The 57671-nt window shown below is 71.2% G+C and carries 49 protein-coding genes (2 of these 49 only partly in view); 19 read left to right on the top strand and 30 right to left on the bottom strand.

All coding sequences use genetic code 11. The annotated features are described in order from the left end of the window. Together BM287_RS04590 and BM287_RS04585 are read right to left on the bottom strand one after the other, a co-directional pair. On the bottom strand, positions 1-2457 hold the 5' portion of the coding sequence (locus BM287_RS04590; protein WP_244527879.1) for a UPF0182 family membrane protein. It extends 459 nt beyond the left edge of the window; 2457 of the gene's 2916 nt are visible here — the first part of the coding sequence; it begins with the start codon at positions 2455-2457; its stop codon lies off the left edge, out of view. 83 nt (positions 2458-2540) lie between these two features. Next, positions 2541-3680, bottom strand: coding sequence for a YlbL family protein (locus BM287_RS04585; protein WP_090036413.1), 1140 nt, complete (start codon positions 3678-3680; stop codon positions 2541-2543). A gap of 216 nt (positions 3681-3896) precedes the next feature. Between BM287_RS04585 and BM287_RS04580 the strand changes: the two genes are divergently transcribed. Together BM287_RS04580 and BM287_RS04575 are read left to right on the top strand one after the other, a co-directional pair. Beyond that, on the top strand, positions 3897-5246 hold the full coding sequence (locus BM287_RS04580; RefSeq protein WP_090036412.1) for a zinc-dependent metalloprotease: 1350 nt from the start codon (positions 3897-3899) through the stop codon (positions 5244-5246). A gap of 99 nt (positions 5247-5345) precedes the next feature. Then, positions 5346-6245 carry a hypothetical protein gene (locus tag BM287_RS04575; RefSeq protein WP_090036410.1) on the top strand — a complete coding sequence of 300 codons (900 nt, stop codon included), beginning with the start codon at positions 5346-5348 and terminating at the stop codon, positions 6243-6245. Here BM287_RS04575 and BM287_RS04570 read toward each other — a convergent pair. Continuing rightward, complete coding sequence (locus BM287_RS04570; protein WP_090036409.1) at positions 6190-7953, bottom strand: ATP-dependent helicase; 1764 nt, start codon at positions 7951-7953, stop codon at positions 6190-6192. The two genes, BM287_RS04575 and BM287_RS04570, sit on opposite strands and share 56 nt — an antisense overlap. Continuing rightward, positions 7950-8969, bottom strand: coding sequence for an NAD(+) diphosphatase (gene nudC, locus BM287_RS04565; protein WP_090036407.1), 1020 nt, complete (start codon positions 8967-8969; stop codon positions 7950-7952). Before nudC ends, BM287_RS04570 begins: the two co-directional genes overlap by 4 nt. A 60-nt stretch (positions 8970-9029) precedes the next feature. Here nudC and BM287_RS04560 point away from each other — a divergent pair, with 60 nt between their 5' ends. Next, entirely contained in the window at positions 9030-10118 is a 1089-nt protein-coding gene (locus BM287_RS04560; RefSeq protein WP_090036404.1) for a phosphotransferase, read from the top strand. On the opposite strand, the gene BM287_RS04555 is transcribed toward BM287_RS04560, so the two are convergent. Then, a complete protein-coding gene (locus BM287_RS04555) occupies positions 10049-13420 on the bottom strand; it encodes an ATP-dependent helicase (RefSeq protein WP_090036402.1) in 3372 nt (1123 codons plus the stop codon). The two genes, BM287_RS04560 and BM287_RS04555, sit on opposite strands and share 70 nt — an antisense overlap. Further along, a complete protein-coding gene (locus tag BM287_RS04550; RefSeq protein WP_244527877.1) occupies positions 13417-16650 on the bottom strand; it encodes an ATP-dependent helicase in 3234 nt (1077 codons plus the stop codon). Before BM287_RS04550 ends, BM287_RS04555 begins: the two co-directional genes overlap by 4 nt. A gap of 107 nt (positions 16651-16757) precedes the next feature. On the opposite strand from BM287_RS04550, the gene BM287_RS04545 reads away from it, so the two are divergent. Beyond that, positions 16758-16982 (top strand): DUF3107 domain-containing protein, encoded by a 225-nt coding sequence (locus tag BM287_RS04545; protein WP_090036401.1) that lies wholly within the window; start codon positions 16758-16760, stop codon positions 16980-16982. A gap of 10 nt (positions 16983-16992) precedes the next feature. Further along, positions 16993-17295: a hypothetical protein gene (locus BM287_RS04540; RefSeq protein WP_090036399.1), complete on the top strand. Its 303-nt coding sequence runs from the start codon at positions 16993-16995 to the stop codon at positions 17293-17295. Positions 17296-17367: 72 nt separating this feature from the next. Here the strand turns inward: BM287_RS04540 and BM287_RS04535 are convergent, their stop codons facing one another. Next, positions 17368-18084, bottom strand: a complete 717-nt coding sequence (locus BM287_RS04535) for a ferritin-like fold-containing protein (RefSeq protein ID WP_090036397.1) — start codon at positions 18082-18084, stop codon at positions 17368-17370. Positions 18085-18209: 125 nt separating this feature from the next. Between BM287_RS04535 and BM287_RS04530 the strand changes: the two genes are divergently transcribed. Next, the gene (locus BM287_RS04530; protein ID WP_090036521.1) at positions 18210-19775 is read left to right on the top strand and encodes a DEAD/DEAH box helicase; all 1566 of its coding nucleotides are present in this window, start codon (positions 18210-18212) and stop codon (positions 19773-19775) included. Positions 19776-20111: 336 nt separating this feature from the next. Here BM287_RS04530 and BM287_RS04525 read toward each other — a convergent pair whose 3' ends face one another. Together BM287_RS04525 and BM287_RS04520 are read right to left on the bottom strand one after the other, a co-directional pair. Next, complete coding sequence (locus BM287_RS04525) at positions 20112-21239, bottom strand: aggregation-promoting factor C-terminal-like domain-containing protein (RefSeq protein WP_090036396.1); 1128 nt, start codon at positions 21237-21239, stop codon at positions 20112-20114. 70 nt (positions 21240-21309) lie between these two features. Then, positions 21310-22182 carry a PHP domain-containing protein gene (locus BM287_RS04520; RefSeq protein ID WP_090036394.1) on the bottom strand — a complete coding sequence of 291 codons (873 nt, stop codon included), beginning with the start codon at positions 22180-22182 and terminating at the stop codon, positions 21310-21312. A gap of 113 nt (positions 22183-22295) precedes the next feature. Here BM287_RS04520 and BM287_RS04515 point away from each other — a divergent pair, with 113 nt between their 5' ends. Further along, a complete protein-coding gene (locus tag BM287_RS04515) occupies positions 22296-23909 on the top strand; it encodes an aminopeptidase P family protein (RefSeq protein WP_090036392.1) in 1614 nt (537 codons plus the stop codon). Positions 23910-23946: 37 nt separating this feature from the next. Here BM287_RS04515 and BM287_RS04510 read toward each other — a convergent pair whose 3' ends face one another. After that, positions 23947-24552 (bottom strand): YflT domain-containing protein, encoded by a 606-nt coding sequence (locus tag BM287_RS04510; RefSeq protein ID WP_090036391.1) that lies wholly within the window; start codon positions 24550-24552, stop codon positions 23947-23949. Positions 24553-24630: 78 nt separating this feature from the next. Here BM287_RS04510 and BM287_RS04505 point away from each other — a divergent pair, with 78 nt between their 5' ends. From BM287_RS04505 to BM287_RS04495, 3 genes are read left to right on the top strand one after another with little or no spacing between them, the layout of a single operon-like run. Further along, positions 24631-25953 (top strand): magnesium transporter MgtE N-terminal domain-containing protein, encoded by a 1323-nt coding sequence (locus tag BM287_RS04505; RefSeq protein ID WP_090036389.1) that lies wholly within the window; start codon positions 24631-24633, stop codon positions 25951-25953. Further along, complete coding sequence (locus tag BM287_RS04500) at positions 25940-26461, top strand: DUF1003 domain-containing protein (RefSeq protein ID WP_090036388.1); 522 nt, start codon at positions 25940-25942, stop codon at positions 26459-26461. Before BM287_RS04505 ends, BM287_RS04500 begins: the two co-directional genes overlap by 14 nt. Further along, entirely contained in the window at positions 26454-27602 is a 1149-nt protein-coding gene (locus BM287_RS04495; RefSeq protein WP_090036386.1) for an Mrp/NBP35 family ATP-binding protein, read from the top strand. Before BM287_RS04500 ends, BM287_RS04495 begins: the two co-directional genes overlap by 8 nt. Positions 27603-27718: 116 nt before the next feature. On the opposite strand, the gene BM287_RS04490 is transcribed toward BM287_RS04495, so the two are convergent. The 3 genes from BM287_RS04490 to BM287_RS04480 form a co-directional block, all read right to left on the bottom strand. Next, the gene (locus BM287_RS04490; RefSeq protein ID WP_090036385.1) at positions 27719-29248 is read right to left on the bottom strand and encodes a pyridoxal phosphate-dependent decarboxylase family protein; all 1530 of its coding nucleotides are present in this window, start codon (positions 29246-29248) and stop codon (positions 27719-27721) included. Next, positions 29235-30623 (bottom strand): MFS transporter, encoded by a 1389-nt coding sequence (locus BM287_RS04485; RefSeq protein WP_090036383.1) that lies wholly within the window; start codon positions 30621-30623, stop codon positions 29235-29237. The genes BM287_RS04490 and BM287_RS04485 overlap by 14 nt, the downstream gene beginning before the upstream one ends. Before the next feature lie 85 nt (positions 30624-30708). Further along, on the bottom strand, positions 30709-31077 hold the full coding sequence (locus BM287_RS04480) for a twin-arginine translocase TatA/TatE family subunit (RefSeq protein WP_170857427.1): 369 nt from the start codon (positions 31075-31077) through the stop codon (positions 30709-30711). Between the two features lie 77 nt (positions 31078-31154). On the opposite strand from BM287_RS04480, the gene BM287_RS04475 reads away from it, so the two are divergent. After that, a complete protein-coding gene (locus BM287_RS04475) occupies positions 31155-31787 on the top strand; it encodes an O-methyltransferase (protein WP_090036518.1) in 633 nt (210 codons plus the stop codon). Between the two features lie 83 nt (positions 31788-31870). Here the strand turns inward: BM287_RS04475 and BM287_RS04470 are convergent, their stop codons facing one another. From BM287_RS04470 to dapE, 3 genes are all read right to left on the bottom strand, one after another. Beyond that, positions 31871-32044 (bottom strand): DUF3117 domain-containing protein, encoded by a 174-nt coding sequence (locus BM287_RS04470; protein ID WP_018190460.1) that lies wholly within the window; start codon positions 32042-32044, stop codon positions 31871-31873. 68 nt (positions 32045-32112) lie between these two features. Further along, positions 32113-33387, bottom strand: coding sequence for a hypothetical protein (locus BM287_RS04465; protein WP_090036381.1), 1275 nt, complete (start codon positions 33385-33387; stop codon positions 32113-32115). Then, positions 33356-34453, bottom strand: coding sequence for a succinyl-diaminopimelate desuccinylase (dapE, locus tag BM287_RS04460; protein WP_090036379.1), 1098 nt, complete (start codon positions 34451-34453; stop codon positions 33356-33358). The genes BM287_RS04465 and dapE overlap by 32 nt, the downstream gene beginning before the upstream one ends. A 17-nt stretch (positions 34454-34470) precedes the next feature. Here dapE and dapD point away from each other — a divergent pair, with 17 nt between their 5' ends. Next, positions 34471-35475, top strand: a complete 1005-nt coding sequence (dapD, locus tag BM287_RS04455) for a 2,3,4,5-tetrahydropyridine-2,6-dicarboxylate N-succinyltransferase (protein ID WP_090036377.1) — start codon at positions 34471-34473, stop codon at positions 35473-35475. 121 nt (positions 35476-35596) lie between these two features. Here dapD and BM287_RS04450 read toward each other — a convergent pair whose 3' ends face one another. The 3 genes from BM287_RS04450 to pdhA are packed head-to-tail and all read right to left on the bottom strand — an operon-like array spanning position 35597 to position 39338. Further along, entirely contained in the window at positions 35597-37156 is a 1560-nt protein-coding gene (locus BM287_RS04450) for a dihydrolipoamide acetyltransferase family protein (protein ID WP_090036376.1), read from the bottom strand. Further along, on the bottom strand, positions 37156-38166 hold the full coding sequence (locus BM287_RS04445; protein WP_090036374.1) for an alpha-ketoacid dehydrogenase subunit beta: 1011 nt from the start codon (positions 38164-38166) through the stop codon (positions 37156-37158). Before BM287_RS04445 ends, BM287_RS04450 begins: the two co-directional genes overlap by 1 nt. After that, positions 38163-39338, bottom strand: a complete 1176-nt coding sequence (pdhA, locus tag BM287_RS04440; protein WP_090036372.1) for a pyruvate dehydrogenase (acetyl-transferring) E1 component subunit alpha — start codon at positions 39336-39338, stop codon at positions 38163-38165. The genes BM287_RS04445 and pdhA overlap by 4 nt, the downstream gene beginning before the upstream one ends. Before the next feature lie 182 nt (positions 39339-39520). Here pdhA and BM287_RS04435 point away from each other — a divergent pair, with 182 nt between their 5' ends. Further along, positions 39521-39985 (top strand): Lrp/AsnC family transcriptional regulator, encoded by a 465-nt coding sequence (locus BM287_RS04435; RefSeq protein ID WP_090036371.1) that lies wholly within the window; start codon positions 39521-39523, stop codon positions 39983-39985. A gap of 187 nt (positions 39986-40172) precedes the next feature. Here BM287_RS04435 and BM287_RS04430 read toward each other — a convergent pair whose 3' ends face one another. Next, positions 40173-42467, bottom strand: a complete 2295-nt coding sequence (locus BM287_RS04430; protein WP_090036369.1) for a polyribonucleotide nucleotidyltransferase — start codon at positions 42465-42467, stop codon at positions 40173-40175. A 341-nt stretch (positions 42468-42808) separates the two neighbouring features. Then, the gene (locus tag BM287_RS04425; protein ID WP_090036368.1) at positions 42809-43219 is read right to left on the bottom strand and encodes a VanZ family protein; all 411 of its coding nucleotides are present in this window, start codon (positions 43217-43219) and stop codon (positions 42809-42811) included. 18 nt (positions 43220-43237) lie between these two features. Between BM287_RS04425 and BM287_RS04420 the strand changes: the two genes are divergently transcribed. Next, positions 43238-44491 (top strand): low temperature requirement protein A, encoded by a 1254-nt coding sequence (locus tag BM287_RS04420; protein WP_244527875.1) that lies wholly within the window; start codon positions 43238-43240, stop codon positions 44489-44491. A 24-nt stretch (positions 44492-44515) separates the two neighbouring features. Here BM287_RS04420 and rpsO read toward each other — a convergent pair whose 3' ends face one another. The 5 genes from rpsO to BM287_RS04395 form a co-directional block, all read right to left on the bottom strand. Further along, a complete protein-coding gene (gene rpsO / locus BM287_RS04415) occupies positions 44516-44785 on the bottom strand; it encodes a 30S ribosomal protein S15 (protein WP_090036365.1) in 270 nt (89 codons plus the stop codon). A 134-nt stretch (positions 44786-44919) separates the two neighbouring features. Then, positions 44920-45681 carry a VOC family protein gene (locus BM287_RS04410; protein WP_090036363.1) on the bottom strand — a complete coding sequence of 254 codons (762 nt, stop codon included), beginning with the start codon at positions 45679-45681 and terminating at the stop codon, positions 44920-44922. An 81-nt stretch (positions 45682-45762) separates the two neighbouring features. Continuing rightward, positions 45763-46407, bottom strand: a complete 645-nt coding sequence (locus BM287_RS04405; protein ID WP_090036362.1) for an acyl-CoA-like ligand-binding transcription factor — start codon at positions 46405-46407, stop codon at positions 45763-45765. Positions 46408-46555: 148 nt separating this feature from the next. Continuing rightward, positions 46556-46930 (bottom strand): FKBP-type peptidyl-prolyl cis-trans isomerase, encoded by a 375-nt coding sequence (locus tag BM287_RS04400; RefSeq protein ID WP_090036360.1) that lies wholly within the window; start codon positions 46928-46930, stop codon positions 46556-46558. Positions 46931-47094: 164 nt separating this feature from the next. Further along, a complete protein-coding gene (locus tag BM287_RS04395; protein WP_090036358.1) occupies positions 47095-48492 on the bottom strand; it encodes an FAD-binding oxidoreductase in 1398 nt (465 codons plus the stop codon). Positions 48493-48645: 153 nt separating this feature from the next. Here BM287_RS04395 and BM287_RS04390 point away from each other — a divergent pair, with 153 nt between their 5' ends. The 5 genes from BM287_RS04390 to BM287_RS04370 all read left to right on the top strand — a co-directional run bounded on the left by BM287_RS04390 (position 48646) and on the right by BM287_RS04370 (position 53400). Beyond that, a complete protein-coding gene (locus BM287_RS04390) occupies positions 48646-50310 on the top strand; it encodes a DNA-3-methyladenine glycosylase 2 family protein (RefSeq protein ID WP_244527890.1) in 1665 nt (554 codons plus the stop codon). Positions 50311-50465: 155 nt separating this feature from the next. Beyond that, positions 50466-51227, top strand: a complete 762-nt coding sequence (locus BM287_RS04385) for a glycosyltransferase family 2 protein (RefSeq protein ID WP_090036355.1) — start codon at positions 50466-50468, stop codon at positions 51225-51227. 35 nt (positions 51228-51262) lie between these two features. Further along, positions 51263-52138: a fumarylacetoacetate hydrolase family protein gene (locus BM287_RS04380; protein WP_090036353.1), complete on the top strand. Its 876-nt coding sequence runs from the start codon at positions 51263-51265 to the stop codon at positions 52136-52138. 37 nt (positions 52139-52175) lie between these two features. Next, positions 52176-53108, top strand: coding sequence for an alpha/beta fold hydrolase (locus BM287_RS04375; RefSeq protein ID WP_090036351.1), 933 nt, complete (start codon positions 52176-52178; stop codon positions 53106-53108). A 79-nt stretch (positions 53109-53187) separates the two neighbouring features. Then, a complete protein-coding gene (locus tag BM287_RS04370) occupies positions 53188-53400 on the top strand; it encodes a hypothetical protein (RefSeq protein WP_090036347.1) in 213 nt (70 codons plus the stop codon). A gap of 298 nt (positions 53401-53698) precedes the next feature. Here BM287_RS04370 and BM287_RS04365 read toward each other — a convergent pair whose 3' ends face one another. The 4 genes from BM287_RS04365 to BM287_RS04350 all read right to left on the bottom strand — a co-directional run. Further along, a complete protein-coding gene (locus BM287_RS04365; RefSeq protein WP_170857433.1) occupies positions 53699-55189 on the bottom strand; it encodes an aspartate ammonia-lyase in 1491 nt (496 codons plus the stop codon). Between the two features lie 218 nt (positions 55190-55407). Beyond that, positions 55408-56790 (bottom strand): aldehyde dehydrogenase family protein, encoded by a 1383-nt coding sequence (locus tag BM287_RS04360; protein WP_090036343.1) that lies wholly within the window; start codon positions 56788-56790, stop codon positions 55408-55410. 96 nt (positions 56791-56886) lie between these two features. Continuing rightward, on the bottom strand, positions 56887-57570 hold the full coding sequence (trmB, locus tag BM287_RS04355) for a tRNA (guanosine(46)-N7)-methyltransferase TrmB (protein ID WP_090036341.1): 684 nt from the start codon (positions 57568-57570) through the stop codon (positions 56887-56889). A 34-nt stretch (positions 57571-57604) separates the two neighbouring features. Further along, positions 57605-57671, bottom strand: partial view of an NCS2 family permease gene (locus BM287_RS04350; protein ID WP_244527874.1) — the 3' portion only. 1496 nt of this gene lie beyond the right edge of the window; 67 of the gene's 1563 nt are visible here — the last part of the coding sequence; its start codon lies off the right edge, out of view — the gene reads right to left on this strand; it ends in the stop codon at positions 57605-57607.

The following is a 57671-nucleotide window of genomic DNA, read 5'->3' as shown; positions in this document are numbered from 1 at the left end:
CTTGCCCTGCCGCAGCAGGTTCAGGTCTTGCGACACGGTCGGATCGGAGTCGAAGGCGTTCTGCATCTGCCCGGGACCGGGGATGGTGTCGCTCGACGGCAGTTGCAGGAGCCTGAGCTTGCCGTAGCCGGACGAGATCTTGCCCTTCGTCGAGCCGGCGTCGGCATCCACCGCCAGGTAGCCCTTGAGCACCGAACGACTGGATTCGCTGGTCCCCTGCGGGATGAACGTCGAATACAGCGAGAACGCCGGGGCGTCCTGCCCGGGCATCTTCATCGTCAGGTAGTACGGGGGCTGCAGCGCCGGGTTGCCCGAGGACGACGTCGGGTCGTTGGGCGTCGTCCAGGCGTCCTCGCGCGAGTAGAACGAGCCGGCGTCGCTGACGTGGTACTGGCCGAGCACCGCGCGCTGCACCTTGAACAGGTCGGAGGGGTAACGCACGTGACTCATCAGCTGCGCGCTCATGTCGCTCACCGGCTTGACGGTCGCGGGGAACACCTTCTCCCAGGTCTTGAGCACCGGATCGTTGGCATCCCAGGCATAGAGCGTGACCGAGCCGTCGTAGGCGTCGACCGTGGCCTTGACCGAGTTGCGGATGTAGTTGATGTCGTCGAAAGCGTAGGCCGGCTTCGGAGTGTCCTTGTCCGCGGTCGCGTCGCTCAGGCTGCCGACGTGCGAGTACGGGAACTGGTCGCTCGTGGTGTAGCCGTCGACGATCCACTTGACCCGTCCATCCACCACGGCGGGATACGCCTGCGAGTCGAGGGTGAGGTAGGGAGCGACCTTCTGCACGCGCTTGATCGGGTCGCGGTCGTAGAGGATCTGCGAGTCGTTGTTGACGGCGTCGGAGAGCACGATCTGCTCGTCCTGGAACTTCAGCGCGTAGACCAGCCGCTTGAAGACGTTGTCCAGCTTGGGACCGCCGTTGCCGCTGAAGGTCGTGTACGTCTGCTGCGCGCCGTTCGCTCCGCCCGGGTAGTCGAGCTCGACCGGCTTGGTGCCCTTCGGTGCTCCGACGATCGAATAGGTGGGCGACTGCTCGCCGAAGTAGATGCGCGGCTGATAGGCGCCGAGCGTCCCGCTGGTCGGGATGCCGGACTCCATGAAGACCGGCTGGCCGTCGGGCGAGCGCTGGTTGCCGTAGGCGGCGACCAGTCCGTAGCCGTGCGTGTACACCACGGTGTCGTTGAACCAGTTGCGCGCGGTGCCGAGGCCGGACTGCTGCAGCTCGCGGACGGCGACCACGGCATCCTGCTGCGTACCGTTCTTCTCGTAGCGGTCGACGTTGAGCTTGTCCGGGAACGCGTAGTACTGCCGGAACTGCTGCAGCTGACGGAACGACGGACTGATCACCGCCGGGTCGATGATGCGGATCTGCGCGGTCGTCTGCGCATCCTGTCGCAAGGCGCCCTGCTCCGCCGTGGTCTTCGCGTTGTACGGGATGGTGTCGATGTCGCTCAGCCCATAGGCCTCGCGCGTGAAGTCGATGCCCTTCTGCACATAGGGCGTCTCGAGCGTCTTCTGGCTGGGGTCGACCTGGAAGCGCTGCACCACCCACGGGAGGATGGCGCCGACGACGAGCGCGGCGACGATGAGCATCGCCGTTCCGACGATCGGGAAGCGCCAGCGGCCGGCGAACGCGGTCACGACGAACAGCAGCGCGACGATCACGGCCGCGCCGGCGAGCACCGCCCGCCCCGGAATGGTCGCGTTGACGTCGGTGTATGCGGCGCCATTTATCATGTCGTTGACGTTGGAGTCCGTGACTGTCGCATAGCGGTCGAGCCAGATGCTCACGCCCTGCAGCAGCAGGTAGAGAGCCGCGACGATCGAGACCTGGACGCGCGCGGAACGCGAGATACGCACCTCGCGCCCGGTCACGCGGATCGAGCCGTAGAGATAGCAGGTGGCGAGGGTCGCGAGGAGCGCGATGAGGACCACGGCCGATGCGAAGCCCACTGCGCTGCGATAGAAGGGCAGCGCGAACAGGTAGAAGCCGATGTCGAGGTGGAACAGCGGGTCGGTCTTGCCGTAGGAGGTGCCGTTCAGCCACAGCGCCGCCGTCTGCCACCGGCTGGCGGTCGAGACGCCGGCGAAGATCCCGAACACGATCGGGATGCCGTACATCGACAGGCGGCGCAGCGGTTCGATGACCTGCTGATAGCGGTCGAGCTGAGCGTTGAGCTTGGCGTACACCGGCCGCAGGCGGTACGCGAGCAGGATGGCCAGCCATACCGGGAGGGCCATCCCGAAGAACCCGATGAAGAACATCGCGATCCCGGCGAACCACTGCGTGGTGAGCACGTTGAGGAAGCCGATCTGGTCGTACCAGAGGACGTCGGCGTAGAGCCCGGCGAACACGAAGAACAGGATGACCACCGCGACGATCACCCCGAGAGTGATCCAGATGGCCGCGCGACGGCGGCCTGCGGGTCGGACTGCAGCTGGTGAACTCACGTATGGCCCTCTTGGTCTCGCCTGGCGGGAATGGGTCCATCCTAGGCAGCAGACCCTTGGAGTGCGCTGCGGCCCGGCGGAAGTCAGCCCGCGTGGCAGGTGGGCAGGCCGGACGTGCTCGACCCGTCGCGCACCGCCTGGAGGACCTTCAGCGAGTCGGCCAGCGTCTTCACCGCGAACACCTGCAATCCGGACGGAATGTGGCCGACGACCTCGTCGCAGTTGGAGGCCGGCGCGAGGAAGTAGCTCGCCTTCCCGGTGTCGCGCGCCGCGTACATCTTCTGCCGGATGCCGCCGATGGGCCCGATCGCGCCGGTGTTGTCGATCGTCCCCGTGCCGGCGATGCGCTTGCCGCCCGTGAGCGAGCCGGGCGTCAGCTTGTCCATGATGCCGAGGGCGAACATCTGGCCGGCGCTGGGGCCGCCGACGTCGTTCAGCTGGATCTTCACGTCGAACGGGAAGGTGTAGTCCATCCCTGCTCCGATGCCGATGACCACCTGTCCCTGCGACTGGGTCGGGGTGACGGCGACCACGGATGCCGCGCCGTCGCGGACGATGCCGAGTTCGGCGGGCTTTCCCGTGCCGTTCTTCTTCACGGCATCCCGCAGCGCTTGGATGCTGCGGACCTTCACGCCGTTCACGGACGTGATCTCATCGCCCACTTTCAGCATCTGCGACGCGGGGCTGCCGGTCAGCAGCTGCTTCACGGCGACGTTCTGGGGGAAGTCGTAGCCCAGCCGGCTGAGAGCCGCAGCGATCGCATCCTGTTGCGAATCCACCATGGCCGCGGCGTTCTGGGCGTTCGACTGCTCCGTGGTCGTGCCCGGGGGGAAGACGTCGTCGAGCGGCAGAACGGCCTTGCTCGGCTGGAACCAGGCGTCGGCGATCTCGAGCCACGACGGGCTCTGGTCCGGGTTCCCGACCACGGAGACGGTGAGGAGATCGAGCGACCCGGACGTGGGGTACGTCTTGTGGCCCGGGATGCTGATCAGGTCCTTCGCGTCTCCGCCCGACGGCGATCCGACCTGCTGGTCCGTGCCGAGCGTGTTGAACACCGGCCCCGGCTGCTCGATGACGAAGGGAGCGGGGACGAGCGCGAGCACCAGGGCGAGCACCACCGCGACCCCGATCGCGACCCAGCCGATGATGACCCGGCGCGGCGGAGCGATCCGCTCCGCCGCGTGCGCCTGCAGGGCACGATCTTCCTCGCCGAACAGGGTCACAGGGCCGTCCTCTCGCTGGGGTGCTGGTGCGCCGGGGTGCTGGTGGCTCTCCGCCATGAGCGGGTGTTCGCCACAGGCGCACGGCCCGGATGCGAGCATAGGCCAATTCTCACCCGCCGCCCCGGCACCACCGGCTAGCGTAGATGGCAAGCCTGAAGCCGAGCCCGGCGGCTGTTCGATCCGTGGCCGGCTCAGTTCGAGAAGAGGACGCTCACGATGGCCGACGACCAGAACGAGGAGCGGGACGACGACGAGTTCCGCGAACTGCTGAACCAGTTCCTGTCGGGAAACGGCGCGTCGATCGACCCGAGCCGTCTCGCCGGCGCCGCAGGCCTGCCCAACGATCCGGCCAGCATCCAGGCCCTTCTCGGGCAGCTGCAGAACGCCCTGATGAACCCGGGCGGCGGCATCAATTGGGACATCGCGCAGCAGCAGGCGCGCCAGCTCGCCGCCGATGGTGCGCATCCGGTCACTCCGGCGGAGCGTGCCGCGCTCGACCAGGCCTTCCACGTCGCCTCGCTCTGGCTCGACCAGGCGACCGGTGTCGCAGGCCTCAGCAGCACGCCCGAGCTCATCGGCCGGGCGGAGTGGGCGCGACAGACCATGCCGCTGTGGACGCAGCTCGCCGAGCCGGTCGCCCTCAGCATCTCCGACGCTCTGACCCGGGTCCTGTCCGAGCAGGCGCCGGAGGAGATGCAGGCGATGCTGCAGAACGCCGGGCAGGTGATGCGCTCGATCGGCGGCGCGCTGTTCGCCATGCAGCTGGGCCAGGTCGTCGGCCAGCTCTCGAAGGAGGTCGTGTCCGGAGGCGACATCGGCATCCCGCTGCTTCCCGACGGCACAGCGGCACTGCTGCCGCAGAACGTGGCCGAGTTCGGCGACGGGCTCGACATCCCCGCCGACCAGATCCAGCTCTACCTCGCGGTGCGCGAGCTCGCGCACGCCCGGCTGTTCCGGCACGCGAAGTGGCTGCGGCTGCAGCTCATCACCCAGATCACGGCCTTCGCCAAGGGCATCAGCATCGACACGGATGCGCTCGAGTCGCTCGCCGAGAACTTCGACCCCTCGAACCCCGAGGAGCTGCGCGAGGCGATGGTCAGCGGCCGGCTCATCCCGCCGCGGACCGAGGACCAGCAGGAGGCGCTCGCCCGGCTCGAGACTGTGCTCGCGCTCGTCGAGGGCTGGGTCGATGTGGTGACGGCGAACGCCACGCACCTGCTCCCCCGCGCCGCCGCGATCGCCGAGACGGTGCGCCGCCGCCGGGCGTCCGGCGGACCCGCCGAGTCGGCGTTCTCGACCCTCGTGGGCCTGGAGCTGCGGCCGCGGCGGCTGCGGGACGCCGCCGCCATGTGGCAGGCGGTCACGGATGCCGTCGGCATGGATGCGCGGGACACCCTGTGGTCGCACCCCGACCTGCTCCCCCAGTCGTCCGACCTCGACGACCCGTCCGTCCTGGTGGCTCGCCTGACGGCGGCGGCCAGCGGCCAGGAGCCGGAGCAGGACGCGCTCGACCAGGCGATCGAAGACCTCCTGCGCGACGACAGGGATCGCCCGACCGAGGGATGAGGCCGGAGTCCGTGAGGGGCTACTGGGGATAGAGCGTCCTCGGAAAGTCGGTCTGTGGACAACCGCTGAGCGGGCACCTGCGTCCGAGAGGATGCAGGAATGGTCCTCGCACTCGACTCCCGCATCCAGCACGTGTGGCGCACGCCCGACAGCCTCCAGTTCGGCATCGAACGGCCCCTGCTCGTTCTCGAACGGGTGAGCGGCGCGGACGAGCGGATGCTGGCCGCGCTCGGCGGGGGCGTGTCCGCAGAGGGGCTCCGCGTGGTGGCCAAGCGCGCGGGCGCACCGCCGTCGGCCGTGAGGGAGCTGCTGGAGCAGCTGACACCGGTGCTGGCACCCGCGAGCGCCGAGAGGACGGAACCGCCTCTGGTCGTGCTCGACGGCGCGGGGCCGACGGCAGCGACCCTCGAACGGATGCTGTCCGAAGCGGGAGTCGACATCCGCAGCGGACTGTCGTGGTCGGACCCGGTGGTCGCGCAAGCGGAAGCGGCAGTCATCGTCGCCGCCTATGCGGTCGAGCCCCAGCGCCACGCGCGGTGGCTGCGCCGCGACGTGCCGCACCTCCCCGTCGTGTTCGGCGACGCCGGTGTCTGCGTCGGGCCCTTCGTGCGGCCGGGCGACGGTGCCTGCCTGCGGTGTGTCGACCTGCATCGGACGGATGCGGACCCGGCCTGGCCGGCCATGGCCACGCAGCTGCACACCCGGCCGGCCCCGGGCGAGACGGCGATCAGCTCGGCTGCGGCCGCCGCTCGAGGGGCCGCGATCGTGCTGGCGGGCATCGCCGGCTCGGGCGCGACGGAGGGTTCGGGGGTGAATGCCGGGGTGCCGGCGGTGCGTCCGGGGGTGCCGGCGGTGCGTCCGGGGGTGCCGGCGGTGCGTCCGGTTGCGCCGGAGGTGCCTTCCGGGGTGGCCTGGCGCCTGGAGGCCGGAGCCGTCGAGTGGGTCAGCCGCGCGTGGGAGCCGCACCCGGAGTGCGGCTGCCTGGGTCTCCCGGCGTGACCGTGGGCCGGAGCTCGGAGAGGAACCGCGATGGCTGACGCGAGGAGGGTCGACCGGGCTGGTTGCCGCGCGCCGCCCAGCTGAGGCGCAGGCGTTCCCGGGCGCGCGTGATGCCGACGTACAGGAGGCGACGCTCCTCATCCACCTGCTCGAACGTGGTGGCATAACTGATCGGGACGAGTCCTTCGCTCAATCCCACCAGGTAGACGGAGGGCCACTCGAGGCCCTTCGCGGCGTGCAGCGTAGCGAGGGTCACGGCGGACATCGTCGGCTCGTGCTGCCCGGCCTGACGGGCGAGCAGCTCGTCGGTGAAGGCGCGCAGCGTGCGGCCGGGCGGCTGTTCGTCGGCGAGACCCATGATGGCGTTCAGCGACTCCCAGCGCTCGCGGACGGCTCCGCGTGCCTCCGGTGGCTGGACGGACCAGCCGAGGGACCGGAGCACGTCGCTGACCGACTTGAACAGCGGGTCGTCCGTCGCCGCCAGGCTGGCCGCGCGCAACGACATGACGGCCTGTCGCACCTCCGGGAGGTCGAAGAACCGCTTCGAGCCACGGATCTGGTAGCTGATGCCGAGATCGCCGAGCGCCTGCTCGAGCGCGGCCGACTGCACGTTGACGCGGTACAGCACCGCGATGTGCTCGGGTCGCGAACCGGCGGCGAGCTCGGCGGCGATCCGCTGGGCGACAGCGCGCGCCTCCGCGCGGTCATCCTCGTACGCGGTCGGCTCGGGCACCGGATCCACGTCGCGCGCTCCCCCGGGGAGTTCGGCCGGCCTCAGGGTCAGTGCGCCGGAACGGCCGCGCATGAGCCGGTTCGCGACGTCGATCACCGAGGGTGTGGAGCGGTAGTTCTGCTCGAGGCGCACGACCGTCGCTCCGGGATGCTCCCGCTCGAACCCGAGCAAATAGTCGCTGCGGGCACCGGCGAAGGAGTAGATGGTCTGGCTGGCGTCCCCGACGACGCACAGATCGGTCCGTGTGCCGAGCCACAGGGACAGGAGCTGATGCTGCAGCGGCGACACGTCCTGGTACTCGTCGACGACGAAGAACCGGTACTGCTCCCGCACCTGCAGTGCGACGGCGGGCTCCGACTCGATCATGCCGGCGCAGGCGAGCAGCACATCCTCGAAGTCGATCTGCTTGCGCTGGTCCTTGAGCTCCTCGTACTTCTGCAGAAGGCCCGCCACCTGATCCGCGGTCAGCGAGCCCGGCGTCGGGCGGCCCGCCGCCGAGTACTGCTCGATCCCGAGACCGGAGACCTTCCGCCACTCCACCTCGGCGGCCACATCCCGCAGCGTCGCCGTGTCCACGCGCAGCTTGAGGGCTTCCGCGGCCTGCCCGAGCACCCGTCCCTTCCCATCGAGCACGGACGGCAGCTGGCCGCCGACCACCTGCGGCCAGAAGTAGTTCAGCTGCGACAGCGCCGCCGAGTGGAAGGTGCGGGCGGAGACGCCGCCGGCACCGAGCTGGCGCAGGCGTCCCCGCAACTCGGCCGCAGCGCGGCTGGTGAAGGTCAGGGCCATCACGCGATTCGGCGCATACGCGCCGGACGCGACGCCGTAGGCGATCCGGTGCGTGATCGCGCGCGTCTTGCCGGTTCCGGCACCGGCCAGGATGCACACCGGACCGAACAGCGCTTCGGCCGCGACCCGCTGCTGCGCATCCAGGCCGGCGAGCAGCGTGTCCGGCCCGGAGAGCGCGGTGCTCACGGCGCGGGCGGCTCGTCCAGCGGGCCGCCGTACCAGTCCTCGATGAGGGCGCGCGCGATCGACGACCGCCCGGGCAGGATGATCTGCTCCCGCGCCTCCCACAGCTCCTCACGGCTGAACCAGCGGAGGTCCAGGATCTCCTCGCCGTCCGGGTCGAGCGCGGACGGCTCCTGATCGTCGGCGAGCCGGGCGGTCATCCCGATCATCACGGACGCGGGGAACGGCCACGGCTGTGAGCCCTTGTAGCGCGCATCCACGACGCGGATCCCCGCCTCCTCGAAAATCTCGCGCTCCACCGCCGACTCGAACGACTCCCCCGGCTCCACGAACCCGGCGAGCAGCGAGTACCGGGAATGCTCCCACAGGGCATTGGACCCCAGCAGCAGCCGGTCGTCGGCATCCAGAATGGTGACGATCACGGCGGGGTCGGTGCGCGGGAAGACCTCGGAGCCGTCCTCGAAGCAGCGGCGGACCCAGCCCGCCTGCTCCACGACGGTCGGCATCCCGCAACGCGGGCAGTGCGTGTTCGCAGCATGCCAGTTGGCCATGGCCAGCGCTTCGGTGAAGAGTCCGGCATCCCGGTCGCTCAGCGCGGTGGCCACCGTGCGGAGGTTGCCCCAGCGCGCCTCGTCGGGCTCGAGCTCCTGAGCAGCGGCGTCCGTCAGCACCTCGAGGACCACGGCGCTGCCGGGAGGCTCCGCGGCGGTGGCGACCGTGGTGCGGCCGAGGTACACGCGCAGGAGGGCCGAGGTCACCCGGTCGACGGGCAGCAGCTCGAGTTCGGCGGGTCCCGCGCCGGGAGCCGACCATCCATCGGCCGTGGGGGTCGCAGCCTCGACGCTCTCGGCGGTGAGGAGGGCACGGCCCTTCCACAGGGCGAGCACCCGCGTGCCCGGCTCCTCCCACAGCTCGTCGAACAGGGCCGGACGCGATCGCGCCGCATGGTCGCGGTCGGTCGCGTGACGTGAGAGCGCCAGAGCCGCGAGCGGCGGAGCGGGAGTCGGGGCGGACGACATCGAGGTCCTTTCGGGGCGTGGCGGACGGCTGTCGCAGGCAGGTCCACTTAGCCTAGGTGCATGGCCAGATCCCATCTCACTCTAGCCGCGCTGGCCACCTCGGCCGTTCCCGGCCTCGACGTCACGGGCGCCCGCAGTTACAGCCTCGGCGGCGCAGGCGACTTCGACTCTGCGCTGCTGACGACGACGGATGGGGGCGCCGTCATCGTCCGCGTTCCGACCTCGCAGGCGGCCGAGACCGAGCAGAGCGCCGACCTCGTCGCGCTGCGCGCGCTCACCACCGGCATCCGCAGCCGACTGCCGTTCGATGTCCCGCAGTTCCTCGGCCAGGCGCCGGTGGCCGGGACGCGCGCCCTCGTCTACGACTACCTCCCCGGCCGTCACATCGCCGTCGAGGAGGTCCCCCCGGGCGACGGGCTCGCCGGCTCGATCGGGCACGCCATCGCCGCGATCCACGCTCTCCCGACCGCGTTCGTCGGCGAGGCGGGCCTTCCGGTGATGTCCGCGACGGAGTGCCTCGCTGCTGCGAACTCGGTGATCGAGTCGGCTGCATCCACCGGACTCCTGCCGACAGCGCTGCGGGACCGCTGGCGCGACGCGGCCGCCGACCACTCCATCTGGCAGTTCCAGCCGACGGTCATCAACGGCGCGCTGACCGCCGACTCCTTCCTGGTGGAGGACGACGGGGTCACCGCGGTGCTCGGCTGGTCGGCCCTTCGCGTGGGCGACCCGGCCCGCGATCTGCACTGGCTGCTCGCCATGAACCCGGACGCGACCGACGGCGCGCTCGGCGCCTACGCCTCCACCCGTCAGGTCGCCGCCGACCGCCAGTTCACCCAGCGCGCGATGCTCTACGCCGAGCTCGAGGTGGCTCGCTGGCTGCTGCACGGCCGCGAGGTGCGGGACCAGTCGATCATGGACGACGCGGTCGCGATGCTCGACGGGCTCGTGGATCGGGTGCACAGCAACGCGATGAACCCGCTGTCGACCGCCACCGGACCGATTCTCGCGGTCGGCGACGTCGAAGCCATGCTCGACCGGACCCCGGGCGACCATCCAGCCGCCGACGGAAGCGGCGGCTACCGCCGCTCGGGCGGGATGAAGCCGGTGGCCGACGACCAGAGCGACATCAGCTCCTCCTCCGCGTAGAGCCGCTCGGGCCGGATGACGCGGTCGTCGGCGACGAAGTAGAAGACCGCGTCGATGCGCTCCGGGTCGACCCCGGCGTAGCGCGCGAACGCGAGTCGGTAGAGGGCCAGCTGCAGCTGCTTGCGCTCCAGGTCGTCGGCGTCGCGCGGCGCCTTCCCGGTCTTCCAGTCGACGATCTGGTAGTCGTGCCGGCCGTCCTCCGCACGGTAGACGGCATCCAGCTTGCACACGATGACCTGGCCGGCGAGCGTGATGTGGAGCTCCAGCTCCACCTCCTCGGGGCTGCGGCCCGACCACGGGCTGCGCTCGAAGGTCGCCTTCAGCTCCTCGAAACGCTCCGCCTCGAGCAGGTCGCTCGCCGGGTCGTCCAGCTCGGCCGCGTTCGCGTCGAGGACATCGGCGGCGCCCGCGACGGTGCCGAACCGGTCCTCCACCCACTGATGGAAGAGGGTGCCGAGCCTCGTCTGCCGGTAGGGGCGTTCGGGCATCGGGCGGCGCAGTGACGCGGCGACGCCGGCCGGGTCCGTGACGTAGTCCTTGAACCGGGACGCCGGGATGCGCGCGGGCAGCTCGACGAGGCCCGCCTCCTGTTCCCGCCGGGCCCGTTCGGCCAGCAGCAGGTCGAGGTCCCGCGCGTAGACGCCTCCGTCGCCCGCCCCGCTCTCGCGCGCTCGCCGCACCGCTTCTGCTGCGGCTTCCACCCGCTCCCGGCGCGCGCCGAGGGGCTCCAGCGGCCAGCTGACGGTCGCCGCGCTCAGGGTGAGCGGATTCTCGTCGGGCTCGTCGCAGTCCGGGAACGCGTCCTCGGGCAGGAGACCCGCCTCCTGAAGCTCCAGCAGGTACGAGCCGGGACCGCGCGGCCGGGTCTGCGTCGACCAATACGACCCGCTGAGCAGCAGCCGCTCCTTCGCGCGGGTGACGGCGACGTAGATCAGGCGGCGCTGCTCCTCCAGGTGGCGGGCCACGTTCTCCTCCTCGAACGCGGCGATGGACTCGTGGACGTCCTTCTGTGTCTCTGCGGTGCGCCAGGCGATGACCGGCAGTTCGGCGGAGTCGCCACGGAACTCGTTCGGGAGCTGTCCGAACGAGAGCCAGCCCTTGCGGCTCTGCGGCGGACCGGGGAGCTCGCCATCGACCAGCCGGGGGACGGCCACCACATCCCACTCCAGCCCCTTGGCGCCGTGGATGGTGAGGATCTGGACGGTGCCCGGCTCCGGGTCCTCGCTCCGCGGCGCCAGGTTGTCGCGCTGCTCCGCCTCCGCGAGCCAGGACAGGAACGAGCCGAGGGTCGCCTGATCGTCGACCGCGAGGTACGAGGCGACCTGCTCGGCGAACGCGTCGAGGCTCGCGTGGCCGAGTTGCGCGGTCTCGTTCGCGGCCACCTCGATGTCCAGTAGCAGCTCCTGCTGCACGAGCGTGACGAGATCGAGCAGGTCGAGGCCCGCACGCGAACGCAGGTGGTCGAGCCGGCGGCCGGCGTCGCGCATCCGCTCGAGCCCCGGCGGGCTGAAGCCGTCCAGACGGCTGTGGCCCGCGGGCGCCTCGACGACGAAGTCGAGCGCATCCACCAGGGACGCGGACTCCTCGCCCGCGACCGAGCGCCGCAGCCGCTCGCGGAGCTCCGGGTCGAGCTTCTGGTGCCGGTGGTCGCGTTCGGCCAGCCAGGAGGCGACATCGCGGAGCGCCGCGATGTCCTTCGGTCCGACGCGCCACTTGGCCCCGGTCAGCAGGCGGATCAGCTCGGAGCCGGCCGTCGGGTCGTGCATGACCCGCAGTGCGCTGAGCAGGTCGGCGATCACCGGCTGCTCGAGAAGTCCTCCGAGACCGAGGACGTGATACGGGATGCCGTGGCGGTCGAGCGCGCCGGTGAACACGTCGATCTTCTTCAGGGACCGGCAGAGCATGGCGGCGCTGGGGGGCGAACCGTCGGGTCCGAGCCGGCGCACCCGGTCCCCCAGCCAGCGGGCGACGAGGTCGGCCTCGTCCGCGACCGTCTGCTCGAAGACCGCGGTCAGCTCCCCGGCGACGGCCCCGGGCCGCGGCTGCAGCTGCTCGACGTGCACCGGGGAGGCGGCCGTGAGCGGGCCCACCAGGACGTTGGCCGCATCGAGCACGCGCGTCGGGTTGCGCCAGCTGGTGCTCAGCGCGTACTCGTCCGCGGCGCCGTGGTCGCCTCGGCGCTCCCCCGTGAAGTCGCTGGAGAACCGGCCCAGGTTCGCGGCGCTCGCACCACGCCAGCCGTAGATCGACTGGTGCGGGTCCCCCACGGCCATCACCGGGCGGCCGGCGAAGAGGGTGGAGAGCAGCCGCGTCTGGACCACCGAGGTGTCCTGGTACTCATCGAGCAGCACCACGCGGAAACGGCGCCGGTAGTCGGCGACGACTTCGGGCATCCGCTCGCAGACCGCCAGCGCGAACGCCACCTGGTCGGAGTACTCCACGAACCCGCGGCGGCGCTTCTCGTCGGCGAACGCGCGTGCGAGGTCGAGGAGCGGTGGCAGCGAGCCCACGGCCTCGACGGCCGAGCGGACCGAGGCGTACAGCTCCTTGACGCGGCCGTTGCCCGTCGGCAGCTCGGCGATTCGCGCGAAACCCTCCACCATCCGCTCGACCTCGGTGGGGTCGGCGACGTTCTCGCTGAGCGCGCGGCTCACGGCGACGACGGCCGAGGTCACCGCATCCACGCCCTTGTCCAGTTCGACCAGGCGCTCGTCGGTGCTGGTGACGACGAGCCGGCGGGCGAGCTGCCAGGCGGACGCCTCGCTCAGCACGGCCGACTCCGGCTCCCGCCCGATCAGCAGCGCGTTCTCGCGGAAGATCGCGTTGGCGAACGCGTTGTAGGTCGCGACCTCCGGCGCCTCGAACGGATCGAACACGACCTCCGTCACGCGTGAGGCGACCAGCTGCTCGATGCGCGTGCGGATGCGGCCGGCCAACTCGCCCGCGGCCTTGCGCGTGAAGGTCAGGCCGAGGATCTCGGGGACGCGGACGTGCCCGTTCGCGAGCAGCCACACCACCCGGTTGGCCATGGTCTCGGTCTTGCCGCTGCCCGCGCCGGCGACGACGATCGCCGGACGGAGCGGTGCCTCGATGACCGCCTGCTGCTGCGCCGTCGGCATCGGGAGGCCGAGCGCCTCCGCGATCTCGGCAGCACTCAGGGTGCGCGCCGGCCGCTGGCGGATCTCGTCGCCGTGCTCATCCGCGGCGAGCGAGAACGCCTGCTCGACCAGGTCGAGTGCTGCCTCGTCGTTCGCCCACTCCAGAAGGCCCTCGTCGTCGACGTGCGTCGCTTCGTCCGTCATGAGCCTCCTCCGGCACTGACTGCGGGGACCAGGTGGATGCGGTACTCGTACTTCCCGTGCGGGTCGCGTTCCCCGAGGTCCACCACACCGGCGAAGCTCGCCGCGGCCATGCCGTCGGCGGCCCGGGCGACCCGCTCGCGGAGCCGGTCGAGGCCCTCCTCGTCCACGCGGTCCTGCCCGAACTCGCGGTAGCCCTTGCCGCGAACCCCTTTCGCCACGAAGAGCAGCTTGGCGCCGCCGGACGGCAGGCTCTCCGCCTCCTCGATGACGCCGTGCTCCAGCGCGAGCTGGTAGGCGCCGAGCTGCGCGTGCTCGGCGGCCTCCGCCGCGCTCGGCGTCCGATTGCCCGTCTTCAGGTCCACGATCACGACCGTCCCGTCCGGCGTGCGCTCGACCCGGTCGATCGTGCCGCGCACGAGCGCCCGGCCGATCCGGAGCTCGAACGCGCCCTCGGACCCGAGCAGGGTGCCGCCGGCGCGCTCGAAGTCGCGGAGGTACTCCGACACGCCGGCCGTGAGCGTCCGGGTCCGACGGCGCTCCTTCTCCTCCAGCCACGGGGACTCGAACGCCAGCTCGCCCCAGCGGCGCTCGACGCCCTCCCAGAGGCGGTCCACGCTGAGGTCGCGGTCCTCACGGGTGCTGGCCTCCTCCATGACCGCGTGCACGACCGTGCCGATGCCCGCGGCGAGACCACTGGGCGAGGCGGCCATCGTGTCCACGAACCAGGCGAGCGGCGACTTCTCGAAGGTCTCCAGCCGCGACGGCGACACCCGGACGACCGCCTCCGGATCCTCCAGATCCACCAGCGGCTCGGTCGTCGACGGCTCGAGCAGGCCGTACCAGGAGGACGGATCGGCACCCTCCACCTCCGCATCGGCCAGCCGGGCGAGCGCCGCGGCCGCGTCGGGCGAGCCGTTGGTGACCAGACGGCGACGCAGCCGGCCGACCATGCCGCGGAGGGAGAGGGGATGGGCGCCGTCGTCGACATCGTCCATGCCGAGGTCGCCGGCGAGACGCAGGAAGGGCGAGGGCTGCTCGTCGTCGTTGGCCGTCGCCGTGAGGATCACCTGGCCGCGCGCACGGGAGACGGCCAGCGCGAACATCCTCAGCTCGTCGCCGAGCACCTCCGCGCGTTCGTCCTCCGTGCCCGTGGAGCGACCTTCGACGGCGTCCGCGAGCTCCTGGGGATGCAGCAGCGAGCCCCGCAGCCGCAGGTTGGGCCAGACGCTCTCCTGCAGTCCGGCGACCGCGACGACCTCGAACTCGCGGCCGATGGCGGCGCTCGGCGTGCACACGAGAACGGCGTCGCCGGCGGTGCGCGCGGCGAGAGTGTCCTCCGGCACTTCGGCGCCGAGCAGTTCGACGACGAAGTCGGAGGCAGGACGCTCGGGGTAGCGCTCCACGAACCGGCGTGCCGCGGTGAAGAGCGCGACGACGCCGTCGAGGTGCCGGTTGGCCTCGTCGGCGACGATCCCCGTGCGCTCCGAGTGCTCGAGCCAGCGCGCGGCCAGCCCGCTGCGCTCCCAGATGTGCCACAGCAGCTCTTCGATGGAGCCTCCGCCTGCGGCCTTCTCGCGGCCGGACCGGAGGGTCTCGGCCAGCCGTCCCGCGCGCCGGGCGGGCGCCGCGTCGATCGTGGCGAGGTGCGCGGGATGCTGGAGCGCCTCAACGAGCAGCTCGTCGCCGGGCCGGTTGCCGTCGCCGGAGAGCTCCTCCTGCCGGAGAGCCAGCCGGAGCCGGCGCAGGCTCACGCTGTCGAGGCCTCCGAACGGGCCCAGCAGCACCTCGGTCGCGACGGCGGGCGTGAGCTCGATGGCGCCCAGTTGCACCCCGGCGATCGTGACGAGCTGTCGCGCGGCGAAATCGTCGCGCAGCGGCCGTCCGGCGATGCTCGTCGTCGTCGGGACCTCGGCCACCGCGAGCGCGCGCGCCAGCGCAGGCACGTGGGCTCCCGAGCGCACGATGACCGCCATTTCCCTCCAGGGGACGCCGTCGAGCAGGTGCCGTTCGCGCAGCTTCCGGGCGAGGCGCGACGCCTCGGAGGGGGCGGAGACGGCCACCAGGCGGACGACCTCCGGACGCGGCGCGGCGTCGCCGCCGTGCGCCTCCCCGTCGTGCGGGTTCTCGGGAGACGGGCGCCCGGCCGCGGCGATCCGCTGCACACCGGCCGCCGCCGTCCCGATCCGCTCGGTCACGCGCGCCGTCAGTTCGCGCAGGACGGGGGTCTGGCGATGCGCCGTCGTCAGGACGAACCGTGTCACCGGCACTCCGAGCCGGCCCTCGAGCTGACCGAGAGCGGAGGCCTCCGCACCGCGGAACGTCGTGGAGGCGACGTCCGGGTCGCCGAAGGCGATCACCGCGATCCCGCGCTGGGCGAGCGCGCGCAGAAGCGCCAGGGCCGCAACCGTCGCCTCCTGGAGATCGTCCACGAACACCGCGCGCAGGCGGTCGAGCGAACTCCCCTCGCGCACCACCATGACGGCGGAGGCGATCAGCTCGGCCGCATCCACGAAGCCGCCACGGTAGCTGTCGACCACCAGCTGGTACTCCGCCATGAACCGGGCGGCGGCGCGCCACTCGTCGTGGCCGGTCATCGCGCCCAGCTCCGACAGCCGGGAGGGCGTCACGCCGCGTTCGGCGCACCGTGCCATCAGCTCGCGCAGCTCGGTGCGGAAGCCGCGCAGCATCCGCACCTCCGCGACCAGCGGCTCGGGCCAGACGGGACCGGTTCCGTCCTCCATGTGGCCGCTGAGCAGTTCGGCGATGATCTGGTCCTGCTCGCCGCCGGTCAGGAGGCGCGGCGGCTCGAGCCCGTCGCGTCGCGCACGCTCCCCCACCAGCTGGAAGGCGAGGGAGGTGGCCGTGCGAGCCAGCGGACCCTGCGTCGGCACGCCCAGACGGAGCGCGAGGCGGTCGCGGAGAGCGGTCGCCGCGGTGCGGGAGGCGCTGAGAGCCAGCACCTCACCGGGAGCATGACCGCGGACCAGGACACGCTCGGCGAGGGCCTCGACCAGCGTGGTGGTCTTGCCGGTCCCCGGGGCTCCGAGCACAGCGGCGGAGGCGGAGTCCGGCAGCGCGAGGACCTCCGCCTGGGCACCGTCGAGCACGAGGCGGCCGGATATGGCCGCTCTGTCGGCGGCGGCGGCTGCGTTGGCGGCGGTGGCGGCGGGCCTGTCGGCAGCGGTGTCCGGGCGCGCCGGAGGCCGCATCAGGAAGCCGCGAGCGATCATGCCATTCACGGTATCGGCGTCCGCCGACAGAGAACGCGACCGGGCGCCGCGAGCCGTGTGCCGTAGTCTGAACTCACACCCGCCGGTCAGATTCGAAAGGCACCCACGTGGAGATCCGCATCGGAATCGTCAACGCCCCCCGCGAGCTCAGCTTCGAGTCCTCGCAGTCGGCCGAAGAACTGGCGGGGCAGGTGCAGACGGCGCTCAGCAGCGGCTCCGGGGTCCTGAAGCTGGCCGACGACAAGGGTCGCCTCTACCTGGTCCCGACCGCCGGCATCGGCTACGTCGAGATCGGCACAGAGGAATCGCGCCGCATCGGCTTCGTCGGCTAACCTCCAACTCGTGGAACTGCTCTTCGTCGTCCTCGGCGGCGCCATCATCGGCCTCGCCGGACGCTACTTCCTGCCGAACCGTCACACGCACGGCTCCGTCCTCGTCCCGGCGATCGGCGTGGTCGCCGCGTCCATCCTCTGGGTCGTGCTCACCTGGGCTGGCCTGAAGTGGAACGGCGGGTGGATCTGGTGGATCACCCTCGTCGGCACGGCGCTCGTCGTCGCGGTCTCGGATCTGGTGGTGGGTCGCGTACGCGCCGCACACGACGACCGGATGCTGCACTCGCTCGCCAAGGGCGCCGTCGCGCGCTGACGCCTGCCGTTTTCAGGCGGACGGCGCGGGTGCAGCCCTGTCGTCAGAACAGGAACCGCGCGAACGAGCCGCTCAGGCGGTCAGCCCGAGGGCGTCCATCCGTCGGGTGTGCGCCGCGATGAGCTCCGTGAAGATGGGCTCGATGCGTTCCTCGTCGGTGGCACGGTTCCCCGACAGGTGCAGGGCCGACCGCGCGACGAGCAGCGTGTCGCCGACGAGCCGCCGGCCCCACATCGCGAGCCGTGATGCCAGCCGCGGATCCGCAGCGATCTGCTCGCGCAGGACCTCCAGCACACCCTCCTGACCGGAGTCGGAGCCGAGCAGGTGGGCGAGCCGCGGACCGACATCGCCGGGCAGCCCGGCGGCCAGGCGGATGAAGAAGTCGTCGAGCAGCCCGCCGGTCACCAGCGCCGACAGCAGCGTCTCGCGCCAGTCCGCGCCGACGATCAGCGCGCCGAAACCCTCGATCGCGTCGGCGAACGGTTTCATCGCCTCGGCGGGGTCGTCGCCCCTGCGGCGGATCTCCGCCACGATCCCCTGATGCTTCGAGAGTGCGTCACCGGCTGCGGCGGAGATCCGTCCCTTCGCACGCAGGTCGTCCGTCTCGGCGGCCACCAGGGACAGCGTCTCGAACTGTTCCAGCTGCAGGTAGGCCGCCTGGCCGAGATACGGCAGGAGGTCGGGCATCACCTCGTGCAGATCGACCCGCACCGTGGCCACCGGGCGCGCCCGTTGCGTCAAGCGCGGGAGCTCGACGGAAGGCCGTCGCCGGGTGAACCATGTTGACACGCACAGCAGTGTATCGGGCCGGTCCAGTAGGCTGTTGACCGCCGTCGGCGCAGGATCGACGGCCCTGCGCCTGCGACAGAGAACATGGCGTGGACCCTCCCATCGAATCGACAGGCATTTCGCACGTGACTTTCTCAGAACTCAACATCGACCAGGACATGGTGGATCAGCTCGCCGCCAAGGGCATCATCGAGCCGTTCCCCATCCAGACCCAGACGATCCCGCTCGCACTCACCGGGCAGGACATCATCGGCCAGGCCAAGACGGGAACGGGCAAGACGCTCGGCTTCGGCCTCCCGCTCATCCAGCGCCTCGGCCTCAATCCCGAGCCGGGCGTGAAGGCACTCGTCGTCGTCCCGACGCGCGAGCTGGCCATCCAGGTCTACGAAGACCTCGAGACCGCCGCAGCCGGCCGTCCGACCTCGATCGCCAGCATCTACGGCGGCAAGGCCTACGAGGGCCAGATCGCGCAGCTCAAGGGCGGCGCTCAGATCGTCGTCGGCACGCCCGGCCGTCTGCTCGACCTCGCCGGGCAGCGCCTCCTGAACCTCGGCAACGTGCAGGAGATGGTGCTGGACGAGGCCGACAAGATGCTCGACCTCGGCTTCCTCGCCGACATCGAGAAGCTGTTCGCGCAGACGCCGGCCACCCGCCACACCATGCTCTTCTCGGCCACCATGCCCGGCCCGATCGTCGCGCTCGCGCGCCGCTTCATGACCCGCCCGGTGCACATCCGGGCAAGCGATCCGGACGAGGGCCAGATCCAGGCGAACATCAAGCACCTGATCTACCGCGCCCACTCGCTGGACAAGGACGAGGTCATCGCGCGCATCCTGCAGGCGGAGGGCCGCGGCAAGACCGTGATCTTCACCCGCACCAAGCGCGCCGCCGCGAAGCTGGTCGAGGAGCTCAACGACCGCGGCTTCAACGCCGCCGCCGTCCACGGCGACCTCAACCAGGAGCAGCGCGAGCGGGCCATGGCCGCGTTCAAGGCCGGCAAGAAGGACATCCTGATCGCCACGGACGTCGCCGCCCGCGGTATCGACGTGGACGATGTGACGCACGTCATCAACCACACCATCCCGGACGACGAGAAGACCTACCTGCACCGCGCCGGCCGCACCGGCCGCGCCGGCAAGACCGGGATCGCGGTCACGTTCGTCGACTGGGAGGACCTCCACAAGTGGGCCCTCATCAACAAGGCGCTCGAGTTCGGTCAGCCTGATCCGACCGAGACGTACTCGTCGTCGCCGCACCTGTTCAGCGACCTCGACATCCCGCAGGGCGTCAAGGGCCGGTTGAAGCCGACGCCGGCCGTCAAGGTCGCCGAGACGCCGCGAGGCGGCCGCACGGACTCCACCCGGCCCGAGGGCGGTGACCGCTCCGGCGGCCGCGACCGTCGTCGAACCCGCGGATCCGGTCAGGGCGGTGCAGGCGAGCACGCCGGCGGCCAGCGCGGCGCCGGCCAGCACGCCGGCGGCCAGAGCGGCGCCGGCCAGCACGCCGGCGGCCAGAGCGGCGCCGGCCAGCACGCCGGCGGCCAGGACGCGGCGTCGGCCGAGGCCGGCGAGCCGAAGGCCGCCGCCGGGACGCACGACGGAGGCGGCGCACAGCACCGCGACGGCAACAGCGCCCCGCGTCGCCGCCGTCGCCACTCGCGCGGGGGCGCCCCCGCGGCCCCCGCCAGCTGACCCACCCGCCCGACATTCGTCACGAATGTCGCGTTTCGCTCGGCCGAAGCGCACATTCGTGACGAATCTCGCGCCAGGTCAGAGCGCGCACTCGCCACGAGTCTCGCACGCGGGGTCAGAGCGCACATTCGTCACGAATGTCACGATTTCGGCGGTCTAAGTGCACATTCGTGACGAATGTCGCGCCCGCGCGGGAGATGAGGCCGGCGCTGCCAGACCGGCGGACTCTCACATTCGTCACGAATGTCGCGATTTCGGCGGTCTAAGTGCACATTCGTGACGAATGTGCACGGCACGGCGCGGCGCGCGGCGGCGCGGCGCGCGGCGCGGCGCAGGTCAGTACCAGTTGGGGTCGTGGCTCATCTCGAAGTTCCAGGCTCGGCACGGAGAGCCGTAGGAACGGTTGATGTAGTCGAGACCCCAGTTCACCTGCGTGTTCTGGTTCGTCATCCAGTCGGGGCCGGCGGACGACATCTTGCTCGCCGGCCAGGCCTGCGGGATGCCGTAGGCGCCGCTCGAGGTGTTGTAGGCGTCCGCGCGCCAGCCCGACTCGTGGTTCCAGAGCTTGATCAGGCAGTCCATCTGGTCGCCGCCCCAGCCGTATGCCCCGAGCCGGCTGGAGGCGTAGGCCTGCGCAGCCGCCGGGTCCACGTTCATGCCGGGTGGCGGCGCGAAGCCGTCGGCGCTTCCACCCGGGTTCGCCGCCGCGGCCGCCGCAGCGGCCGCCGCCTGGCCCTCCGCGAACTTCTCCTCGACAGCCGCCACCGTGTTCTTCAGCGTGGCGAGCTGCGCATAGAGGGTGTTCGCGTGCTGCTTCTGGTCGGCCAGCTGGGCGTCGGCCGCCTGCTTCGCGGCGGTGGCCACCTCGAGCGCCTTCTTGGCGGCCGTCGCAAGCTGATCGCGCACCTTCTCCGCATCGGTCGCCTGCGCGCTCAGCGACGTTGCGACGTTGCGCTGGGCCGTGGCCTGCGCGAACAGGGAGCTGGACTGGTCGGCCAGCTTGGACACGGCCCCCAGCTGGTAGAGCAGCGAGTCCGAGCCGGACGCATCCGGGCTCAGGAACAATCGCAGGGACACGCCGGAGCTGCCCGCCCGGGTGAGTTGCTCGGCGAGCCTCCCGCTCTGCGCCTTCAGCTGATCCGCTTTCGCGGCCGCATCCTGGGCCTTCTGCGCCAGGTCCTGCGCCTTGTCCGTCGCCGCCTTCAGGGCCGCCTCGGCGGCTCCGTACTCACCGAGGCGCTTGACCGCGAGGTCGCCCGCCGCGTTCGCCGCAGTCTGGAGGCTCGCCAGCAGCCCGTTGATCCGGTCCACCTCGGCCTGGGCGGCGGCCGCGTTGTTCTTCGCGGCCTGCACGTCATCCCACGAGGGGTAGGAGTCGGCGAGCGCGGGCGTCGCGCCCGTCGCCACCACGAGCGCCGCCGTCAGGGCGATCGCGACCGCCGATCCTCGCCAGAACCGTCTCACCCGCGCACCTCGCCTTCTCGCCCCGACTGCGTGTTTCTCGAATCCCCTCCCCCAGGCTACGGGCACAGGGTCAGGGAGCGTAGAAAGGCGACGCGCCTGTCGCTTCTTCGATCATCGCGTCCACGACCGACGGATCGGTCGTCCTCTCGCCCAGCCGGTTCGGCTTTCCTGCCCCGTGGTAGTCGCTGGAGCCGGTGATCCGGAGGCCGTAACGCCCCGCCAGCTCGCGCAGCCGCTCGACGCCGTCGGCCTTGTTCTCGCGGTGATCGAGCTCCAGCCCGAAGAGTCCGGCGTCGACGAGCCGGCGCAGCCGGTCCTCCGGGATGACCCGGCCCCGTCCTCCCGTCGCCGGATGCGCGAGCACCGGGAGCCCGCCGGCGCCGCGGATGAGCCGCACGCCGGTCAGCGGGTCCGGTGCGTAGTGCGGCTGGAAGTAGCCGCTGCGCCAGTGCAGGATGCCCGCGAACGCAGCGCTCCGATCGGAGGCGAGGCCCCGTGCGACGAGCGCGTCCGCGATGTGCGGACGGCCGACGGTAGCGCCCTCCGTCGCCTGGGCGAGCACGTCGTCCCAGGTGATGTCGTAGTCCTCCGAGATGCGGCGGACCATGTCTTCGGCCCGGCGCATCCGGCCATCCCGGATGCGGACCGTCTCGGCCGTGAGCGCCTCGTCCGTCGGGTCGAAGAGGTACCCGAGCATGTGGACGCTGGCGAACTCGATCCGGGTGGACAACTCCATGCCGGGGACGACGGTGACGCCGACCCGCTGACCTTCCGCCGCCGCGTCCATCCATCCCGCGGTCGAATCGTGATCCGTCAGGGCGACGGTGCCGAGGCCGGCCGCTGCCGCCGCGCGGACGAGTTCGGCCGGGGTCTCCGTGCCGTCGGAGACGCTGGAGTGGGTGTGCAGGTCGACGGGGCCACGGAACCGTCGCGCATCAACCATGGTGACCATCCTAGGAGGCGGCGCCACGGCCGCGGGTGGCCGCAATGCATGCATGGGACCGAGGCCGAAGCGGTCATCGGCGCGCCGTCGGCGGCGGGTGGAAGAATGAGACCATGTCCTCCCAGCCGACCAGCCCCGCGACCGCAGAGACCCCGGAGACCGCAGCGACCCCCGCGACCGCAGGGACCCCGGAGACCGCAGCGACCCCCGAGACCGCAGCGACCCCCGCGGCCGCAGAGACGGAGCAGGCGCCGCGCGCGACACAGAACCGCTCGACCACGCCCGGCTCCGACACCTTCCGCCGCTACATCGCGAGCGGCTGGGCGTCGAGGCCGGAGGTCCTCCCCGAGCCCCGCAGGCAGGCGCAGTACGCCGCCGCTCGCCGGGCGCGGGTGTCCGAGCTCTTCCCGGGCAAGCGGCTCATCGTCCCCGCAGGGAGGCTGAAGCAGCGTTCGAACGACACCGACTTCCCCTTCCGGGCGCACTCGGCCTTCGCCCACCTGACCGGGTGGGGCTCTGACGCCGAACCGGGAAGCGTTCTCGTGCTCGAGCCGACGGCGACCGGTCACGAAGCGACGCTGTACTTCCGGGAGCGTGCGGGGCGCGACTCCGACGAGTTCTACGCGAACCCCGAGATCGGCGAGTTCTGGATCGGCCCCCGCCCCTCGCTCGCGCAGGTCGCGAGCGACCTCGCTCTGCCCACGCGCGGCATCGCCGAGGTGCGGTCGGTGCTCGACACCGTCGACGGGGAGACGGTCGTCCTGCGCGAGGCCGACCCGGCGATCACCGACGAGGTGGACGGCGCGCGCATGCTGCTCTGGGACGACACCGACGGCGAGCGCGACCCCGAAGACCACGGCGACGACGACCGGCTCGCCCGCGACCTGTCCGAGCTGCGCCTGGTGAAGGACGACTTCGAGATCGGCGAACTGCGCGCGGCCGTCGCTGCCACAGCGCGCGGTTTCGACGACGTCATCGCCGACCTTCCGCGCATCACCACGCATCCCCGCGGCGAGCGGCTCGTGGAGGGTGTCTTCAACGGGCGCGCCCGCGCCGACGGCAACGCGGTCGGCTACGACACGATCGCGGCGAGCGGACCGCACGCGTGCATCCTGCACTGGACGCGCAACGACGGTCCGGTGGTGCCAGGCGACCTCATCCTCCTGGATGCGGGCGTCGAGCTGGACAGCTACTACACGGCCGACATCACACGCACCTTCCCGATCGACGGCACCTTCACCGAGACGCAGCGCCTGATCTACGAAGCGGTGCTGGAGGCGGCGGATGCGGCGTTCGCCATCGTCCGGCCGGGTATCCGGTTCCGCGAGATCCACGCGGCGGCGATGGAGGTCGTCGCCCGGCGCACCGCCGAGTGGGGGCTGCTGCCGGTGAGCGCCGAGGAGGCGCTGGACGCGGAGAACCAGCAGCACCGCCGGTACATGGTGCACGGGACCAGCCACCACCTCGGCCTCGACGTCCACGACTGCGCGCAGGCGCGCCGCGAACTGTACCTGGACGGCGTGCTGCAGCCTGGGATGGTCTTCACCATCGAGCCGGGACTGTACTTCCAGCCCGACGACCTCACTGTGCCGGAGCGGTTCCGCGGCATCGGCGTGCGGATCGAGGACAACATCCTCGTCACCGAGGACGGCGCGGAGAACCTCTCCGTCGCCATCCCGCGCACGGCCGACGATGTCGAGGCCTGGGTGCGACGCCTCTCGAGCTGACGCTCACCTCTCCCCCGGCGGCGTTATGCCGGTGGCGTCATGCGGGCGGCGCCGGAGGGTTGTCGTCGCCGGCGGGCGGAGCCGGCGGCGGGTCGGAGGGATGCTGCGGCTGGGCGGGCGGCGTCCATCCGGGAGCGGTGGCGGCGTGCTCGGCAGCGCCTCCGCTCTCCAGAAGGTTGCGGGCCCGGTTGCCGAGCTCGGAGTCGACGAGCACCGAGTAGCTGGTAGCGATCACCTGCATGACGGAGGTGTAGTCGCGGCGCCGGCGGTTGATCGCGTACGAGACCAGGCCGAACAGCATCCCGAAGCCCGCGCCCATCAGGAGCGCGGCGAGGACGAACGCCAGGCTGACCGTCGGCGAGAAGACGATGAGCAGCAGCCCGAAGAAGATGCCGAGCCACGCACCGGACGCGGCGCCGGCCAGCGCGACCCGGCCCCAGGTCAGCTTGCCGGTGACGCGCTCGACGCTCTTCAGGTCGCTCCCGAGGATCGAGACCTTGTCGACGGGGAAGTCCGCACGGGCGAGCACGTCGACCGCCTGCTGCGCCTCGGGGTAGGTCTCGAACGTGGCGACGATCTCGCCCCGCGGCAGGGTCGGAAAGAGGAGACGGTTGCGGCCGTTCATCGGACCAGGTGTGCTCATTCCGCCATTGTCCCATCCGAGCCCGGGCGCCGTACGGGAAACAGCCCCCGATCACCCGTGAGGGCTTAGGTTATTAGGGTGAGTTCGACCAGAGTGTTCGTCGCCCGTCTTGCCGGGACGGCCGTGTTCGACCCTGTCGGTGACCGGGTCGGCAGGGTGCGCGACGTCCTCGTGGTGTATCGCAAGAACGACCCGCCGCGCGTGGTCGGGCTGATCGTGGAGATCCCCGGCAAGCGCCGCGTCTTCCTCTCGATCGGCCGGGTCACCAGCATCGGCAGCGGCCAGATCATCACCAGCGGCATCATCAACATGCGCCGCTTCGAGCAGCGCGGCGGCGAGGTCCGGGTGATCGCCGAGCTGCTGGGCCGGCGGGTCGTCTTCACGGACGGCAGCGGCGAGGCCACCATCGAGGATGTCGCGATCGAGGACAGCGACAGCGGCGACTGGGCCATCAGCCAGCTGTTCGTGCGCAAGCCCAAGACCGGCGGCTCCCCCTTCGCCAAGGGCGCGACGACGTTCGTCACCTGGAACGAGGTCCGCGAGAAGCAGAACCGCGGCGAGGCGCAGTCCGCCGAGCAACTGATCGCGACCTACTCCGAGCTGAAGCCGGCCGACCTCGCCAACACCTTGCTCGACCTGCCGCCGCAGCGGATGCTGGAGGTCGCCGAAGAGCTGCCGGACGACCGGCTCGCCGATGTCCTGGAGGAGATGCCGGAGAGCGAGCAGGTCCACATCCTCGCCCAGCTGGACGACGACCGCGCCGCCGACGTGCTCGACCAGATGCAGCCGGACGACGCAGCAGACTTGATCGCGCAGCTGTCGGATGAGCGCGGAGAGCACCTCCTGGAGCTCATGGAGCCGGAGGAGGCCGAGGACGTCCGCATGCTCCTCAGCTACAACCCGGACACCGCCGGCGGCCTGATGACGACGGAGCCGATCATCGTGTCCGCCGACGCCACGGTCGCCGAGGGACTCGCACTCATCCGTCGTCACGAGCTCGCGCCGGCGCTGGGCGCCGCCGTGTGCGTCACGCTTCCGCCCTACGAGGCTCCGACCGGACGCTTCCTCGGCGTCGTGCACTTCCAGCGGATGCTGCGCTACCCCCCGCACGTGCGGCTCGGCACGCTGCTCGACCCGGGGCTGGAGCCCGTGACGGCCGACACGTCCGCTGCCGAGGTGTCGCGCATCCTCGCCTCGTACAACCTGGTCTCCCTTCCCGTCGTGGACGACAAGCACCGCCTCGTCGGGGTGGTGACCATCGACGACATCCTCGACTATCTACTCCCCGACGACTGGCGAAGTCAGGACGAGGACGAGCCCGTGAAACGCGCGGAGCCGTCCGACACCACCGGCAGCATCCGCATCGTGAACGGAAGGAGGGGCGGAAGTGGCACGAGGTAGGCAGGACACCGGGCTCGACGCCCCCAAGGGTCTGCGCGCGCCGGTGCTCCGTCGCGACTCGCTCAATCACAGCGACCGGTTCGGCCGGTTCACCGAATGGATCGCGCGCGCGATGGGCACCCCGTGGTTCGTCCTCGGGCTGACGGTCTTCGTGATCCTGTGGATGGCGTGGAACACTCTCGGTCCGAAGCCGTTGCGGTTCGACTCCGCCGACCTCGGGTTCATCACCCTGACACTGGTGCTTTCGCTGCAGGCCTCGTACGCCGCGCCGCTCATCCTGCTCGCACAGAACCGGCAGGACGACCGCGACCGCGTGCAGATCGAGCAGGACCGGCAGCGGGCGGAACGGAACCTGGCCGACACCGAGTACCTGGCCCGCGAGGTGGTCGCGCTGCGCCTGGCGGTGAAGGACATGGCGACGAAGGACTTCATCCGCGCGGAGCTGCGCTCACTGCTCGAGGATCTCGAGAGAAGCGACGCGGGCGAGGGCGAACAGGCCCGTGTCTGAGGGCGTGCTGACCGAGGCGGTCCGCGGCGCCCTCGCCGCGGTTCTCGACCCGGAGATCCGGAAGCCGATCACCGAGCTCGACATGGTCGGTGGCGTCGCCGTGGATGCGGACGGCCGCGCGTCGGTCGGGATCAAGCTGACGATCGTCGGCTGCCCCGCGGCGGACGCGATCGAGCGCGACGTGCGGGCAGCGGTCGAGAGCGTCCCCGGGGTGACGGACGTCGCGGTGGACGTCTCTGTCATGACGCCGGCCGAGCGCCGGGCGCTCACCGAGAAGCTCCGCGCCGGGCGGCCGGCCCGAGGCGCGCAGTTCGGCCCGGACTCGCTCACCCGCGTCTACGCGGTGACCAGCGGCAAGGGCGGCGTTGGAAAGTCGACCGTCACGGCGAACCTCGCGGTCGCCCTCGCCGAGCGCGGGCTGCGCGTGGGGATCGTGGATGCGGACGTCCACGGCTTCTCGATCCCGGGCATCCTCGGCCTGACCGACGAGAACGGCGTGGCTCCCCGCCCGACGCGGGTGGACGACATGATCCTGCCCCCGGTCGCCTACGGCGTGAAGGTGGTGTCGATCGGGATGTTCGTCGACTCGGCCTCCGCCGCGGTCGCCTGGCGCGGGCCGATGCTGCACCGCACCATCCAGCAGTTCCTCACCGATGTGTTCTTCGGCGATCTGGATGTGCTGCTGCTCGACCTGCCGCCCGGCACCGGCGATGTGGCGATCTCGGTCGGTCAGCTGCTGCCGACGGCCGAGGTGCTCGTCGTCACGACCCCGCAGCCCGCGGCGGCTGACGTCGCCGAGCGCAGCGGCGTCGTCGCGCGGCAGACCGGGCAGCGGGTGATCGGCGTGATCGAGAACATGGCCGGGCTGGTGCAGCCGGACGGCACGGTGCTCGAGCTGTTCGGCTCCGGCGGCGGCGCCGAGGTGGCACGCCGGCTGTCCGCCGGGCAGGACGAGGCGGTTCCGCTGCTCGCCAGTGTGCCGCTCAGCATCCCGTTGCGTTCGGGCGGAGACGTCGGCGCGCCCATCGTGGTGACCGACCCGGGCGATCCCGCGGCCGTGGCGATCCGCCGTGTCGCGGAGCACCTGGCCACGCGCAGCCGCGGCCTCGCCGGTCGCAAGCTCGGCCTCTCCGTCCGCTGACCCACTCGCCCCCGGCCTCCCGAAACCGCTCGACCCACCCGCGGGTCACCCGAGGTGCTCGTTGTTGCACCCGCCGACGGCGTGTCGCCTGCAACAACGAGCACCTCGGCGAAAAGTCAGGCGTCGGGGTCCACGGCCCGGGCGAGGAGTTCCGTGAGGAGGCGCTCGGTCAGTGGACGCGGCAGCGCCTCGACGAGGGCGAGGAGGCCCGCCTGATCGTCCGGGAGGCTCGCCCCCGCGCCGCCGAGACCGATCGAGCTCAGGATGCGCGCAGCGGTCGCCGAGTCGAGTTCCGTGACCGCTCCGGACGTGAGGCCCGCGGTCACCTCGCCGGGAAGGGCGGCGAGCACGGCATCCCGATCGACAGGAGGCACGGCGCGCGCCTCGTCCGCAGCTCCCCGGAGCGCGGCCTCCAACTCGTCGATGCGTCCCTCGGTCACCGGGGTGACCGTGAGGTGGGTCGTGTGCGGGAGGCGGGTCCCGTCCGCCTGGACGAGTCCGGGCTGCAATTGCAGCACCCAGCCGCGGCGGCGGACGCGGTCCGCCCAGTGGTGCGGGTCCACCCGCCTCGACACCGGCTCCGCCGGGTCCGTCGTGACGGCCAGGAGCGGTCCGGTCGGCTCGCCCAGGACGCGCAGTCCATCGATGTCGCCCACGATGTCCTCCAGTGCACGGGTCGCCCGGCGGCACGACTCGGCGAGGCTGGCGAAGCCCCGGGCGCCCAGCGCCTGGATGATCGCCCACGACGCCGCGAGCGCGCCGGCCGACTTCGACCCGAGCAGCGTGGCGTTGACGACCGGGTACCCGGGCCATCCCGTCGTGGCGAAGTACTGGCGGCGCTGCCGGTCGCGGCCGCGCTGCAGCAGCACGCTCGCACCCTTCGGCGCGTAGCCGTACTTGTGCAGGTCGGCGGAGACGCTGGTGACGCCCGGCACGCGGAAGTCCCACGCGGGCAGCGCCGAGCCGTCCCGATTCCGCCAGAACGGCAGGATCCACCCGCCGATGCACGCATCCACATGGCAGGCGACGGCGGCCTCGTCGCACGCGGCGGCGACCTCCTCCACAGGGTCGAGTGTGGCGTAGGGATACGACGGCGCCGACACGACGACGAGCGCCACCTGCGGATCGATCCGCGAGATCAGCCGGGAGGCGTCCACCCGGCCGGTGGACGGGTCCACCGGAACGAGGTCGAGGGTCACCCCGAAGAGCGCGGCTGCCTTCTGGAAGGCCGCGTGCGCCGTGACGGGAGCCACCAGCCGCGGAGTGCCCGAGCCGCCGGCAGCGCGCCACACGTCGCGTGCGGTCTTCACCGCCAGCAGGCACGACTCGGTCCCGCCGGAGGTCACCGATCCGACCACGTCGTCGCCGCCGTGCAGCAGCTCGCGGGCGAAATCGATCACCTCGCGCTCCATGACGGCGACCGAGGTGAACGTCGTCGGGTCCAACCCGTTCACGGGCTGCACCAGCCGCATCGCCTGCGCGGCGAGCTCGTCGAGCTCCGGCCTCCCGGAGTCGTACACGTAGCTCAGCACGCGGCCGCCGTGGGTCGGCGCATCCGCCGCGCGGAGCGCGGCCAGGCGGCCGAGGATCGCCTGCTGATCGAAGCCGGCCGCGCTCCCACGGACCCCGGCGTCAGACGATGGCATCGATGTCCCCCTTCCGCAGCCGGTACCGCGCCAGCGGCACGAGGCTGATCGCGATCAGCAGCGCCGGGATGATGCTGAAGCTCAGCACGATCCCCGCGACCGCGCTCCCCGGCTGCGACCCGCCCGCCGCCCCGGCCACGGTGGGCGCGGCGGCCGCGGCGCGCGACACATAGCCGCTGACCGCGAGCACGACACTCAGAACCGTCGCACCGAGCGCCATCCCGGTCGTCTCCCCCGCCGTCCACATCCCGCCGAATGTTCCGGCTCGCCCGTCGCCGTTGCGACGAGCGTCGTGCGAGATCACGTCGGGCAGCATGGCCATCGGCAGCGACTGCATCCCCGCGTACCCGGCGCCCACCAGTGCCACCGGCGCGTAGACCCACGCACCAGGCGCCCAGAGGAGCCCGGTCATCGACAACGCTGCGACACCGAACAGGATGCTCGCCACGGCGAATCCGCGCTCCTTGCCGATGCGGCGTGCCACGACGGCCCACAGCGGGGTGACGATCAACGCCGGCGCGATGAGGGCCACGAAGAGGAACGTCACCGCGTCCTCCGAGTGGAGCACCCAGGTCGCGACGTAGTTCGCACCGGCCAGCATCATCCCGGTGGCGAGCCCCTGCAGCAGGAACGTGAGCAGCAGCGCGCGGAACGGCTGGCTGTCACGCAGGACGCGCATCCCGGCCCGGTAGTTCGACCGCAGCGTGGCGAGCACGTTCTCGCGCGGCGGCGGCGCCTCGGCCGGAAGCCCGCGCGGCGCCACGAAGGCCGAGAACAGCATTCCGCCGCCGATCGCCACCCCGGCGACCAGAGCCATCAGGAAGTAGCCGGCGAAGGAGTTCCCGCCGCCGAGCGACCGGAGCGCCGGTCCGCCGGCACCGAACAGCAGGATCGCGAACGTCAGCACCACGACCCGCCACGTGAGCAGGCGCGTCCGCTGGTCGTAGCCGGACGCGAGCTCCGCCGGGAGCGCGATGTACGGCACCTGGAACAGGCTGAACGCGGTCGCCGTCAGCACGAACGCGAACAGCACCCAGAGCGCGGCGACGGCCCCGGGCGTGCCCGGAGGGACGGCGAAGGTCAGCAGGAAGAACACGGGAAGGGCCAGCGCGCCGAGCAGCATCATCGGGCGGCGCGAGCCCTGGACGGCGAGCAGCCGGTCGCTGCGCGCGCCGATCACGGGGTCGATGACGACGTCCCACACCTTGGCGATCGTCACGACGATCCCCGCGACGATCGCCGCCACCCCGAGCGAGTCGGTGAGGTAGTAGACGAGCACCAGTCCGGGCAGCGTCGAGAATCCGCCCGTGCCGAGCGAGCCGACGGCGTACCGCGCCACGGTCGCCCGGGTCAGCGATTGCTCCGTTGCGATCATGTCCGCAGCGTAGTGGATGCGCGCCCGGGCGCGCCGCGTCAGGGCCGCGCCGCGTCAGGGCCGCGCCGCGTCAGGTCGCCCCGCGTCAGGTCGCTTCGAGATCGAACGGCGGCACAGCGCCTGCCGCCAGCGGCATCCTGCCTTGCGCATAGACCGACTGCGTCACCGGCTTGATCGCGCTCGGCGCCTCCGCCGGCGCGTCGTCGAGGAGCGCCTCCCGGATGATGCGGCGGGGATCGTACTGCCGCGGATCCAGCTTCTTCCAGTCGACCTCGTCGAACTCGGGGCCCATCTCCTCCCGCATCCGGTCCTTCGCGCCGTTGGCGAAGTCCCGCAGCGAGCGCACCAGTTGCGCGAGCTTGCCGGCGTAGGTGGGCAGACGTTCCGGGCCGATGAGGAACACCGCGATCACCGCCACGATCAGCAGCTTGTCGAAGGTCAGCCCGAACACCATTCCAGGGTATCGCGGCGATGCCTGCACGGATGCCGCGCAAGCCGACCGTATCCTGAGGGTTGATCGACGGGAGCGCTGTGTCAGACAAGGACTCGAACTGGAGGTTCGCCGACGACGTCGTCGTCGAGAGCGATGTCGTCGCCCGGGCCCGGCAGCAGTCGCTGGAGCTGGGCGTCGACCCCATCTCGCCGGCCACCGGCGCCCAGGTCGCGGTCGTCGTCGCCGCGACCCACGCCGAGAACGTCGTGGAGATCGGCACCGGCGTCGGCGTCTCCGGCCTCTGGCTGCTCACCGGAGCGCCCGAGGCGCAACTCACCTCGATCGACGTCGAGGTCGAGTACCAGCAGCATGCGCGCGCGTTCTTCACCGAGGCGGGCGTCGGCGCCAACCGCGTGCGCCTCATCCCGGGCCGTGCCCTCGATGTGCTCCCGCGGATGAACGAGAACTCGTACGACATCGTCTTCATCGACGCCGACCCGCAGTCGGTCATCGAGTACGTCGAGCACGGCCTGCGGCTGGTGCGTCCCGGCGGAACCGTCCTGGTGGCCCGCGCGCTGTGGCGCGGACGCGTGGCGGACCCGGCGGCGCGCGACGAGATCGCGACGGGATTCCGCACGCTCATCACTGAGACGTCCGCCTCCGGCGCCGTGATCAGCGCCCTCTCCCCCGCCGGCGAAGGGCTGCTGCAGCTCACCAAGCTGGCGCCCTGACCCTGGCCCCACGCAGGAGAAGAGGCTCCGATCGCATCGATCGGAGCCTCTTCTCATCTCGGCGATTCGTCGCCGGCGCGATGTCAGGCGGAGGTCACGACGCTCGCGAGGGCGTCATGAAGCTCTTTGGCTTCCGCATCGTTGACGGAGACCACAAGTCGTCCCCCACCCTCGAGCGGCACACGCACGATGATGAGCCGTCCCTCCTTCACAGCCTCCATCGGCCCGTCCCCGGTCCTCGGCTTCATGGCCGCCATGCAGCTCCCCTTTCGTGGATGTGCTTCTATTATCCGACATCGTTGCCGACGTGCGGAAATCGTAGGGGTCACGGAGGTGACCAATCGTATCCGTCGATCGACCAGCAGATGGCCACCCATCCCACCTGCAGCGCGATGAAGAGCACCGCCAGCGCCGCACGGTAGCTGCGGCTGCGCGGAAGCGCCAGCACGCCGAGCAGCGGGAACAGCGGCATCAACAGCCGGAACGTGCTCGACTGCGGGAAGAACACCGCCAGCAGGTAGAGGGAGTACGCCACCACCCAGAACCGGAGGTCGACCCCCAGCCGGCGCACCGCCGGCGAGAAGAGCAGGATGCCGAACAGCGCCAGGAGGACGACGAGCGCGGCGATGCCCACCCATCCCGGGATGCCGAGCATGGCGCTCGCCCACCAGCCGGCCCCCTGGAACCACGGCGTGAACGGGACGAGGTGCGTGAAGCCGATGTACGGCGCCCGCCAGGCCAGCTCGGTGTCGGTGTACGCCGTCCACGAGCCCGTGCCGATTGCGGCGATCGCCGGCCACGCCAGCCCGGCGAGCCCGCTGAACACCGTCAGCCCCACGCTCAGCACCCGCTCCCGCACCGGGAAGGGGTCGTCCCGTCGACGGACCCACCGGTAGATCACGTGCAGCCCGAGTGCCAGCGCCAATGCCAGCCCGCTCGGCCGGGTGAACGCCAGCGCGAGCACGACCGGGAACATCCACCCGTACCTCCGCTCCACCAGGAACAGCAACGCCGTCGCCAGCAGAAGGAGGGACAGCGACTCCGCGTAGGCCACCTGGAACAGCGGCGACACGGGCGACACGCAGAACAGTACGACGGCGAACAGGCTGGTGGATGGGCTGAGCCCGACCCGGCGCATCAGCTGATGGAAGACCAGGGCCGCCCCGGCGCCGGCCGCGAACGAGACCAGCACCGCTGCGACCGGCCACGGCAGCCGCGTGACGAACATGACGACATCGACGAGCCCGGGGTATCCCGGCAGGAAGGCCCACGCGTTCTCGCTGACGTGGACGCCGTCGCTCGTCGGCAGCGAGGCGGGGTAGCCGAAGCCGGCGACGATCTCGTACCAGCGGCCGTCCCAGAGGTTGGCGAACGAGAAGTAGTCCGGCGAGGCGGAGGTCCAGGCGTTCTTCCCCTCGCCCGCCGCAAAGCTCAGGAGGATGACGGTCGTGCCCGCACGCGCCCCGAGATAGACCGCCAGGACGCGCACCCACCACAGCGTCCACCACGGGCGGCTCTCGGCGCGCCGGCCCGCTCCGCGGTCCGCGGCTGCGTGCAGTGCGTCCGGCTCAGCGGGCGCCGGTGCCGATGAGCCAGGCACGCAGACCCTCCTCGACCGCGACGATCTGCTCCACGTCCACCCGCTCGTCGTCGGCGTGCGCCTTCAGCGGGTCGCCGGGGCCGTAGTTGACCGCCGGGATGCCCAGGGCGCTGAAGCGGGCCACGTCCGTCCACCCGTACTTCGGCTTCGCCACGCCGCCGACCGCGGCGACGAACTCCTGCGCGAGCGGCGCATCCAATCCCGGGCGGGCGCCGTCGGCACGGTCGACGACGGTCATCTCGTAGTCGCCGAACAGCTCCTGCAGGTGCTCGATGGCCTCCTGCGAGGTGCGCGACGGCGCGAAGCGGTAGTTGACGTGGACCATGCACTCGTCGGGGATGACGTTGCCGGCCACTCCCCCGGAGATCCCGACGGCGTTGAGCCCCTCTCTGTACACCAGCCCGTCGACCTCCACCTCGCGCGCCCGGTAGGCCGCGAGGATGTCGAGGATCGGCGCGGCCTTGTGGATGGCGTTGTCGCCCACCCAGCCGCGGGCCGAGTGCGCGCGCAGGCCGTAGGTGCGGACCTCGACGCGCAGGTTGCCGTTGCAGCCGCCCTCGACCACCCCGTTGCTGGGTTCGCCGAGGATGCCGAAATCGCCGACGAACAGGTCCGGCCGGTTGCGGGCGAGGCGGCCCAGTCCGTTCAGCTCGGCGTTGACCTCCTCGTGGTCGTACCACATCCACGTCACGTCGACGGCGGGCTCGGTGAGCTCAGCCGCCAGCTTCAGCTGCACGGCCACACCCGCCTTCATGTCGACGGTCCCCCGGCCCCAGAGGTAGCGGATGCCGTCGTGTTCCTCGAACCGCGTCGGCAGGTTCTGGTTGAGGGGGACGGTGTCGATGTGGCCCGCGATCAGCGCCCGGCGCTCGCGGCCGAGGTTCGTGCGCGCGACGATCGCGTCGCCGTCGCGGATCACCTCCAGATGCGGCAGGCCGGCGAGGGCCGCCTGCATCGCATCGGCCAGCGTGCCCTCGTTCCCGGAGACGGACTCCAGATCGCAGAGCTGACGTGTCAGATCGATGGAGGAGGCGGTGAGGTCGAGAGGAACGCTGCTGAGCTGCACCCTACTAACCTAGGGGCATGCCTTCCGACGTGCCTGAAAGTTCCGCCCTGCCTGCCGCCTCGGGGACCGCCGCCTCCCGCTCGGCGTGGGGGTACGGCCTCGCGACCGTCGCCGCCGACGGCACCGTGCTCGACACCTGGTTCCCGGAGCCCCGGCTCGGCACGCTGCCCGCCGGCCGCGACCGCTGGATCGCGCCGGCGGAGCTCGAGGAACTGGCGGGCGACGACCCGCGCCGCGCCGTGCGCATCGACATCGTGACCGTGGAGATCGAGCTGGATGCGCCTCCCGCCTCCACGCCCGACGCCTACCTGCGCCTGCACCTGTTCTCCCATCTGCTGGTGCAGCCGAACGGTCTGAACCTGGACGGCGTCTTCGCCCACCTGCCCACGGTCGCGTGGACGAATGCCGGCCCGGTGAACCCGGCCGACCTCGACCGCCTGCGTCCGCGCCTGCAGCGGGCGGGCATCCAGGTCTCGGGCATCGACAAGTTCCCGCGCCTGCTGGATTACGTGACGCCGGAACGGGTGCGGATCGCGGACGCCTCCCGCGTCCGCCTCGGAGCCCACCTGGCGCCGGGCACGACCGTCATGCACGAGGGCTTCGTGAACTACAACGCCGGAACGCTCGGCTCCTCCATGATCGAGGGGCGCGTGTCGCAGGGCGTTGTGGTGGGCGACGGGTCGGACATCGGCGGGGGCGCCTCCATCATGGGGACCCTGTCCGGCGGCGGCACGCACCGCGTCTCGATCGGCGAGCGGGCGCTGCTCGGCGCGAACTCGGGCATCGGCATCTCGATCGGCGACGACTCCGTCGTGGAGGCCGGGCTCTACGTGACGGCGGGCACCAAGGTCGTGCTGGTCGGCGAGGCGCCCACCGCGGACGGCCGCCCGCGCACGGTGAAGGCGGCGGAGCTGTCCGGGATGCCCGGCCTGCTCTACCGTCGCAACTCGCTCACCGGCGCCGTCGAGGTGCTCCGCCGCGCCGGCACCGGCGTCGAGCTCAACGCCGCCCTCCACGCCTAGCGCCCCACCGTCGACCCCGCCCCACCGTCGACCCCGCCCCACCGTCGAGTACACGAACTTTGCACGCTCGCACGGCGAGTCGCGTGCAAAGTTCGTGTACTCGACGGTGGGGGGTGGGGGGTCAGACGAGGGCGAGGACGGACGCGGGATCGGAGAGGATGCGACCGACGTCGGCGAGGAAGCGCGAGGCCTGCTCGCCGTCCACGATCCGATGGTCGAACGTCAGCGCGAGGGTGAGCACCTCCCGCAGCGCGATGCCTCCGTCGTGCTCCCACGGCTGGCGCCGGACGGCTCCGACGGCGAGGATGGCGGCCTCGCCGGGCGTGAGGATGGGCGTCCCCGCATCCACACCGAACACTCCTACGTTCGTGACCGTGATGGTCCCGCCGCTCAGGTCTGACGGGGCTGTGCGCCGCGCCCGAGCGGTCTCGGCGAGCTGCCGGATCGCATCAGCGAGGTCGCCGAGCGTCATCCCGTCGGCGTCACGGATGACCGGCACCAGCAGGCCGCGCGGGGTCGCAGCGGCCATCCCGAGGTGCACGTACTCCGCCTGGACGATCTCGTTGCTCGCCTCGTCCCAACGGGAGTTCACCTCGGGGGTGCGGCGGATGGCCAGCAGCAGCGCCTTTGCGACCACCGCGGTCAGACCCGGGCGGGCGTCGGCGAACTCCGGGCGCGCACGCAGCCGTGCGACGAGCTCGGTCGTCGGCGTGACATCCACCGTCAGGAAGACCGTCGCCTGGGGCGCGCCGAACGCGCTGCGCACCATGGCGTCGGCGGTCGCCTTGCGCACGCCGCGGATCGGGATGCGCTTCTCGCGCGACCCTGCGCGCGTTCCGGCCGGGCCGGTGGCCGTCGCCGAGGTCGAGGTCGGCATGGTCGCGCTCGGCGAGGTCGCGCTCGGCGCGGTCGCGCTCGGCGCGGTCGCGCTCGGCGCGGTCGGCGCGGTACCGTCCCGCTTGCCGGCGTACGCCTCGACATCGGTGCGGGTGATGAGCCCGCGATCACCCGAACCGGACACCGACGCCAGGTCGATGCCGAGCTCGCGCGCGAACTTGCGCACCGGAGGGGTCGCGCGCGGCCGCTCGGCCAGAGCCGTCGGCGCCGCTGCTGCCGCCCTCGTCGCGACCGCGACGTCGACCGTGACGTCGGCACGCTGCCGTCCTTCCTGCGCCAGTCCCGGGCGTGCCCTCCGCGCCGGGCGCGCCTGCGACTCGGGCCGTGCGCCGTAGCCCACGAGCGTCGGTTCGCGCCCGTCCGGCGCGGCCGCAGCCTGGCTCGGCTCTGCCGAGGCAGGCGCAGCCGCTTCCTGGCCGTCCGCACCTGCATCCGCATCCTCATCCGCATCCTGGGCCGCCGTATCCTCAGCCTGATCCGCCGCATCCCCATCCTGGGCCGGCTCGGCAGGCACCGCAGGAGCGCCCTCGAGCGGCACATCCGCATCCACCTCGAACGCGACCAGCGGCTCCCCCACCGCCACCGTCACTCCCGGCTCGACGAACAGCTTCGACACCCGGCCCTCGTACGGAGCCGGAAGCTCCACGAGGGCTTTGGCAGTCTCGACCTCGGCGATGATCTGGTTGAGGTGCACGGTGTCGCCCACCGCGACCTTCCAGGCGACGAGCTCCGACTCCGTGAGACCCTCGCCCAGATCCGGCAGGGCGAACTGCTTGACCGCCATCAGTCCTCCACCCCGGTCAGCGAGTTGGGCCGATCCATGGCGCGGTCGATGCCGTCCAGGATGCGGTCGAGGTCCGGCAGGTGCGCCGACTCGAGCCGGGCGGGCGGATACGGGATGTCATGCCCGGTCACGCGCACCGGCGCGTGCTCCAGATGATAGAAGCACCGTTCGGTGATGGAGGCGGAGATCTCGGCCGCGAGACCGCCGGACAGCGCGGCCTCATGGGTGACGACGAGACGGCCGGTCCGCTTCACCGAACCCACCACGGTGTCGACGTCCAGCGGCGACAGGGAACGGAGATCGATCACCTCGACCGAGACGCCCTCGTCCCCGGCGGCGACCGCCGCATCCTGCGCCAGCTGCACCAGGCCGCCGTACGTGACCAGGGTGACGTCCGTGCCCTCGGTCAGCACCCGCGCGGTGCCCATCGGGCGGGCGTCGGCCAGCGGCGCATCCTCATCCACCTCGCCCTTCGCGTGGTAGCGGCGCTTGGGCTCGAAGAACAGCACAGGGTCGTCGGAGGCGATGGCCTGCTGGATGAGCGTGAACGCATCCTGCGGATCCGACGGGCTGACCACGCGCAGTCCCGCGGTGTGCGCGAAGTAGGCCTCCGGGGAGTCGGAGTGGTGCTCGGCCGAGCCGATGCCGCCCGCGAACGGCACGCGGATGACGATCGGCATCCGCACCGCGCCTCCGGTGCGGAAGTGCATCCGCGCCACCTGGTTCACGATCTGGTCGAAGGCGGGATAGATGAACCCGTCGAACTGGATCTCGACAACGGGCCGGTAGCCGCGGTAGGCCATGCCGACTGCGGTGCCGAGGATGCCGGACTCGGCGAGCGGCGAATCCATCACCCGTCGTGGCCCGAACTCGGTCTGCAGGCCGTCCGTGACGCGGAATACGCCACCGAGGGTGCCGATGTCCTCGCCCATGAGGACGACGTGGTCGTCCGACGCGAGTGCACGACGCAGACCCGCATTGATGGCTTTCGCCATGGTGAGAGAGCTCATCGTCCGTCGCTCCCCACGAACGTGCGCAGGTAGCGCGAATAGTGGTCGCGCTGACGGGCGATACCGGTGTGCGGCTCGGCGTACACGTTGTCGAAGACGGACAGGGGGTCGGGGTCGACGAGGGATGTGATGCCCGCGCGCATCTCGGCGGCCACGGCGTCGGCCTTGCCGGCGATCCGGGCCTTCCGCTCCTCGGAGAGCGCGCCCTGCGCATCCAGATACGCCTCCACGCGCGTCAGCGGATCCTTGCCGCGCCACTGCTCCACCTCGGCCGCATCCCGGTAGCGGCCCGGGTCATCCGCCGTCGTGTGCGGGCCCATGCGGTAGGTGACCGCCTCGATGAAGGTGGGGCCGCCTCCGCTGCGGGCACGGTCCAGGGCGGCGCGGGTGACCGCGAGCACGGCCAGGACGTCGTTGCCGTCGACCCGGACGCTCGGCACGCCGAAGCCCGGCGCACGGTCGGCGATGGGACGCTGCGCCTGCAGCGAGACGGGCTCCGAGATGGCGTACTGGTTGTTCTGGCAGAAGAAGATGACCGGGGCGGCGTAGGTCGCCGCGAAGATGAGCGCCTCGTTGACGTCCCCCTCGCTGGTGGCGCCGTCGCCGAAGTACGCCACGGCGACGGCGTCCGTCCCGTCGGCCTGGATGCCGAGCGCGTACCCGGTCGCGTGCAGTGTCTGCGCGCCGATGATGACCTGCGGCGTCGCCATGTTGATGTCGTACGGGTTCCAGCCGCTCTGCGTCGTGCCGCGCCAGACGCGGAGGAGGTCGACGAGGCCGGCGCCGCGGCAGTAGGCGACGCCGTGCTCGCGATAGCTGGAGAAGACGAAGTCGTCGGAGCGGAGAGCCCGGCCGGAGCCGATCTGAGCGGCCTCCTGTCCGAGGAGCGGCGGCCAGAGGCCCAGCTCGCCCTGACGCTGCAGGGCGGTCGCCTCGGAATCGATGCGACGGATGACGCGCATGTCCTCGTACAGGTCGAGGAGCTGATCGGGGCCGATGTCGGAGACCCAGGCGTCGAAGCGCTCGTCCTCGTGGCGGACGCCGTTCTCATCCAGAAGACGGACCAGGGCGAACTCGCCGAGTGCTGTCTCGCCGAGGCCGAACTGGTCGAGGTGACCGAGGTCCATGTGGGAGCCGCCCCGACGGGTGGCCGGCTGATTGTCGATCGTCACGGTTCACGCAACCTTCACTCTCGCGCCCGGCCGGCCCGCTTGTGGCGTGCCCGACCGGCTCCCGGCCTCCTTGCCGGAATTAGAGGCAGATTACGCCGCGCGATCAGCGCGCACAACCATCGGCGTGTCGACCGTGCAGGATGCACTATCTCGCGAGTACGAATGGTGCTAGCTTTCACACTATGCGCAGCTTCGATACGACCGACCGCCGCATCCTCCTCGCCCTCGCCGACGACCCCCGATCGACCAACGTCTCGCTCGCCGACCGCCTCGGCCTCAGCCGGAACACGGTGCAGGCGCGGGTGGCGGAGCTGGAGCGCAGCGGCGCCTTCCTGTCGTTCGAGCGGCGCATCTCGGCCCGGGTCGCGGGGTATCCGCTGGCCGCGTTCGTGAACGTCCACGTCCGGCAGCAGCGTCTGGCCGCTGTGGTGGACAGCCTGGCGGCCATTCCGGAGATCGTGCAGGCGCACGGCCTCTCCGGCCCCTCCGACCTGCTGCTGCGTGTCGTCTGCGTCGACGCGGAGGATCTCTTCCGCATCACCGGCATCATCCAGTCGACCGACGGCGTCGATCGCGCCGAGACGTCCCTCGACATGGGCGAGCTCATCCCCTACCGCCTCCGCCCGCTCCTCACCCGCGACGCCTGACCCCCACACCCCTCCGCCCCACCCCTCCGCCCCACCGTCGAGTACACGAAGATTGCACAGGGTAAGCGCTTGCCGCGTGCAATCTTCGTGTACTCGACGGTGGGGCTCGGGGGGCGGGGCGGGACGCGGGACGGGACGCACGAAGGCCGCGCCGACGGAGTCGGCGCGGCCTTCGTGGCGGGACGGGTTACGCCTCGGCGGGGGCGGGCTCGGCAGGAGCGGACTCCGCCGGAGCGTCGGCCGTCGCGTCGTCGGCGATCACCGGAGCGAGCGACAGCTTTCCGCGGTCGTCGATCTTGGTGATCTCGACCAGGACCTTCTGTCCGACGCCGAGCACATCCTCCACGTTCTCCACGCGCTTGCCACCGGCGAGCTTGCGGACCTCGGAGATGTGCAGCAGGCCGTCCTTGCCGGGCAGCAGCGAGACGAACGCACCGAACGCGGCGATCTTGACGACCGTTCCGAGGAACTGCTCGCCGACCTCCGGGTTGGTGGGGTTCGCGATCGCGTTCACCTGGGCGCGGGCCGCTTCGGCCGACGCGCCGTCGGTGGCGCCGATGTAGACGGTGCCGTCCTCCTCGATGGAGATGTCGGCGCCGGTCTCGTCCTGGATGCCGTTGATCGTCTTGCCCTTCGGGCCGATCAGCTCACCGATCTTGTCGACCGGGATCTGGACCGAGATCACGCGGGGCGCGGTCGGGGCCATCTCGTCCGGACGGTCGATCGCGGCGTTCAGCACGCTCAGGATCGTGGTGCGCGCGTCCTTCGCCTGCTTCAGCGCGCCGGCGAGCACCGACGACGGGATGCCGTCGAGCTTCGTGTCGAGCTGGATCGCGGTGACGAACTCGCTGGTTCCGGCGACCTTGAAGTCCATGTCGCCGAGCGCGTCCTCGGCGCCCAGGATGTCGGTGAGCGCCGCGTAACGGGTCTCACCGTCGACGACGTCGGACACCAGGCCCATGGCGATGCCGGCGACGGGAGCGCGCAGCGGCACACCGGCGTTCAGCAGCGACAGGGTGGAGGCGCAGACGGAGCCCATCGACGTGGATCCGTTGGAGCTGAGCGCCTCGGACACCTGACGGATCGCGTACGGGAACTCCTCGCGACTCGGCAGCACCGGCACGAGGGCGCGCTCGGCGAGGAAGCCGTGCCCGATCTCGCGACGCTTCGGCGACCCGACGCGGCCGGTCTCACCGGTCGAGTAGGGCGGGAAGTTGTAGTGGTGCAGGTAGCGCTTCTTGGTGATCGGCGACAGCGAGTCGATCTGCTGCTCCATCTTGAGCATGTTCAGTGTGGTGACGCCCAGGATCTGGGTCTCGCCGCGCTGGAAGATCGCCGAGCCGTGGACGCGCGGGATGACCTGCACCTCGGCGTCGAGCGGACGGATGTCCGTCAGCCCGCGGCCGTCGATGCGGATGCCCTCGCGCAGCACGCGGCCGCGCATGACGACCTTCGAGACCGACTTGTAGGCCGCCGAGAACTGCTGAAGGGCCTCCGGCTGGAGCGCTCCGGCCTCGACCTTCTCGGTGATGGCGACCTTGACGCGCTCCTTGAGCGCGTCGTCGGCGTTCTGGCGCTCGACCTTGTCGGCGATCTGGTAGACCGCGACGAGGTCGTCGTAGGCCAGGCCCGCGACGTTGTCGTAGGTCTCCTTGCTGTACGGCAGGAAGACCGGGTAATCCTGGATCTCCTTGGCCGACTGCTGGGCGATCACGTTCTGGGCGCCGACGAGCTCGCGGATGAACGGCTTGGCCGCCTCGAGGCCCTGGGCCACGATCTCCTCGTTGGGCTTGACGGCACCGCCCTGGATGAGGTTCCAGCTGTTCTCGGTGGCCTCGGCCTCGACCATCATGATCGCGACGTCGCCCTCGGAGCCGTCCTCGTTGATGAGAACACGGCCGGCGACGACGAGGTCGAACACGGCCTCCTCGAGCTGGTCGGCCTTCGGGAACGCGATCCACTGGTCCTCGTGAGCACCGTTGCCGGGGATGAGCGCGAGGCGCACACCGGCGATCGGGCCGGAGAACGGCAGACCGGAGATCTGCGTGGAGGCGCTGGCCGCGTTGATCGCGAGCGCGTCGTAGAACTCGCCCGGCGCGATGCTGAGGACCGTGATGACGATCTGGACCTCGTTGCGGAGTCCGTCGACGAACGACGGGCGCAGCGGCCGGTCGATCAGGCGGCAGACCAGGATCGCCTCGGTGGAGGGGCGGCCCTCACGGCGGAAGAACGAGCCGGGGATCTTCCCGGCGGCGTACGAGCGCTCCTCGACATCGACCGTGAGCGGGAAGAAGTCGAAGTTGTCCTTCGGGTGCTTGCTGGCGCTCGTCGCGCTCAGCAGCATCGTCTCCTCGTCGAGGTAGGCGGCGACTGCGCCCTGCGCCTGCTGGGCGAGGCGTCCGGTCTCGAACCGGACGGTGCGGGTGCCGAAGCGGCCGTTGTCGAGCACGGCTTCGGCGAATTTGATTTCAGGACCTTCCAAGAGGTCTGTCTCCTTTGTTTAACGTCGCGGTCCCATGTGGACGCGACTTCATCCAAGGAGCAGGAACAGGCAGATCGACACGTCGTGTGTACGCGGCATCCCATGCGGGTGCGTGGGGCTGAGCCCGTCTGGCCATCAGTAGAAATACACGGTTGCGGCGCTGTCAGAGCGCGGCCGCATCCGGATGCCACCACCGAGGACCAGCTCCTGCCAGCCTGCTCCGGGTTCCTTCTCGGTTTTGAGTTGGATGGTCGGCGCACGGCCGACCACGAGCATCCTATCAGCCGGTGGCCAGCCGGAGGAGTTCGGGGCGCTGCGCGGCGCGCTGCGCGCCGTGCACCCTACCCGGCGTGACGGCGCGCCGCGACCCAGACGAGGGCGATGCCGACGAGGGTGCCGAGGGTGTTCGCGAGCAGGTCGCGCGGGTCGCTGAACCGCGCCGGGAGGAACAGCTGCACGAACTCGATCGTCAGGGTCGCCGCGACACCGACGGCGAGGGCCAGCCACCACCGCCACCGGCTCAGCAGCACCGTGAAGAGCACGCCCATCGGCACGAACAGCAGCACGTTCGCGGAGAACTCCGCGACGCCGTAGTCCACCCACTGCAGGCCGGGCACCCCGGACACCGCACGAAGGAGCGACCGCAGCAGAGGATTGCCGGCCGGGTCGCCGGGGGCCGGGTCGAGCGTGATCCAGCCGACGGCGCCGAGGTAGGCGACGATCAGGACGGGGAGCACGGCACGGCGGCGCATCCTCCTATGCTGGCCCACATGACCACCGCGTTCCGCATCCCGATGACCGGGCGCTCCACCGACGAGCAGCACCGGGTGTCCAGCCCCCTGGAGCTGCTGTTCGATCTCACCTTCGTCGTCGCGATCGCCCAGGTGGCCGGCCAGCTGGCGCACGCCGGCGCGCAGGGCCACGTGTTGGACCGGCTTCCGCTGTACCTGATGGTGTTCTTCGCGATCTGGTGGGCGTGGATGAACTTCACCTGGTTCGCCTCGGCCTACGACACCGACGACGTCCTCTACCGCGTGATGACCCTCGTGCAGATGGCCGGGGTGCTCGTCCTCGCCGCCGGCGTCCCGGCCGCGTACAACGACGAGAACTTCACCGCGATCATCGTCGGCTACATCATCATGCGGCTGGCGCTGGTGGGTCAGTGGATCCGCGCGGGCGTCGAGCATCCCGAGGGGCGCACGACGGCGTTCCGGTATGCCGCGGGCGTCGCCTCCGTGCAGGTGGTGTGGATCGCGTGGGGCTTCCTCCCCCCGCAGTTCGCCGTTCCGACATTCCTGGTCGGGGCGCTCCTGGAGCTCGTGATGCCGCTCTGGGCGGAGCGCCCGCGGATGACGAGCTGGCACCCGCATCACATCGCCGAGCGCTACGGGCTGTTCACGATCATCGTGCTCGGCGAGTCGGTGTCCGCCTCCGCCGCCGGTGTGCAGAACGCGCTGGCCCGGTCGGGCTTCTCCGGGGCGCTGGTATGGATCGCCGTGGCGGGGCTCGTGCTGCTGTTCGCCCTCTGGTGGTTGTACTTCCTCGAGCCGGCCGCCGAAGGCCTCCGGGCAGGTCGCGGCGCCCGGTCCTTCTACTGGGGCTACGGGCACTACTTCGTGTTCGCATCGCTGGCGGCGCTCGGAGCTGGACTGGAGGTCGCGGTGCAGGCGGGCGCCGCCCATTCGAGCGCCTCGAACACGATGGTCGAGTACGCGATGGCCGTGCCGGTGGCCGTGTTCCTCCTGATGCTCTACGTCCTGCACGCTCCGCTGGTCCCGGAGGTCGTCATCCGTCCGGTGAAGACGGTGATCTCCCTGGCGCTGGTGCTGCTCCTGCCGCTCGCCTCGCCGGCGATCGGCCTGGTCGGGGTGACGATCGGGATCGCCCTGGTGGCGGCGGCACTCGTCGCCGCGACGCTGCTGGATCAGGCGACCGCCCGCCGCCGGCAGCCGCCCGCCGGCAGCGCCCGGACACGCAGAACGGGCCGCCACCCGGAGTTACCCGGGGCGACGGCCCGTCCGTAAGAAGTTCGCGGAGTCGATCGAAGACTAGCGACGAAGGCCGAGACGCTCGATCAGCGAGCGGTAGCGGCTGATGTCGATGTCCGCCAGGTAGCCCAGCAGACGGCGACGCTGTCCGACCAACAGGAGCAGGCCACGACGCGAGTGGTGGTCGTGCTTGTGCTCCTTGAGGTGCTCGGTGAGATCCTTGATCCGCTTGGTCAGGATCGCGACCTGGACCTCGGGGGATCCGGTGTCACCGGGGTGGGTTGCGTACTCTTCGATGATCGCCTTCTTGGTGTCTGCATCAAGCGCCATAGAGGGATCCCCTTTCAGTTCGTTGCGCGGTGCCCGGGGCCGTATGCCTGGGCTCTCTTGATCCGCGGCCGTTCGACGGCAACTTGTCGAGTCTACCAGAAGGGCCGGATGCGACCGGCCGCGCGACGACGGGCTCAGGCGGGCTCCGGTTCCGGTTCCAGAAGGGCGAAAGCGGCGCCCTGCGGATCGACGATCTCGACCCAGCGCCCCACTCCCGGCGCCGACATGGGCTCGGTGCGCAGCGTCCCTCCGAGCTCGGTCGCCTGCGCGCCAGCGGCATCGAGGTCCGGGACGTTGAAGTACACGAGCCAGTGCGCAGGGTCCCCGGAATCGGACCGGTACGCCCCCGCGACGCTCGTCTCGCCCACATCGAAGAGGCCGTAGGGCTCTGTGCCGACACGCATCTCGCTGATCCCCACGCCCAGCACGGACTCGTAGAACGGGAAGGTGGACGCCGGATCGGCCGCGACGAGCTCCAGCCAGTCGACGGCGCCCGGCTCGTCGCGAAGCCACGGGTCGGCACGCCGCTGCCAGAGGCCGAACACCCCGCCGGCCGGATCGGCGACGATCGCCAGCCGGACGCCGGGCGACACCTCACCCGGTTCCATCAGGATCGAGCCATCGGCGGCCCGCGCGGCATCCACCGCGACCTCCAGATCGTCCACCGAGAAATAGACCGTCCAGGTCGCATGGACGTTCCCGGGAGGCAGCGGTCCGATCGCTGCGACGGGCGTACCGCTGAGGGAGGCCATTCCGTATCCGCCGGTGTCCGGGGATGCGGGTGCCACCTCCCAGCCGAACAGGTCGCGGTAGAACGTGGAGGCGGCGGGCTGGTCGCCGGTCTGGAGATCCGCCCAGATGGGAGTGCCCTGCGGGAAGTCGTCTTCGATCGGCATGCGCACACGCTACTCGCGCAGGCTGCACGGGTCGAGAGGTGCGGCGGGATGGGCAGCCCCCGCAGTGCTGTCCGGTCCGGGTCAGATGCCGCGCAGCAGCTCGTCCATGGCCGCCAGCACGACCTCGGCCGGCGACCCGTCGCTGTGACGCGCCCACCAGAGCAGCGCCGAGAAGTCGGCCGAGCCGAGGGCGTCCGCCAGCACCTGCACACGCAGGCTCGACGGGTCCGCCTCGAGCCGGCGCGCCAGGAACTCGACCAGGACGTGACGATTCGCCGCGATGGCGGTGAGGCCGAACGCGATCAGCGCGGGGTGCGTACCCATCAGGGTCATCCGCCGCCGCGTCGCCTCCTCCGCCTCCGGCGTCATGGCCAGCGACTCGCTGACGGCGCGTTCGAGCACGTCTCGGGTCGTCTCGTCGTCGCCGGCCGCATCGAGGACGGCGTGCATCCGGCCGACGACGGGTTCGATGCCGCCCCAGACCAGCGCGGGCTTACTCGGGAAGTAGCGGAACAGCGTCCTCCGGCCGATGCCCGCCAGACGTGCGATGTCGTCCATCGTCGTCTGCTCGTAGCCGTGCTCGTCGAAGTGCCGGAGGGCCAGCAGCGCCACGCGCTCGGGGTCGACGTCGGCGGGGCGGCCGCGGCGGCGAGTCGGCGCAGGCGCGGCGTCGGGCGAGTCGCCCCCGGACGGGGATGCCGCCGCGAGCGAGTCGGACCAGGTCATCCTCCGATCATGGCACCGGATGGACGGGGTGCGGCATTCGGAGGAGATTCGCCCGCTGTCCACCCCAGGACGCCGGAAACGGAGGGGATCACCACGGCCGTGGCCAGGATCCCCTCCGTCTCTGACGAGCATTCGGAGTCCGAAGGGCTCAGCTGACTCCGAGCAGGTCGATCACGAAGATGAGGGTCTTGCCGGACAGCGGGTGACCGCTGCCGACGGGTCCGTAGGCGAGCGCCGGCGGAACGGTGAGCTTGCGGCGTCCACCGACCTTCATGCCGGGGATGCCCTCCTGCCAGCCCTTGATGAGGTTGTTCAGCGGGAAGTCGATCGACTGACCGCGGCTCCAGGAGGAGTCGAACTCCTCGCCGGACTCGTACTCGACGCCGAGGTAGTGCACGTCGACCTTCGAGCCGGGCGCGGCCTCGGGTCCGGTGCCCTCGACGATGTCGACGATCTCGAGCGTCTCGGGAGCCGGGCCCTCGGGGGCGTCGACTTCGGGCTTCTGGTTGGTGTTCTCTGCCATAGGTCCCATCCAACCGGTGTGGAGGGGCGGCGTCAAAGCGCGTTCGCTGTCCGCGCATCACGAGGGGGGGTTGCGCTCGAGGGGTGTCTGGAGGCATCCTTGACGCATAACTCGATCCCCCGGGAGCGCTGCAGGCATCGCCGCACCACCGGGGGTCGAGTCTGTCAGGGGCCGCCGAAGACCTTGCCGGGGTTGAGGATGCCGAGCGGGTCGAACACGGATTTGAGCTTCACCTGCAGCTCGTAGGAGTCCGGTCCCAGCTCCTCGGCGAGCCAGCGGCGCTTCAGCATCCCCACGCCGTGCTCGCCGGTCAGCGTCCCGCCCAGCTCGATGGCGGCACGGAACAAGTCGCCCGCCGCATCCCACACCGCATCCGGCACCCTGTCCCCGGTGTAGACGAAGTTGGGGTGCAGATTCCCGTCGCCCGCGTGCGCCACCGTCGGGATGAGGATGCCGTAGCGCTCCGAGATGCGCTCGATCGCCGCGAACATCTCCGGCATCCGGGAGCGCGGCACGGCCACATCCTCGATCAGCACTTCGCCGCCGGATTCCAGGGCCGGGTGGAAGGCGCGCCGCAGGGCGAGCAGCCGCTCGCCCTCCTCGGCATCGGCGGCGACCCGGACCGTGCCGCCGGCTTCGCGGAGGAGCTCGGCGGCAGCACGCGCGTCCGTGTCCGCCGTCGGGCCGTCGAACTGCACGAGGAGGTAGGACGCTCCCCCGCTCGCGCCGAACGCCTGCTCGATCGTCTCGCGCCCGAGGTAGGCCGAGATCCGCTCGAGCGCGGGCGCATCGAGCAGTTCCATGACCGCCGGGCAGAGGCGGGCCGCGGTGATGCGTGCGGCGGCCTGCGCCGCCGCGCCGACGTCGGGGACGATCGCCCCGAGGGTCACCGGCTCGCCCGACGGGATCGGCTGCAGCCGTACGGTCGCACCGACGATGACGCCGAGCGTCCCCTCCGACCCGACGAACAGGGCGGTCAGGTCGTAGCCGGTGACGCCCTTGACGGTGCGATGGCCCGTGCGCAGCAGGCGTCCATCCGCAAGGACCACGTCCAGGGCGAGCACAGCCTCCCGGGTGACGCCGTACTTGGCGCAGAGCAGGCCGCCGGCGTTAGTGGCGATGTTGCCCCCGACGGTCGAGATGGCCCTGCTCGCGGGGTCGGGCGCGAAGAACAGGCCGGACGGCTCGAGCGCCGCATTCAGGTCGCTGTTGATGACGCCCGGCTCGACGACGGCGAGCTGGTCCTCGGCCGAGATCTCGAGGATGCGGTTCATCGCCGAGACGTCGAGGACGATGGAGCCGTCCGTCCCGTTGGCTCCGCCGGCCAGCCCCGTGCCCGCGCCGCGCGGCACGACCGGGACGCGGAACTCGCTGGCCGCGCGCAGGGTGACCTGCACGTGTTCGACGGAGCGTGCGGTCACGATGGCGCGTGGCGTACCCGCAGCGACCCAGCCGGAGCGGTCGGTGCGGGCCGCATCCAGGAGGGCGGGGTCGGTCGTCAGCACGCCGGCCGCGGCGGCGTCCTCGCCGAGCGCGGTCGCGAGCCAGTCGAGAACATCCATGCGTCCAGGCTAGCGAGGCCGATCGCCGACCCGGCGCGGCGCCTCCCGCACCGCACACCCGGCGCTGATGTCCGATTTCCGCTATCGCATGTCGGCGGCAGGTGTCAGGGTGGGGAGATGAGCACGGTGCGGCATCCCTCGACGGCCAGTCCGATGGCGGCAGCCACGGCGACCGACAGCCGGCTCGCCGACCCCCTCTTCGCGGAGCGCTACCGCGCCATGAGCGCCCGGGATGCGCGATTCGACGGGCAATTCATCACCGGCGTCCATTCGACGGGGATCTACTGCCGGCCCAGTTGCCCGGCCGTGATGCCGAAGCCGCGGAACGTGACCTTCTACCTCACGGCGGCCGCCGCGCACGAAGCCGGGTTGCGCGCCTGCAAGCGCTGCCTCCCGGATGCCGTTCCGGGCTCCCCCGAGTGGAACGTCCGCGACGACCTCGCCGCCCGCGCGATGCGCCTCATCGCCGACGGGACGGTGGAGCGGGAGGGCGTCCCCGGGCTCGCACAGCGGCTCGGCTACACGACGCGCCACCTCACGCGCGTCCTCACCGCCGAGCTCGGCGCCGGGCCGCTCGCCCTGGCCCGCGCGCATCGCGCCCAGACGGCGCGACTGCTGCTCACCGGCACCGACCTGGCCGTGACCGACGTGGCCTTCGCGGCCGGGTTCAGCAGCGTCCGCCAGTTCAACGAGACGATGGCCGAGGTGTACCGGATGCCGCCGAGCGCGATCCGGGCGGCGGCGCGGAGGTCCCCCTCGGCGACCCATCGGGAGGCGGGCGCCGTGACCCTCAGCCTCCGGCTGCCGGCTCGCGCGCCGTTCGACGGCGCATCCGTCCTGGGCTTCCTGGCGGCGCGGTCCATCCCCGGCGTCGAGGCGGCCGGCCCGGGCGGTGCCGACTATGCCCGTGCGCTCCGCCTCCCGCACGGCCCGGCCGTGGTGCGGCTCACACTCAGCGGCACGACGGAGGCGCCGGCGGTGCAGTGCGATGCCGCCCTCGCCGACGTGTCGGACCTGGCTCCGCTGGTCGCACGCGTGCGGCGGCTGCTGGATCTGGATGCGGATGCCCAGGCGATCGACGCCGTCCTCGCCTCCGATCCGGCACTCGCGCCGAGCGTCGCCGCGTCGCCGGGCCTGCGGGTTCCCGGTGCGGTGGACGGCGAGGAGATCGTGTTCCGTGCCCTCATCGGCCAGCAGGTCTCCGTCGCGGCGGCGCGCACCGCGCTGACGCGGCTGACCGAGGCGCTCGGCGAGCCGGTCGACCTGCGGATGCCGGGCGAGCCTGCGCCGGCGAGCGGCGGATTCACGCGGCTCTTCCCCGCCGCTGCCGCGATCGCCGAGCGCGGGCGCGAGGTGCTGCGCGGGCCGGGTCGCCGGATCGACGCGATCGTCGGGGTCGCGGAGGCGCTGGCCGAGGGTCGCCTGACGATCGACATCGGCGAATCGCGGGACGACCTCGAAGAGCGGCTGCTCGCGCTGCCGGGGATCGGGCCGTGGACGGCCGGGTACGTCGCGCTGCGGGTCCTCGGCAGCCCGGATGTGCTCCTCACCGGCGACCTGGCCCTCCGGCAGGGCGCCGCGCGGCTGGGGCTGCCGGCCGAGCCGCGAGCGCTGTCGGCCCACGCCGAGGCCTGGGCGCCCTGGCGGAGCTACGCCGGCATGCATCTGTGGAACCGCGCGGTGGAGCTAGGGGCGCCGCGGAGCGGTGCGCGACCCCAGCGCCGAGGGAGCCTGCGACCGCGCGGTGGAGCTAGGGGCGCCGCGGAGCGGTGCGCGACCCCAGCGCCGAGGGAGCCTGCGACCGCGCGGTGGAGCTAGGGGCGCCGCGGAGCGGTGCGCGACCCCAGCGCCGAGGGAGCCTGCGACCGCGCGGTGGAGCTAGGGGCGCCGCGGAGCGGTGCGCGACCCCAGCGCCGAGGGAGCCTGCGACCGAGGTAACAGCTTCGACGCCTGGCGGAGCGTAAAGTCTCACCGTGCCCTCCATCTCGGTCGTCATCCCCGCGCTCGACGACGCGGCGATGCTCGCACACTGCCTGACCGATCTGGCTGCGCAACTGCGGCCGGCGGACGAGATCATCGTCGTGGACAACGGCAGCACCGACGACACCGCCGCCGTGGCCCGGGCGGGAGGCGCGCGTGTGATCGAGCAGCCACTGCGCGGGATCTGGCCGGCCGCATCCACCGGCTACGACTCCGCGACCGGCGACATCATCGCCCGGCTGGACGCCGACTCCCGGCCGCCGGCCGACTGGCTGCTGCACATCGAGGCCGAACTCGTCGACGCGCCGGAGGTCGGCGTCCTCACCGGGCGCGGGGTGTTCTACGACGGGAGCACCGTGGTCGCGGGCCTCGGTCAGGTGCTCTACATCGGCGGCTACTTCTGGGCCATCGGGCTCTGGCTCGGGAACCCGCCGGTCTTCGGCTCCAACTTCGCCATGCGCCGCGAGGTGTGGCAGGACGTCCGCGACCGGGTGCACCGGGACCGCGGCGACATCCACGACGATCTGGACCTCTCCCTGCACCTCGACCTGGAGACCACGGTGCGCTACGACGAACGGCTCACGGTCGGCATCTCGGCCCGCCCGTTCGCGACCTGGCGGGGCTTCGGCCGCCGCCTGCGCTGGGCGTACACGACGCTGAGCATGCACCTCCCCGAGCAGTCGCCGTGGCGGCGGAGGGTGGAGCGGCGCCGCGCGCGGGAACACGGTCCCGACGCTCCGGGCGCCGTAGCGTGAGTGGCGGAGGTGCCTCGGCCCGATAGCCTGGACCGGTGAGATTCTCGCACCTCAGCAATGCCGCGGATTCCCGGCCCCGCCTGGCCGCCGTCATCGGAGACGGGGCACTCTTCCTCGACGACCTGATGAGCGACGCGCCGCAGGACCTGCAGGAGCTGATCGAGCGGGGTGACGAGGGGCTCGCCGAGGTCCGCGGCGTCGTCACCGAGGCGGAAGCCTCGGCGCACGAGCTGCCTCCTGTGCACGAGCTGCGTCACGCGTCCGCTGTGCTGCGACCGCCGCACGTCATCGCCATCGGGGCCAACTACGCCGCTCACGCGTCCGAGCTGAAGCTGCGCAGCGAGAAGGCGGCGACCGTCTTCAACCTGTGGCCGAACTCGCTCACCGGCCACGGGGGCACCACCAGCTGGCCCGCCGATCTCTCCACGCAGGTCGACTACGAAGCGGAGCTCGGCGTCATCATCGGCAAGCCCGCCCGGAACGTCCCCGTCCGCGATGCGCTCGACTACGTCTGGGGCTACACCGTCGTCAACGACATCACGGCGCGCGACCTCCAGTTCTCCGAGGCGCAGTGGTCGCGCTGCAAGTCGTTCGACGGCTTCACCCCGACCGGCCCGGTCGTCGTCACGGCCGACGAGATCGCCGACCCTCAGGATCTGTGGCTGACGACGAACGTCGACGGCGCGATCCTCCAGGATGCGTCCACTGCCGACATGGTGCGCTCGGTCGCCGAGCTGATCGAGTTCCTCTCGCGCTCCGCGACGATCCCGCCGGGCACCCTCATCTCGACGGGCAGCCCGGGCGGAGCGGGCTACTCGCGCACCCCGCCGGTGTTCCTGCGCGACCGGTCCACCGTCACCGTGTCCATCGGCGGGATCGGCTACCTCACCACGTATTGCCGGGTCACCTGACGCTGCTCTGCAGCACCGCGCCGCGGTGGGTTAGCTTATTGCTGTGTCCATCGGAGAGACGCGTCCGGTCACGGGCGGCGATGACGAGGCCGAGCGCCTCGACGCCGCCCTGCCCGACGTCGACTGGTCCATCGCACCCGTCGGAACGGTGTTCTCCCGATTCCGGGCACCCAGCGGCGAACTGGCCGTCGCCTCGCTCGGCGACCCGGCCGATCCACGAGTGGTGCTCATCCCGGGAGTGACCGGGTCCAAGGAGGACTTCTTTCTGCTGGCTCCGATCCTCGTCGCCGCCGGATACTACGTGCAGAGCTTCGATCTGGCCGGGCAGTACGAGTCGGCGGACGCCGGTCCGGTTCCCGGCGGGCATTACACGTACGGACTCCTGGTCGCCGACATCGTTGCGTTCCTGAAGAAGGGCGGCCCGGCGCACGTCCTCGGGTATTCGTTCGCAGGCATCCTTTCCGAGCTCGCGCTCGTGGAGCATCCCGGGCTGTTCCGCTCCCTGACCCTGCTCACGGCGCCACCGGAGCCCGGGCAGTCGTTCCGCGGCGTGCGCATCATCGGCTGGCTGAGCTGGTTCGTGACTGCGCGCGGCGGTGCCGCCCTGATGATCTGGGGCATCACGACGAACAAGAACAAGGTGTCCGACAGCCGCCTCGCCTTCGTGCGCTCCCGTTTCGCCCTCACCCGCCGCTCCAGCGTCGACGACATCGTCGGGCTGATGAAGCACGTGCCGGATGTGCGCGACCGTGTCGCGGCGTCCGGCATCCCGGTGCTGGTGGCGACCGGGGATCACGATCTCTGGCCGACGCACCTTCATGCCGCGAACGCCCAGGCCCTCAACGCGCGACTCGCTGTCTACCGGACCGGGCACAGCCCGTGCGAGACGGCGCCGCACCAGCTCGGACGGGACATGATCGCGCTGTTCCGCGAGGCCGGATCCCGGGACGGCGGCGCACCGCGCCCGTGACACCCGTTTGGGGGATAGCGCGGTAGTCCACCCAGGGCGCACTTTAGGCCCCGCAGCGAGGGAGGTTGAGGATGCGTCGATGTCTGAGGACGACTTCATTCACCCGCCGCACGCGCCGCGCCTGCAAGAACACGTGGGAATGATCCGATGGCAACGTGTCGGGGACGGCGAATGGTCGATGGAGACCGCGCGAGGCCAGTTCGTGGGAGGCGATAGCCGCGTGTGGCGCGTGCGGCTCTACTCGGGCATCGAACTCGAGTACGACCTCGAGGAGTGGGCGCCCTTCCAGTGAGGGCCCGCCTGAACGCGAGGGCACCGGGCTGCAGGACGAGCAGAGTACGCTCTCCTGCCGCACCGGGCAAGGGATCGCGGCGCCCACGGGCTTTCCCGTAGAGTGCGGGCACGTCGGCTTCCGTCCGGAAGACTTTGGGAGGCGGGAGCTCCGTCGACGGGCGCCGACGCCCGGAGCAGCGAGAGTCACGGCGTCGGCGCCCTGATCGCCATGCCGGGCACGACGACTCCTACCAGAGTGCCAGTAGACGACTTGCTCTGCCTAGAGAGCGCTCCCAAACATGTTCATTTTCGAAGGCTCACGTGCGCTCGGCATGCGCCTTCGCAATGGCGTCCGCCTCGACGACCGGAATCGCGGTCGTGATGACCTCGAGGCCGCTGAGCCGGGCGGGCGACAGCAGGCGGGTGACCTCGTCGCGGCTCATCAGTTTGGCCTCGACCACCAGATCGGCGACGTTACGGCCGGTCAGCAGGGCGGACTTCGCGAGGGCGGCGGCCGCGGCGTAGCCGATGTGCGGCGTCAGCGCCGTGATGACGCCGACCGAGGAGCCGACCATGGCGCCCAGACGTTCCTCGTTGGCACTGATTCCCTCGACGCAGTTCACACGCAGCGTGTGGAACGCCTGCGTCATCCACGTGACGCTCTGCATCAGGGAGTGGGCGATCACCGGCTCGAAGGCGTTGAGCTGGAGCTGGCCGCCCTCAGCCGCCATGGTGACCGTGACATCCGCCCCGGCGACGGAGAACGCGACCTGGTTGACGACCTCCGGGATGACCGGGTTGACCTTGCCGGGCATGATGCTGGAGCCCGCCTGACGCGGCGGGAGGTTGATCTCGCCGAGTCCGGCCTGCGGGCCGGAGGAGAGCAGGCGGAGGTCGTTGCAGATCTTCGAGAGCTTGATGGCGCTGCGCTTCAAGGAGCCGGAGAAGGACATGAACGCGCCGGCGTCGCTGGTCGACTCGATCAGGTCCGGAGCCGTCTCCAGATTGAGGCCGGTGATGGCGTTGAGGTGGCGCACGACCGACGCCGCATAGCCCGGGTCCGCCGTGATCCCGGTGCCGATGGCGGTCGCGCCGAGGTTGACCTCGGCGAGCAGCCACTTGGTCTCGGTGAGCCGGGCGTGGTCCTCGGTCAGGGTCGTCGCGAAGCCGTGGAACTCCTGCCCGAGCGTCATCGGCACCGCATCCTGCAGCTGCGTGCGCCCGACCTTGAGGATGTTGCGGAACTCCTCGGCCTTGCGCGCGAACGAGTCGCGGAGGAGTGCGAGCTCGTCGAGGAGGTGAGCGAGGGAGAACGTGAGGCCGATCTTGATGGCCGTCGGGTAGGTGTCGTTCGTGCTCTGGCTGCGGTTGACGTCGTCGATCGGGTGCATGTGGGCGTAGTCGCCCTTCTCGCGCCCGTCGAGCTCGAGCGCGAGGTTGGCGATCACCTCGTTGGCGTTCATGTTCGTCGAGGTGCCGGCGCCTCCCTGCATCACTCCCACGACGAACTGGTCGTGGTAGCCGCCGTCGATGATGAGCTGGCAGGCCCGGTCGATGAGTTCGGCTTTGTGCTGCTCCAGCACGCCGATCTCCAGGTTGGCGCGGGCGGCCGCCTGCTTGACGCTCGCGAGCGCGACGATGAGGTCCGGGTAGACGGAGATGGGCCGCTTGGCGATCGGGAAGTTCTCCAGCGCACGCGAGGTGTGGACCCCCCAGTAGGCGTCGGCGGGGATCTCACGACTGCCGAGGGAGTCGGTCTCCGTGCGGGTGGGTCGCCCGTCGGGACTCGCGGTGGGGACGTCGGACACGTTCTCCGACGCGTCGATGACGGGGATGGGGGATGTCTTCGAGTCGTTCACTGTCGCTATCGGGTTCACGGTTGGCTCCGTTGCCTCTCGTCGTGCGTTGGCGTGCATATCTGACCGGGAGTTCGTGGCCTCCGGCAGGGACGAGCCTACTCCTGACCCTTCGGCGCCCCTGGGACGCCGCGTATGACGATCAGGCTGTCCACTGGACGTCGTGTCCATCAGCCGAGCTTCCGGAGCAGACCGCGCGCGAAGCGGTCCTTCGCCTCGGTGTACGGCGGATAGACCAACTGCATCGCGTCGGGGCCGAGGGGCTTGCTGAGCACGGCCTTCTCGTGGCTGAACGTCCGCAGGGAGCGCTCGCCGTGATAGGCGCCCGATCCGCTCTCCCCCACCCCGCCGAAGGGAAGGCCGGCCACGGCGAGGTGCGCGGCGGGGATGCCGAAGCCGACGGCACCCGAGCTCGTCTCGGTCAGGATGCGGCGGCGCGCCTTCGCGCTGGCGGTGAAGACGTACAGGGCGAGCGGCCTGTCGCCGGCGCGGATGACGCGGATGGCATCGTCCAGCCCGTCGACCGGGAGGATGGGGAGGATCGGGCCGAAGATCTCCTCGGCCATCGCGGGCGCATCGGCGGCGACGTCGACGAGCACGGTCGGTGCGAGGTACCGGGTCGCGGCGTCGTGGTCGCCGCCGACGGCCGCTGTGCCCGAGCCCAGCATCCCGGTCAGCCTGTCGAACTGACGGTCGTTGACGATGCGACCGTAGTCGGGGCTCTGCTCGGGGTCGTCGCCGTAGAGCTCATGCACCGCGTCGCGCAGGGCGTCGGCGAGCCGCGGAACGACCCCGCGATCAGCGAGGACGTAGTCCGGGGCGACGCAGGTCTGGCCGGCGTTCATGAACTTGCCCCAGGCGATGCGGCGTGCCGCAGCTGCCAGGTCGACGGTGTCGTCGACGTAGACCGGCGACTTGCCTCCGAGCTCCAGGGTGACCGGGGTGAGGTGCTCGACGGCGGCGGCCGCCACGATGCGTCCGACGCGGCCGTTGCCCGTGTAGAAGATGTGGTCGAAGCGCTGGCTCAGGAGCGCGGTGGTGTCCTCCACCCCGCCCTCGACGACCGCGACGGCTCGCGCATCCAGATACTCCGGGATGAGGCGGGCCATCGTCGCGGACGTCGCCGGTGCCAGCTCGCTCGGCTTCAGCACGACGGCGTCGCCGGCGGCGAGTGCCCCGACGAGCGGTGCGAGCAGCAACTGCACGGGGTAGTTCCACGGCGCGATGACGAGCACGACGCCGACCGGCTCCAGGATGGTGGAGGCGCGGGCCGGGAGCAGGGCGCCGGGCACCGGGACCCGCCGGGGACGCAGCCAGCGGCGGAGGTGCTTCAGCGTGTGGTCGATCTCGCCGACGACGAAGCCGAGCTCGGCGATCTGCGACTCGGTCGGGTTCTTGGCGAGGTCGGCCAGCAGGGCGTCCTCGAAGTCGGCGGAGCGCTCAGTGAGCATCCGCCGCAGTGCCTTCAGCTGCCCCAGCCGCCACGCGAGCGGCTTGGTGATCCCCCGCTCGAAGCCGGACCGGAGCTCCTCGACCGTGCGCGCATGCGTCATGCGCCCATCATACGAACGGGGCTGCGCCGATCCGCTACGGCCCGCTCTCGGCTCGGCGGGTCTCGGCTCGGCGGGCGGCGGCCCCGCAGCGGCCGCTCAGCGGGTGGGGCGGTAGGCGAGGTCGAAGATCGCGTGGCCGAGACGTTCGCCCCGCCGTTCGAACTTGGTCACGGGCCGATCGTCGGGACGCGGGACGAAGCGGGCGTCGCCGGCGAGGTTGGTGAGGCCCGGCTCCGCGTCGAGCACCTCGATCATGTGCTCCGCGTACGGCTCCCAGTCCGTGGCCAGCCGCAGGACGCCCTCCGGCGCGAGCGCGCGCACGAGCAGCCGGGCGAACTCCGGCTGGACGATCCGCCGCCGGTGGTGCCGCGCCTTCGGCCACGGGTCGGGGAAGAAGATCAGGATCTCGTCGATGGTCCCGGGGGCGAGCCCGTGCTCGAACACCTCCACGGCGTCGTGCCGGACGATGCGGATGTTGCGCACATCCCGATCCCGCATAGCGCCCAGCACACGGCCCACACCGGCGCCGTGGACCTCGATCCCGAGGACGTCGCGATCGGGATGCCGTTCGGCGAGCGTCAGCAGGTTCTCGCCGTTGCCGAAGCCGATCTCCACGATCCGGGGCGCACGGCGGCCGAAGACCGCATCCAGGTCGAGCGGCGAGCCGTCGAAGTCCAGGCCGAAGGCCGGCCACAGGTCGTCGATCGCACGGCGCTGCGCCTCGGTCTTACGGCCGCGGACGACGAAGCTGCGCGGGCGGACGGCGGGGGTCGGTTCCATCCCTCCATTGTCGCAGCGCCCAGGGAGGGTGCTGCTACATGTGCCCGAGCAGGCCCTCGATCGGCCCGCGGGCGAAGTAGACCAGGAATCCGATCGCCACC

This window comes from Leifsonia sp. CL147 (genome assembly GCF_900114565.1).
Lineage (GTDB): Bacteria > Actinomycetota > Actinomycetes > Actinomycetales > Microbacteriaceae > Leifsonia.
The sequence above is the reverse complement of the archived record's forward strand: the minus strand, read 5'-3'. Positions and strand labels throughout refer to the sequence as shown.

Bases quoted from the DNA above. Each gene is read 5' to 3' on its own strand.
- BM287_RS04580 (WP_090036412.1), top strand. From the start codon at position 3,897: ATGGCCGACGACCAGAACGAGGAGCGGGACGACGACGAGTTCCGCGAA.
- BM287_RS04575 (WP_090036410.1), top strand. From the start codon at position 5,346: ATGGTCCTCGCACTCGACTCCCGCATCCAGCACGTGTGGCGCACGCCC.
- nudC (WP_090036407.1), bottom strand. From the start codon at position 8,969: ATGTCGTCCGCCCCGACTCCCGCTCCGCCGCTCGCGGCTCTGGCGCTC.
- BM287_RS04560 (WP_090036404.1), top strand. From the start codon at position 9,030: ATGGCCAGATCCCATCTCACTCTAGCCGCGCTGGCCACCTCGGCCGTT.
- BM287_RS04555 (WP_090036402.1), bottom strand. From the start codon at position 13,420: ATGACGGACGAAGCGACGCACGTCGACGACGAGGGCCTTCTGGAGTGG.
- BM287_RS04550 (WP_244527877.1), bottom strand. From the start codon at position 16,650: ATGATCGCTCGCGGCTTCCTGATGCGGCCTCCGGCGCGCCCGGACACC.
- BM287_RS04520 (WP_090036394.1), bottom strand. From the start codon at position 22,182: ATGGTTGATGCGCGACGGTTCCGTGGCCCCGTCGACCTGCACACCCAC.
- BM287_RS04515 (WP_090036392.1), top strand. From the start codon at position 22,296: ATGTCCTCCCAGCCGACCAGCCCCGCGACCGCAGAGACCCCGGAGACC.
- BM287_RS04510 (WP_090036391.1), bottom strand. From the start codon at position 24,552: ATGAGCACACCTGGTCCGATGAACGGCCGCAACCGTCTCCTCTTTCCG.
- BM287_RS04490 (WP_090036385.1), bottom strand. From the start codon at position 29,248: ATGCCATCGTCTGACGCCGGGGTCCGTGGGAGCGCGGCCGGCTTCGAT.
- BM287_RS04485 (WP_090036383.1), bottom strand. From the start codon at position 30,623: ATGATCGCAACGGAGCAATCGCTGACCCGGGCGACCGTGGCGCGGTAC.
- BM287_RS04480 (WP_170857427.1), bottom strand. From the start codon at position 31,077: ATGGTGTTCGGGCTGACCTTCGACAAGCTGCTGATCGTGGCGGTGATC.
- BM287_RS04470 (WP_018190460.1), bottom strand. From the start codon at position 32,044: ATGGCGGCCATGAAGCCGAGGACCGGGGACGGGCCGATGGAGGCTGTG.
- dapD (WP_090036377.1), top strand. From the start codon at position 34,471: ATGCCTTCCGACGTGCCTGAAAGTTCCGCCCTGCCTGCCGCCTCGGGG.
- BM287_RS04450 (WP_090036376.1), bottom strand. From the start codon at position 37,156: ATGGCGGTCAAGCAGTTCGCCCTGCCGGATCTGGGCGAGGGTCTCACG.
- BM287_RS04445 (WP_090036374.1), bottom strand. From the start codon at position 38,166: ATGAGCTCTCTCACCATGGCGAAAGCCATCAATGCGGGTCTGCGTCGT.
- BM287_RS04435 (WP_090036371.1), top strand. From the start codon at position 39,521: ATGCGCAGCTTCGATACGACCGACCGCCGCATCCTCCTCGCCCTCGCC.
- BM287_RS04425 (WP_090036368.1), bottom strand. From the start codon at position 43,219: ATGCGCCGCCGTGCCGTGCTCCCCGTCCTGATCGTCGCCTACCTCGGC.
- BM287_RS04420 (WP_244527875.1), top strand. From the start codon at position 43,238: ATGACCACCGCGTTCCGCATCCCGATGACCGGGCGCTCCACCGACGAG.
- rpsO (WP_090036365.1), bottom strand. From the start codon at position 44,785: ATGGCGCTTGATGCAGACACCAAGAAGGCGATCATCGAAGAGTACGCA.
- BM287_RS04410 (WP_090036363.1), bottom strand. From the start codon at position 45,681: ATGCCGATCGAAGACGACTTCCCGCAGGGCACTCCCATCTGGGCGGAT.
- BM287_RS04405 (WP_090036362.1), bottom strand. From the start codon at position 46,407: ATGACCTGGTCCGACTCGCTCGCGGCGGCATCCCCGTCCGGGGGCGAC.
- BM287_RS04400 (WP_090036360.1), bottom strand. From the start codon at position 46,930: ATGGCAGAGAACACCAACCAGAAGCCCGAAGTCGACGCCCCCGAGGGC.
- BM287_RS04395 (WP_090036358.1), bottom strand. From the start codon at position 48,492: ATGGATGTTCTCGACTGGCTCGCGACCGCGCTCGGCGAGGACGCCGCC.
- BM287_RS04390 (WP_244527890.1), top strand. From the start codon at position 48,646: ATGGCGGCAGCCACGGCGACCGACAGCCGGCTCGCCGACCCCCTCTTC.
- BM287_RS04370 (WP_090036347.1), top strand. From the start codon at position 53,188: ATGTCTGAGGACGACTTCATTCACCCGCCGCACGCGCCGCGCCTGCAA.
- BM287_RS04360 (WP_090036343.1), bottom strand. From the start codon at position 56,790: ATGACGCATGCGCGCACGGTCGAGGAGCTCCGGTCCGGCTTCGAGCGG.
- trmB (WP_090036341.1), bottom strand. From the start codon at position 57,570: ATGGAACCGACCCCCGCCGTCCGCCCGCGCAGCTTCGTCGTCCGCGGC.